Origin of the sequence: Micromonospora sp. NPDC047670, assembly GCF_043204915.1 — a bacterium.
Taxonomy (GTDB): domain Bacteria; phylum Actinomycetota; class Actinomycetes; order Mycobacteriales; family Micromonosporaceae; genus Micromonospora.
Genome location: NZ_JBIDDA010000006.1, coordinates 1 through 53,336 on the forward strand (window position 1 = coordinate 1; position 53,336 = coordinate 53,336).

At 74.7% G+C, this 53,336-nt stretch carries 51 protein-coding genes and 1 pseudogene; 33 read left to right on the forward strand and 19 right to left on the reverse strand.

Going from position 1 to position 53,336, the window contains the following annotated elements; all coding sequences use genetic code 11:
* Positions 1-149 precede the first annotated feature (149 nt).
* Both ACGF7U_RS16120 and ACGF7U_RS16125 read left to right on the forward strand, forming a co-directional pair.
* Positions 150-1,121: a pirin family protein gene (locus ACGF7U_RS16120; protein WP_393107184.1), complete on the forward strand. Its 972-nt coding sequence runs from the start codon at positions 150-152 to the stop codon at positions 1,119-1,121.
* Between the two features lie 42 nt (positions 1,122-1,163).
* Positions 1,164-1,829, forward strand: a complete 666-nt coding sequence (locus tag ACGF7U_RS16125; protein WP_393107186.1) for a hypothetical protein — start codon at positions 1,164-1,166, stop codon at positions 1,827-1,829.
* Between the two features lie 219 nt (positions 1,830-2,048).
* Here ACGF7U_RS16125 and ACGF7U_RS16130 read toward each other — a convergent pair whose 3' ends face one another.
* On the reverse strand, positions 2,049-2,666 hold the full coding sequence (locus tag ACGF7U_RS16130; protein WP_393107188.1) for a DUF1345 domain-containing protein: 618 nt from the start codon (positions 2,664-2,666) through the stop codon (positions 2,049-2,051).
* A 98-nt stretch (positions 2,667-2,764) separates the two neighbouring features.
* Complete coding sequence (locus tag ACGF7U_RS16135) at positions 2,765-3,034, reverse strand: DUF2795 domain-containing protein (RefSeq protein ID WP_393107190.1); 270 nt, start codon at positions 3,032-3,034, stop codon at positions 2,765-2,767.
* Positions 3,035-3,189: 155 nt separating this feature from the next.
* Between ACGF7U_RS16135 and ACGF7U_RS16140 the strand changes: the two genes are divergently transcribed.
* Positions 3,190-3,600 carry a DUF2267 domain-containing protein gene (locus tag ACGF7U_RS16140; RefSeq protein ID WP_393107192.1) on the forward strand — a complete coding sequence of 137 codons (411 nt, stop codon included), beginning with the start codon at positions 3,190-3,192 and terminating at the stop codon, positions 3,598-3,600.
* A gap of 50 nt (positions 3,601-3,650) precedes the next feature.
* Here ACGF7U_RS16140 and ACGF7U_RS16145 read toward each other — a convergent pair whose 3' ends face one another.
* The gene (locus ACGF7U_RS16145) at positions 3,651-4,817 is read right to left on the reverse strand and encodes a CaiB/BaiF CoA transferase family protein (protein WP_393107194.1); all 1,167 of its coding nucleotides are present in this window, start codon (positions 4,815-4,817) and stop codon (positions 3,651-3,653) included.
* Between the two features lie 74 nt (positions 4,818-4,891).
* Here ACGF7U_RS16145 and ACGF7U_RS16150 point away from each other — a divergent pair, with 74 nt between their 5' ends.
* The 7 genes from ACGF7U_RS16150 to ACGF7U_RS16180 all read left to right on the forward strand — a co-directional run bounded on the left by ACGF7U_RS16150 (position 4,892) and on the right by ACGF7U_RS16180 (position 10,445).
* Complete coding sequence (locus ACGF7U_RS16150; RefSeq protein WP_393107196.1) at positions 4,892-6,070, forward strand: glycosyltransferase family 4 protein; 1,179 nt, start codon at positions 4,892-4,894, stop codon at positions 6,068-6,070.
* Positions 6,063-7,052 (forward strand): glycosyltransferase family 9 protein, encoded by a 990-nt coding sequence (locus ACGF7U_RS16155; RefSeq protein WP_393107198.1) that lies wholly within the window; start codon positions 6,063-6,065, stop codon positions 7,050-7,052. Before ACGF7U_RS16150 ends, ACGF7U_RS16155 begins: the two co-directional genes overlap by 8 nt.
* A gap of 225 nt (positions 7,053-7,277) precedes the next feature.
* Positions 7,278-8,297: a TerC family protein gene (locus ACGF7U_RS16160; RefSeq protein ID WP_393107200.1), complete on the forward strand. Its 1,020-nt coding sequence runs from the start codon at positions 7,278-7,280 to the stop codon at positions 8,295-8,297.
* 72 nt (positions 8,298-8,369) lie between these two features.
* Positions 8,370-8,969 carry a sulfite oxidase-like oxidoreductase gene (locus ACGF7U_RS16165; protein WP_393107202.1) on the forward strand — a complete coding sequence of 200 codons (600 nt, stop codon included), beginning with the start codon at positions 8,370-8,372 and terminating at the stop codon, positions 8,967-8,969.
* The gene (locus ACGF7U_RS16170; protein ID WP_393107204.1) at positions 8,966-9,700 is read left to right on the forward strand and encodes a ferredoxin reductase; all 735 of its coding nucleotides are present in this window, start codon (positions 8,966-8,968) and stop codon (positions 9,698-9,700) included. Before ACGF7U_RS16165 ends, ACGF7U_RS16170 begins: the two co-directional genes overlap by 4 nt.
* A gap of 20 nt (positions 9,701-9,720) precedes the next feature.
* Complete coding sequence (locus ACGF7U_RS16175; protein WP_393107206.1) at positions 9,721-10,014, forward strand: DUF6510 family protein; 294 nt, start codon at positions 9,721-9,723, stop codon at positions 10,012-10,014.
* A 59-nt stretch (positions 10,015-10,073) separates the two neighbouring features.
* Positions 10,074-10,445 (forward strand): hypothetical protein, encoded by a 372-nt coding sequence (locus ACGF7U_RS16180; RefSeq protein WP_393107208.1) that lies wholly within the window; start codon positions 10,074-10,076, stop codon positions 10,443-10,445.
* 43 nt (positions 10,446-10,488) lie between these two features.
* Here ACGF7U_RS16180 and ACGF7U_RS16185 read toward each other — a convergent pair whose 3' ends face one another.
* The 3 genes from ACGF7U_RS16185 to ACGF7U_RS16195 all read right to left on the reverse strand — a co-directional run bounded on the left by ACGF7U_RS16185 (position 10,489) and on the right by ACGF7U_RS16195 (position 13,476).
* Positions 10,489-10,650 carry a hypothetical protein gene (locus ACGF7U_RS16185; protein ID WP_350712201.1) on the reverse strand — a complete coding sequence of 54 codons (162 nt, stop codon included), beginning with the start codon at positions 10,648-10,650 and terminating at the stop codon, positions 10,489-10,491.
* A gap of 188 nt (positions 10,651-10,838) precedes the next feature.
* On the reverse strand, positions 10,839-11,924 hold the full coding sequence (locus tag ACGF7U_RS16190; RefSeq protein ID WP_393107210.1) for a hypothetical protein: 1,086 nt from the start codon (positions 11,922-11,924) through the stop codon (positions 10,839-10,841).
* Between the two features lie 103 nt (positions 11,925-12,027).
* Complete coding sequence (locus tag ACGF7U_RS16195) at positions 12,028-13,476, reverse strand: M20/M25/M40 family metallo-hydrolase (RefSeq protein WP_393107212.1); 1,449 nt, start codon at positions 13,474-13,476, stop codon at positions 12,028-12,030.
* A gap of 118 nt (positions 13,477-13,594) precedes the next feature.
* Here ACGF7U_RS16195 and ACGF7U_RS16200 point away from each other — a divergent pair, with 118 nt between their 5' ends.
* Both ACGF7U_RS16200 and ACGF7U_RS16205 read left to right on the forward strand, forming a co-directional pair.
* Positions 13,595-15,748 carry a glycogen debranching N-terminal domain-containing protein gene (locus ACGF7U_RS16200; protein WP_393107214.1) on the forward strand — a complete coding sequence of 718 codons (2,154 nt, stop codon included), beginning with the start codon at positions 13,595-13,597 and terminating at the stop codon, positions 15,746-15,748.
* Positions 15,749-15,799: 51 nt separating this feature from the next.
* On the forward strand, positions 15,800-17,101 hold the full coding sequence (locus ACGF7U_RS16205; protein ID WP_393107216.1) for an NAD(P)/FAD-dependent oxidoreductase: 1,302 nt from the start codon (positions 15,800-15,802) through the stop codon (positions 17,099-17,101).
* A 13-nt stretch (positions 17,102-17,114) separates the two neighbouring features.
* On the opposite strand, the gene ACGF7U_RS16210 is transcribed toward ACGF7U_RS16205, so the two are convergent.
* Entirely contained in the window at positions 17,115-17,933 is an 819-nt protein-coding gene (locus tag ACGF7U_RS16210; protein ID WP_393107218.1) for a spermidine synthase, read from the reverse strand.
* A gap of 263 nt (positions 17,934-18,196) precedes the next feature.
* A complete protein-coding gene (locus ACGF7U_RS16215; protein ID WP_393107219.1) occupies positions 18,197-19,177 on the reverse strand; it encodes a DUF2267 domain-containing protein in 981 nt (326 codons plus the stop codon).
* A 214-nt stretch (positions 19,178-19,391) separates the two neighbouring features.
* On the opposite strand from ACGF7U_RS16215, the gene ACGF7U_RS16220 reads away from it, so the two are divergent.
* A complete protein-coding gene (locus tag ACGF7U_RS16220) occupies positions 19,392-19,706 on the forward strand; it encodes a hypothetical protein (protein WP_393107971.1) in 315 nt (104 codons plus the stop codon).
* 82 nt (positions 19,707-19,788) lie between these two features.
* On the opposite strand, the gene ACGF7U_RS16225 is transcribed toward ACGF7U_RS16220, so the two are convergent.
* Together ACGF7U_RS16225 and ACGF7U_RS16230 are read right to left on the reverse strand one after the other, a co-directional pair.
* On the reverse strand, positions 19,789-20,133 hold the full coding sequence (locus ACGF7U_RS16225) for an STAS domain-containing protein (protein ID WP_393107221.1): 345 nt from the start codon (positions 20,131-20,133) through the stop codon (positions 19,789-19,791).
* Between the two features lie 59 nt (positions 20,134-20,192).
* Entirely contained in the window at positions 20,193-20,537 is a 345-nt protein-coding gene (locus tag ACGF7U_RS16230; RefSeq protein WP_393107973.1) for an STAS domain-containing protein, read from the reverse strand.
* Positions 20,538-20,790: 253 nt separating this feature from the next.
* Between ACGF7U_RS16230 and ACGF7U_RS16235 the strand changes: the two genes are divergently transcribed.
* The 5 genes from ACGF7U_RS16235 to ACGF7U_RS16255 all read left to right on the forward strand — a co-directional run bounded on the left by ACGF7U_RS16235 (position 20,791) and on the right by ACGF7U_RS16255 (position 25,277).
* Positions 20,791-22,548 (forward strand): PP2C family protein-serine/threonine phosphatase, encoded by a 1,758-nt coding sequence (locus tag ACGF7U_RS16235; RefSeq protein ID WP_393107223.1) that lies wholly within the window; start codon positions 20,791-20,793, stop codon positions 22,546-22,548.
* A complete protein-coding gene (locus tag ACGF7U_RS16240; RefSeq protein ID WP_393107225.1) occupies positions 22,545-23,594 on the forward strand; it encodes a B12-binding domain-containing protein in 1,050 nt (349 codons plus the stop codon). The genes ACGF7U_RS16235 and ACGF7U_RS16240 overlap by 4 nt, the downstream gene beginning before the upstream one ends.
* A gap of 83 nt (positions 23,595-23,677) precedes the next feature.
* Positions 23,678-24,025, forward strand: a complete 348-nt coding sequence (locus ACGF7U_RS16245; protein ID WP_393107227.1) for an STAS domain-containing protein — start codon at positions 23,678-23,680, stop codon at positions 24,023-24,025.
* Positions 24,026-24,094: 69 nt separating this feature from the next.
* A complete protein-coding gene (locus ACGF7U_RS16250) occupies positions 24,095-24,541 on the forward strand; it encodes a response regulator (RefSeq protein WP_393107229.1) in 447 nt (148 codons plus the stop codon).
* Between the two features lie 187 nt (positions 24,542-24,728).
* Positions 24,729-25,277: an ATPase gene (locus tag ACGF7U_RS16255; RefSeq protein ID WP_393107231.1), complete on the forward strand. Its 549-nt coding sequence runs from the start codon at positions 24,729-24,731 to the stop codon at positions 25,275-25,277.
* A 19-nt stretch (positions 25,278-25,296) separates the two neighbouring features.
* Here ACGF7U_RS16255 and ACGF7U_RS16260 read toward each other — a convergent pair whose 3' ends face one another.
* The 3 genes from ACGF7U_RS16260 to ACGF7U_RS16270 all read right to left on the reverse strand — a co-directional run bounded on the left by ACGF7U_RS16260 (position 25,297) and on the right by ACGF7U_RS16270 (position 28,073).
* Complete coding sequence (locus ACGF7U_RS16260; protein WP_393107232.1) at positions 25,297-26,136, reverse strand: hypothetical protein; 840 nt, start codon at positions 26,134-26,136, stop codon at positions 25,297-25,299.
* A gap of 444 nt (positions 26,137-26,580) precedes the next feature.
* Positions 26,581-27,009: an OsmC family protein gene (locus tag ACGF7U_RS16265; protein WP_393107233.1), complete on the reverse strand. Its 429-nt coding sequence runs from the start codon at positions 27,007-27,009 to the stop codon at positions 26,581-26,583.
* A 122-nt stretch (positions 27,010-27,131) separates the two neighbouring features.
* Complete coding sequence (locus ACGF7U_RS16270; protein WP_393107235.1) at positions 27,132-28,073, reverse strand: serine/threonine-protein kinase; 942 nt, start codon at positions 28,071-28,073, stop codon at positions 27,132-27,134.
* A 179-nt stretch (positions 28,074-28,252) separates the two neighbouring features.
* Between ACGF7U_RS16270 and ACGF7U_RS16275 the strand changes: the two genes are divergently transcribed.
* Entirely contained in the window at positions 28,253-28,486 is a 234-nt protein-coding gene (locus ACGF7U_RS16275) for a hypothetical protein (RefSeq protein WP_393107237.1), read from the forward strand.
* Positions 28,487-28,722: 236 nt separating this feature from the next.
* Here ACGF7U_RS16275 and ACGF7U_RS16280 read toward each other — a convergent pair whose 3' ends face one another.
* Positions 28,723-29,577 carry an arginase family protein gene (locus tag ACGF7U_RS16280; protein WP_393107239.1) on the reverse strand — a complete coding sequence of 285 codons (855 nt, stop codon included), beginning with the start codon at positions 29,575-29,577 and terminating at the stop codon, positions 28,723-28,725.
* A 37-nt stretch (positions 29,578-29,614) separates the two neighbouring features.
* Here ACGF7U_RS16280 and ACGF7U_RS16285 point away from each other — a divergent pair.
* A pseudogene (locus ACGF7U_RS16285) lies at positions 29,615-30,300 on the forward strand (helix-turn-helix domain-containing protein).
* A gap of 89 nt (positions 30,301-30,389) precedes the next feature.
* On the opposite strand, the gene ACGF7U_RS16290 reads toward ACGF7U_RS16285, so the two are convergent.
* A complete protein-coding gene (locus ACGF7U_RS16290; RefSeq protein ID WP_393107241.1) occupies positions 30,390-30,785 on the reverse strand; it encodes a VOC family protein in 396 nt (131 codons plus the stop codon).
* Between the two features lie 190 nt (positions 30,786-30,975).
* Between ACGF7U_RS16290 and ACGF7U_RS16295 the strand changes: the two genes are divergently transcribed.
* The 4 genes from ACGF7U_RS16295 (at position 30,976) to ACGF7U_RS16310 (ending at position 36,103) form a co-directional block, all read left to right on the forward strand.
* The gene (locus ACGF7U_RS16295) at positions 30,976-31,125 is read left to right on the forward strand and encodes a hypothetical protein (RefSeq protein ID WP_393107243.1); all 150 of its coding nucleotides are present in this window, start codon (positions 30,976-30,978) and stop codon (positions 31,123-31,125) included.
* Between the two features lie 7 nt (positions 31,126-31,132).
* Positions 31,133-32,557 carry a class I SAM-dependent methyltransferase gene (locus ACGF7U_RS16300; protein ID WP_393107246.1) on the forward strand — a complete coding sequence of 475 codons (1,425 nt, stop codon included), beginning with the start codon at positions 31,133-31,135 and terminating at the stop codon, positions 32,555-32,557.
* A complete protein-coding gene (locus ACGF7U_RS16305) occupies positions 32,550-34,586 on the forward strand; it encodes a sulfatase-like hydrolase/transferase (protein ID WP_393107248.1) in 2,037 nt (678 codons plus the stop codon). Before ACGF7U_RS16300 ends, ACGF7U_RS16305 begins: the two co-directional genes overlap by 8 nt.
* A 233-nt stretch (positions 34,587-34,819) precedes the next feature.
* Positions 34,820-36,103 carry a citrate synthase gene (locus ACGF7U_RS16310; protein ID WP_393107250.1) on the forward strand — a complete coding sequence of 428 codons (1,284 nt, stop codon included), beginning with the start codon at positions 34,820-34,822 and terminating at the stop codon, positions 36,101-36,103.
* A 166-nt stretch (positions 36,104-36,269) separates the two neighbouring features.
* On the opposite strand, the gene ACGF7U_RS16315 is transcribed toward ACGF7U_RS16310, so the two are convergent.
* Entirely contained in the window at positions 36,270-37,673 is a 1,404-nt protein-coding gene (locus tag ACGF7U_RS16315) for a glycosyltransferase family 4 protein (RefSeq protein ID WP_393107252.1), read from the reverse strand.
* A gap of 335 nt (positions 37,674-38,008) precedes the next feature.
* Here ACGF7U_RS16315 and glgX point away from each other — a divergent pair, with 335 nt between their 5' ends.
* The 3 genes from glgX to treZ are packed head-to-tail and all read left to right on the forward strand — an operon-like array spanning position 38,009 to position 44,182.
* Positions 38,009-40,126, forward strand: coding sequence for a glycogen debranching protein GlgX (glgX, locus tag ACGF7U_RS16320; RefSeq protein WP_393107254.1), 2,118 nt, complete (start codon positions 38,009-38,011; stop codon positions 40,124-40,126).
* Position 40,127: 1 nt separating this feature from the next.
* On the forward strand, positions 40,128-42,452 hold the full coding sequence (treY, locus tag ACGF7U_RS16325) for a malto-oligosyltrehalose synthase (RefSeq protein WP_393107256.1): 2,325 nt from the start codon (positions 40,128-40,130) through the stop codon (positions 42,450-42,452).
* Complete coding sequence (gene treZ, locus ACGF7U_RS16330; protein ID WP_393107258.1) at positions 42,449-44,182, forward strand: malto-oligosyltrehalose trehalohydrolase; 1,734 nt, start codon at positions 42,449-42,451, stop codon at positions 44,180-44,182. Before treY ends, treZ begins: the two co-directional genes overlap by 4 nt.
* Positions 44,183-44,298: 116 nt before the next feature.
* Here treZ and ACGF7U_RS16335 read toward each other — a convergent pair whose 3' ends face one another.
* On the reverse strand, positions 44,299-45,174 hold the full coding sequence (locus tag ACGF7U_RS16335; RefSeq protein WP_393107260.1) for an alpha/beta fold hydrolase: 876 nt from the start codon (positions 45,172-45,174) through the stop codon (positions 44,299-44,301).
* Between the two features lie 153 nt (positions 45,175-45,327).
* On the opposite strand from ACGF7U_RS16335, the gene ACGF7U_RS16340 reads away from it, so the two are divergent.
* Positions 45,328-45,456, forward strand: a complete 129-nt coding sequence (locus ACGF7U_RS16340; RefSeq protein WP_393107262.1) for a hypothetical protein — start codon at positions 45,328-45,330, stop codon at positions 45,454-45,456.
* A gap of 82 nt (positions 45,457-45,538) precedes the next feature.
* Here the strand turns inward: ACGF7U_RS16340 and ACGF7U_RS16345 are convergent, their stop codons facing one another.
* Complete coding sequence (locus tag ACGF7U_RS16345) at positions 45,539-46,387, reverse strand: CHAP domain-containing protein (RefSeq protein ID WP_393107264.1); 849 nt, start codon at positions 46,385-46,387, stop codon at positions 45,539-45,541.
* 492 nt (positions 46,388-46,879) lie between these two features.
* Here ACGF7U_RS16345 and ACGF7U_RS16350 point away from each other — a divergent pair, with 492 nt between their 5' ends.
* From ACGF7U_RS16350 to ACGF7U_RS16370, 5 genes are all read left to right on the forward strand, one after another.
* Positions 46,880-47,863, forward strand: coding sequence for a trypsin-like serine peptidase (locus ACGF7U_RS16350; protein WP_393107266.1), 984 nt, complete (start codon positions 46,880-46,882; stop codon positions 47,861-47,863).
* 96 nt (positions 47,864-47,959) lie between these two features.
* Complete coding sequence (locus ACGF7U_RS16355) at positions 47,960-48,511, forward strand: YciI family protein (RefSeq protein ID WP_393107268.1); 552 nt, start codon at positions 47,960-47,962, stop codon at positions 48,509-48,511.
* A 351-nt stretch (positions 48,512-48,862) separates the two neighbouring features.
* Positions 48,863-50,431: a polysaccharide lyase family 1 protein gene (locus ACGF7U_RS16360; RefSeq protein ID WP_393107270.1), complete on the forward strand. Its 1,569-nt coding sequence runs from the start codon at positions 48,863-48,865 to the stop codon at positions 50,429-50,431.
* Positions 50,432-50,751: 320 nt separating this feature from the next.
* Complete coding sequence (locus ACGF7U_RS16365; RefSeq protein ID WP_393107272.1) at positions 50,752-51,705, forward strand: SRPBCC family protein; 954 nt, start codon at positions 50,752-50,754, stop codon at positions 51,703-51,705.
* A 24-nt stretch (positions 51,706-51,729) separates the two neighbouring features.
* Positions 51,730-52,902 (forward strand): zinc-dependent alcohol dehydrogenase, encoded by a 1,173-nt coding sequence (locus tag ACGF7U_RS16370; protein ID WP_393107274.1) that lies wholly within the window; start codon positions 51,730-51,732, stop codon positions 52,900-52,902.
* A 16-nt stretch (positions 52,903-52,918) separates the two neighbouring features.
* Here the strand turns inward: ACGF7U_RS16370 and ACGF7U_RS16375 are convergent.
* On the reverse strand, positions 52,919-53,336 hold a 418-nt coding region (locus tag ACGF7U_RS16375; RefSeq protein ID WP_393107276.1), incomplete at its 5' end, for an RrF2 family transcriptional regulator.

The window sequence follows — 53,336 nt, forward strand, 5'->3', positions numbered from 1 at the left end:
TCACTACGCGCAGTGGGAGCAGCAGGCCGCCGACCTCGTCGCCCAGCACTGGAACAACTGACGACACGTGTGCACAATCGCTGGCCGGCACCCCGCACGGGGTGCCGGCCAGCGGCGTGCGGGGGGTCGCTCCGGCGTACAGTCGGGCGGTGGAGCGCACCGAGAGAATGCCCGCGCAGACCCGGCCGCCTGGCGTGGCCACCGCCGACCCCGGCAGCGTCCTGCTGCCCGGCCACGACGTGCCGTTGGGTCGCTACACCACCGTGCGGCGGCTGTTGCCGCAGCGCCAGCGGCGGATGGTCGGCGCCTGGTGCTTCGTGGACCACTTCGGCCCGGACGACGTGGCCGACCGGCCCGGCATGGAGGTGCCGCCGCACCCGCACACCGGCCTGCAGACGGTCACCTGGCTGTTGGACGGGGAGATCCTGCACCGCGACAGCCTCGGCAACGTCCAGCCGATCCGCCCCGGCCAGCTCAACGTGATGACCTCCGGGCACGGCATCGCGCACTCCGAGCGGTCGCCCGAGCGGCATCCGCCGCTGATGCACGGCGTGCAGCTCTGGGTGGCGCTGCCGGACCCGGCCCGCGCCGGGGCGGCCGACTTCGCCCACCACGCCGACCTGCCCCGCTGGCGCGACGGCGAACTGGACGTCACCCTGTTGGTCGGCGAGCTGGCGGGCGAGCGGTCCCCGGCCGTGACGCACACCCCGCTGCTCGGCGCGCAGTTCGAGCTGCGTGGGGCCGCGCCGGCCACGCTGCCGCTGCGCCGCGACTTCGAGTACGGGCTGCTGGCCATGTCCGGCGCCGCCGAGGTCGACGGAGTGTCGGTCGCCCCCGGCGCGCTGCTCTACCTCGGCACCGGCCGGGACCGGCTCACCCTGGGCGGCGAGCCCGGCAGCCGGCTGCTGCTGCTCGGCGGGGCGCCCTTCGAGGAGCCGCTGGTGATGTGGTGGAACTTCGTCGGCCGCTCGCACGAGGAGGTCGCGGCCGCGCGGGAGGACTGGATGGCCGGGCGGCGCTTCGGCGTCGTCGCCGACGATCCGGCTCCGCCGCTGCCCGCCCCGGCGCTGCCCACCACCCGGCTCAAGGCGCGCGACCGCAGCGGCGGCGTCCTCGGCTGACGCCGGCAGGCGTGGCCGGGCGCGGCGTGGGTAGTCGCCGGCATGCCGACCAGTGCCGTCTCCACCATCGAGGACAAGAAGCGCCTGGTGCGCCGGCTCGCCGGCAGCGGGCGGGGCTTCGCGGAGCAGTACGGCTTCCGGGTCATCAACAACCCGTCGAGCCTGTTCCAGGTGCTCTGCCTCGCCGTGCTGCTGGCCCGCCGCGGTGACTTCCGGCGTGCAGTGGACAGCGCGCACGCCCTGCCCGCCGCGGGCTGGGACAGCGCCGCCCGGCTGGCCCGCTCGCTGCACGCCGACCGGGTGCGCGTGCTGCGCGACAGCGGCCAGCGCGGCGACGTCGACGCCCTCGCCGACACCCTGGGCGACCTGGCCCGCGCCGTCGTCGAGCGCTACCGGGGCGACCTGCGCCGGCTGCGCGCGGTGGCCCACCACGACCCGGCCCGGGAGCGGGAGCTGCTCACCGAGCTGCCCGGCGTGGACGCCACCGTGGTCGACCTGTTCCTGCGCGAGGCGCAGGCGCTGTGGCGGGAGGTGGCGCCGGTGGCCGACCGCCGCGCGCTGGTCGCGGCCCGCCGGCTGGGGCTGGGACGCTCCGCCGACGACCTCGCGGGGCTGGCCGGCAGCGGCGAGTCCGAGCGCCTCGCCTGGCTGGTCGGGGCGCTGGCCCGCGTCGACCTGGAGCGGCGGTACGCGGAGCTGACCGGCTGACGCGCGAGGTGCGCTGGCCCACAGTTCGCCGATAATCCCCCGAACGGGGGATGGCAGGTCGTATGCTGGTGCCGGCAGCGATGCCCGCCCGGTTCGGGCGTACATCAACCGCCTGGTGGTCGCGGCCTGGTTCGGGCCCGGCGACCGCCGGTCAGGTTCTGCGTGGCGCCCCGGTCGCGGTTCGCGACTGGGGCGCCCGCCTGTCCGGCCGCTTCCCCCTCACCGGGCCAGACCGGCCAGCAGGTTCACCGTCACGGCGATGATGAACGTCCCGAACAGGTACGACACCATCGAGTGCCGCAGCACCGTCCGGCGCATCTCGTTGCTGGTCAGCGTGGTGTCGGAGACCTGGAAGGTCGCCCCGACGGTGAACGCCAGGTAGGCGAAGTCGGAGTAGCGGGGCGGTTCCGGCTGGTTGAACTCCACCCCACCGTCCGGCCCGGTGTAGTAGATCCGCGCGTACCGGGCGGCGAACACGGTGTGCACCACCAACCAGGACAGCAGCACGCTGAGCACACCCAGCCCGCCGTAGACGTTCCGGCCGGCGGTGGCGGGCGCCCCGTGCGCGCGGGTGACCACGACGCCGACCGCGAGCAGGCTGGCCAGGCAGGCGACGAGGAGCAGCGCGTCCCGGGCCGCCCGGTTGGGGTCCTCGTGCACCGCCAGCCGGGCCGTCGAGCGCGCGTCCATCGGCCACAGCTTGTGCCACACCAGCACCAGCCAGCTCAACGCGGCGGCGTCCCAGCCGACCAGCGGCGCGAGCGCCGGCGTGGCCGCCAACGCGGTGAGCCCGCCGGCCAGCAGCCCGACCACGCCCATCACGGTGAGCTGGACCACGGCCGGTGGGTGCCCGTACGGCCGGCGCACCGTCAACCGTCACCGGGGCGGCCGCGCCGCGCGGGGCCGCCGCCGGTCAGCCGAGACGCGGGCAAGGCTCAGATGCCGCGCAGGTGCTGCGACACCCGCTGGTGCCGGTCCCGTGCCTGCGCCGCCCGCTGGGACGCGCCGATCTCGGGCGCGGCGTCGATGCCCGCGGAGCGGGCCACCTCGTTGCCGTTGGCGTAGTCGACCGGCGGCAGGGCCCGCAGGGCCCGCAGCACGTCCGGCGGGGCACCCTCGCGTTCGGCCTCGCGTACCACGTCGTCCTTCCCGGCCGGATAGTCCAGGCTCGACAGGTACTGCAGCACGTCGGCGTAACTCGCCATGGTGTCGGCTCCTCCGGGGCATCGATCCGGTCACGACCGGCGGCGGTTACCCGCCCGGCGGCCCGTCACGCGCGGCCCGGCGGGGAAATCCACCGCCGTTTCCCGGCCGGATCGACGGGTACGCGCAGGCCCGACGCACCCCGAAGGAGCCACGGATGAACTACGACACCTTCGTCGACCAGGTCGCCCAACGCACCCGCACCTCCTCGGAGCAGGCGGTGGGGCTGACCCGGGCGACGCTGGAGACCCTCGCCGAGCGGCTGACCGGCGGGGAGGTGCTGGACCTGGCGGCGCAGTTGCCCAAGCCGTTGCAGGTCGTGATGAAGCCGAGTCCGCGCACCGAGTCGGCGGAGCGCTTCGGGGCGGCCGAGTTCGTCGCGCGGATCGCCGTGCGGGCCGGTGTCGACGAGTCGGCGGCCAGGGACGCCGCGCGGGCGGTCTTCATCACGCTCCGCGAGGCGATCACCGGCGGCGAGTTCGACGACGTGGCCACCCAGTTGCCGCGCGACTACCGGAAGCTGGTGGAGCCGGCGATGGCTCCCGGCGCCACCCTGCGCCGCTCCTGACCGAGCCGCCCCCGCCACCCGCACCGACGGCCGGACCACGGGGGCGGCGGTCAGGCGACCGCGCGGGCGGCGCGCAGGTCGGCGACCCGGCCGGGGTCGAAGCCGGCCTCGGCCAGCAGCTCGTCGGTGTGCTCCCCGGGCTGCGGCGGCGGGCGGCGCAGCGCCGTCGGCGTGCCGGAGAAGCGGGGCGCCGGGGCCGGCTGGGTGACCCCGTCCCGCTCCACGAAGGTGCCCCGCGAGGCCAGGTGCGGATGCCCGGGCGCCTCCTGCCAGTCCAGCACCGGCGCCACGCAGGCGTCCGAGGAGCCCAGCAGCGCCGTCCACTCGTCCCGGCTGCGGGTGCGGAACAGTCGGGCCCACGCCCGGCGCAGCGCCGGCCAGTTCGCCGGGTCGGTGCGGTCCAACGCCTCGTCGGGGTGCAGCGGGAAGCCGCTGCGCCGCACCAGTTCGTCGTAGAACTGCGGCTCCAGCGCGCCGACGGCCAGGTACCGGCCGTCGGCGCACTCGTACGTGTCGTAGAACGGGGCGCCGCCGTCGAGCAGGTTCACCCCGCGCGGGTCCTGCCACATGCCCAGCCGGCGCAGCGCGTGGATCTGGGTGCTGAGCACCGCCACGCCGTCCACGACGGCCGCGTCGACCACCTGCCCGCGCGCGCCGCCGCGCACCGCGTACAGGGCGGAGACCAGGCCCAGGGCCAGCATCATCCCGCCGCCGCCGAAGTCGCCGAGCAGGTTCATCGGCGGCACCGGGCGCTCCCCGGCCCGCCCGATCCCGTGCAGCGCCCCGGTCAGCGCCACGTAGCCGATGTCGTGCCCGGCGTACGGGGCCGCCGGGCCGTCCTGCCCCCAGCCGGTCATCCGCCCGTAGACCAGCCGCGGGTTCACCGCCAGACACTCCGCCGGGCCGATGCCGAGCCGCTCGGTCACCCCCGGCCGGAAGCCCTCGATCAGCGCGTCGGCGCCGGCGGCCAGCGCCAGCACCACCTCCCGGCCGCCGGCGGACTTCAGGTCCACCCCGATCGAGCGGCGCCCCCGGTTGAGCAGGTCGGGGTGCGGGGTGCCGAACGCGTCCGGGTCCACGTCGGTGGCCCGGTCCACCCGGACCACGTCCGCGCCCAGGTCGGCCAGCATCATAGCGGCGAACGGGCCGGGTCCGATGCCGGCCAGCTCGACCACCCGTACGCCGGCCAGCGGGCCGGCCGGCACGTCCTCGGTCATCGGCCCACGATAGGCGCCGCGCGTTTGCGCCGTAAGGGGCCGGGAACCCGGCGGCCGAGACGCGGGGAGGTGGCGTGGTCGACGACCGGATCAGGGTGGCCATGCTGCACGGTCCCGGCCGGCCCGACGCCGACGGCGTCAGCGACTACGTGACGCACCTCGTCGAGGCGCTCGACGGGGTGGGCGTCGAGGTGACCCCGGTGCCGGTGCGCCCCGACGGGGACCGGGGCCGCTGGCGCGGCGCCGCCGTCCGGGCCGCGCGCCGGGTCCGCGAGCTGGCCCCGGACGTGGTGCACGTGCAGTTCGCGCCGTCGGCGTACCGCTTCTCCGGGCAGCCCGGCCTGCTGCCGTGGCGGCTGCCCCGGCGGGTGCCGCTGGTCACCACGCTGCACGAGTACGGCTGGTGGGCCTGCCCCGGCTGGCTGCCGGGGCGGCTCTGGTCGGCGGTGGAGCGGGCCCGCTGCTGGGACCGCGAGTCCGGCCGGCTGGTGCCGGCCAGCGCGGCGGTGATCGTCACGAATCCGGGCCACGGCGAGGTGCTCCGCGCGCGTACCGGCCGCGCCGCGACGCACATCCCGATCGCTCCGAACGTCGCCGACCACGTCGGCGCGGCCACCGCCGGGCAGCGGCTGCGGGCCGAACTGGGCCTGGCCGGGGGCGCCCCGCTGCTGGCCTTCTTCGGCTTCGTGCATCCGGTGAAGGGGCTGCGGTACCTGATCGAGGCGCTGCCCGAGCTGCGGCGTGCCCACCCGGACCTGCGGCTGCTGGTGGTCGGCGGGTTCACCTCACAGGCGCTGCCCGAGAACGAGGCGCGCGCGTTCCGCGCCGAGCTGACGGGGCTGGCCCGCCGGTGCGGGGTGGCCGACGCGGTCACCTTCACCGGGCACCTGCCCGCCGAGCGGGTCTCCGCCGCGCTGCACGCCGCCGACGTGGCGGTGCTGCCGTTCACCGCCGGGGTCGGCACGAAGAGCGGGGCCCTGCTCGCCGCGCTGGCGCACGGGGTGCCGACCGCGGTGACGGTGCCGGAGGCCGGCGACGACGAGCTGCGCCGCAGCGGGGCGGTGGCGGTGATCGGGGAGCGCCGGGACAGCGCCGCGATCGCGCGTACCGTCGGCAAGCTGCTCGCCGACCCGGTGCTGCGCCGCCGGCTCGCCGAGCGCGGGCGGGCCTTCGCCGCCGCGTACTCCTGGCCGAGGGTCGCCGCCGCGCACCGCGACCTCTACGCGCGGACGCTGGGGCGGGCGAGTGCCTGAGGTGTACGCGGACATCCTGGTGGTGGACCTGCTCGGCGGGATCGGCGACCTGCTGATGCTGCTGCCGGCGGTGCACGGCCTGGCCCGCCGCAACCCGGGCGCGCGGCTGCGGATGATCACCCACGACCCGGGGGCGGAGCTGGTGCGCGCCGACCCGGCGGTGGCCGAGGTCGCCACGCCCCGGCACGGCCGTCCCGGCGCCGAGCGGGAGGCGGTGGCGGCGGCGCTGGCGGCGGGCCGCCCCGACCTGGCCGTCAGCACCACCCGGTACGACGGGATCCCGGAGCTGTTGGCCGCCGGCGCCGGGCGGGCGGTGACGAACCTGTGGCGCGACCCGCCGCCGCACCAGCCGGTGGGCGCCCGATACCTGGAGATCCTGCACGCCGAGGGGCTGCTGGCCGCCGCCGACCGGTCGGCCCGCCCCCGGGTGCACCTGCCCGAGGAGGCGCGGCGGGCGGGGGAGCGGGCGGTGGCCCGCCTCGTCGGGGAGCCGCTCGCGCCGCCGGTGGTGCTGGTGACCGATGCCGGGATGGCGGTGAAGCGCTGGCCCGGGCGGCACTGGCGGGCCCTGGCCGGGGAGCTGGCCCGGCGCGGCCACCCGCTGCTCACCGTCGGCCCGGTCGACCCCGCGGGGCCGCTCGGGGTGCCGCTGCCCCGCTCCGACCTGCCCACCCTCGCCGGGCAGTTCGCGGCGGTGGGCCGGCGGGGCGGGGTGGTGGTCGGGCCGGACACCGGGCCGGTGCGGCTCGCCGCCGCGGCCGGCGCCGCGACGGTCGCGCTGTTCGGCCCCACCGACGCCCGGCGGTACGGGATGGGCGGCGCCGACCTTCAGGGGCTGCCCGGCTGCCCGCACCGGCGCCCCACCGCCATCACCGAGCAGCCCTGCTGGTGGGAGGCGCGCTGCCCGCTCGACGCGGCCGAGCCGGCGTGCATGGCCGCCCTCGACGTGGACGCCGTCCTCGCCGCCGTCACCGCCCGCTGAGCGCGCCCGGCCGGCACGGTGGCCGTCGGCGCGGGCGCAGCGCGTGAGCCCGCGCGCCCGTTTGCTCCGCCCGCTGAGCCTGACCTAACCTTGTCGCCACGAGGGGAGTACTTCCCACGAGCCATCCCGGTCAGTACGGCGAGCCCCGGAGCCCGCCTCGGGTGGTTGCCCACGAAAGGTGGGTGAAGGAGACCTCGAACATGACACGGTGTTCGAGGAGGCTCCATGTCCGATTTGCCGTACCTTGCCGCCACCGAGATCCAGTCGGTCGGCACCCCCACGCTGTGGGGGGTCACCATCGCCGCCGTGCTCGCCCTGCTGGTGCTGGACTTCCTGGTCACCCGCCGGCCGCACGAGGTGTCGATGCGGGAGGCCCTGGGCTGGTCCGTCTTCTACATCGCCCTGCCGCTGGCCTTCGGCGGCTGGGTCTGGTCCCGCTACGGCTCCCAGCAGGGCGTGGAGTACCTCACCGGTTACCTGGTGGAGAAGTCCCTCTCGGTCGACAACCTGTTCGTCTTCATGCTGCTGCTCGCCGCGTTCGCCGTGCCGGCGGTGCTCGCCCAGCGGGTCCTGCTCTACGGCATCGTCGGGGCGCTGGTGCTGCGGGCGGTCTTCATCGCCCTCGGCGCGGCGGCCCTGCAGACGCTGGACTTCGCCTTCCTGCTCTTCGCGATCATCCTGGTCCTGACCGCGGTGAAGCTGCTGCGCGACGCCCTCTCCGGGCACGAGCAGGAAGTCGACATCAACAAGATGCGCTCGGTGAAGCTGCTGCGCAGGTTCATGCCGGTCACCGACGACTACCACGGCACGCGGATGACCGTGCGCATCGCCGGCCGGCGGACGCTCACCCCGTTCGCCCTCGTGGTGGTCGCCCTGCTCGCCACCGACATCGTCTTCGCCGTCGACTCGGTGCCCGCCGTCTACGGCATCACCGAGGACCCGTACCTGGTCTTCGCCACCAACGCGTTCGCCCTGCTGGGGCTGCGCGCGCTCTACTTCGTGCTGCACGCCGCGCTCAGCCGGTTGGTCCACCTCAGCTACGGCCTCGCGATCATCCTCGCGTTCATCGGTGTCAAGCTCGGCCTGCACTGGGCGCACGGCATCTGGTCGGGCGTGCCGGAGATCCCCACCCTGGCCTCGCTGGGCGTCATCATCGGCGTCCTGCTGGTCGTCACGCTCACCAGCCTGCGGGCCACCCGCGGGTCCCGGTCGGGCGAGAAGGAGGTCGTGGTCGAGCGGGGCTGAGGCGTCACCCGCCGCGGTGCGGTTCCGGCCGACCGCGCCTGCGCGCCCCACCCCGGGTGGTACGACTGACGGATGGGAATCGTGTCACCGGGCTTCCAGGGCCGGCCCCGCTCGGCGGAGCCGGCCCTGCCGCCGGGGCAGTACCTGACGGAGGACTTCCCGGTGCTCTCCGCCGGCCCGACGCCGAAGGTGCCGTTGGAGACGTGGGAGTTCGTCATCTCCACCGAGTCCGGCGCGGAGTTCCGCTGGAGCTGGGACGAGCTGATGGCGCTGCCCCAGGAGACCCCCACGGTGGAGATCCACTGCGTCACCCGCTGGTCGAAGCGCGACACCGACTGGCAGGGCGTCTCCCTCGACACGCTCCTGGCGGGGATCGACACCGCCGCGCACTACGCGCAGGCCCACTCGTACGGCGGCTACACCACCAACCTGCCGCTGGCCGACCTGCGTGGCGGGCGGGCCTGGGTGGCGCACCGTTACGCGGGCGGCCCGCTGCCCGCCGAGCACGGCGGCCCCGCCCGGCTGCTCGTGCCGCACCTGTACTTCTGGAAGTCCGCCAAGTGGGTGCGCGGCATCCGGCTCACCACGGAGGACCAGCCCGGATTCTGGGAGACCGCCGGCTACCACGACTACGGTGACCCGTGGCGTGAGCAGCGGTACCAGGGCGATTGACCGGGCCGCTGCGGTGGCGGGTGGCCCGGCTCGTCGAGCGCCGGGTGGAGACGCCGACCGCGCAGACCCTGGTGCTGGAGGTGCCCGGCTGGCCGGGGCACCTGCCCGGGCAGCACGTCGACGTGCGGCTGACCGCGCCCGACGGGTACCAGGCGGCGCGGTCGTACTCGCTTGCCGGGCCCGCCGAGGGCGACCGCATCGCGCTGACCGTGCAGCGGGTGTCCGACGGCGAGGTGTCGCCCTACCTGACCGGGGTCTACGCCGAGGGCGACCCGGTGGAGGTGCGCGGCCCGGTCGGCGGCTGGTTCGTCTGGCGGCCGGAGGAGACCGCCCCGGTGCTCCTGGTGGGGGGCGGCTCGGGCGTCGTGCCGCTGATGGCGATGGTCCGGGCGCGCCGCGCCGCCGGCAGTCGCGTGCCGTTCCGGCTGCTCTACTCGGTGCGCACCCCCGACGACGTGTTCTACGCCGACGAGCTGCGCGTCCGCGTCCGCGACGACCACGGCCTGGACGTGGCGTACGTGTACACCCGCCAGGCGCCGGAGGGCTGGCGGGGTGAGCCGCACCGGATCGGCCTGGCCGACGTGAACACCCACGGCTGGCCGCCCGAGCTGGAGCCGCTCTGCTACGTCTGCGGGCCCACCGGCTTCGTGGAGACCGTGGCGGACCTGCTCGTCGGGCTCGGCCACCAGAGCCGGCGGGTGAAGACCGAACGGTTCGGCCCGACGGGCTGAGCGTCGAGGAGGAGTGCCCGATGACCGAGCTGTCGTACCTGGACGGCAACATGCTCGACGGCCCGCTGCGGGAGCTGTTCGCCGTCGACCTGAGCGCCGCCACCGGGCGGTGCGCGCACTGCGGCGCGCTCGGCCCGCTGGCCGGCCTGCGGGTCTACCCGCACGCGCCCGGCCTGGTCGCCCGCTGCCCGAACTGCGCCGAGGTGATGCTGCGGCTGGTCCGTTCGCCCGACCGGGCCTGGCTGGACCTGCGCGGGGCCACCTTCCTGGCGGTGCCGATGCCGCTGGACCAGCCGCATCCGGGCCCGCTGTGACGGCGGACCCGGACGGGGGCCGGGCGGCACCGGCAGCCGCGGCGGGCGAAGGTGGGGCCGTGGAGAAGGACCTGCGGGCGCGGTCGGCGCGGGAGGTGTTCGAGGACCACCTGCGGCTGGCCGCCGAGCACCGGTTCGCCGAGGACCTGGCGCGCAACGTGTCGCCGGCCTGTGTGGTGCTGGAACGCCGGGGCGTGTTCCGGGGGCACGCCGGGGTCCGGGAGCTGGCGCGGCTGCTGGAGGAGGAGCTGCCCGGCGGTGGCTACACATACACCAACAAGCTGGTCGAGGGCCGGGTGGCGTTCCTGGAGTGGACGGCGGAGATCGCGGGCGCGCGGGTCCGCGACGGGGCGGACTCGTTCCTGATCGAGCAGGGCTGGATCGTCGCCCAGACCATCCACTACACCGTCGAGCGCACCGGCGGCGGGTGACGGCCGGGTGGCGGCCGGAACCGGCCGCCACCCGGCCGTCGGGTCAGCGCCCGGGTCGCCGCGCCTCGGGGCGCTGGCCGCCGAGGCGTTCGATCCGCCCCTGCTTGTGCTCGACGCGCCGCCGCTGCCGGGGCGTGAGGTGTTTCCGGCCGCTCTGCCGCAGGTAGATCGGCTGTCGCTGGTCGTTGGACATCGGCATGCTCATGACGCGGTCCTCCCTTCGCCGGGATGGCGGTGGAGCACCAGCCTGCACCCGGGCCGGGTGAGACCCAACCACCCGCCGCGGGTGACCGGCCCCCGCCCGGCCCGCCACCGCGGCGGCGGGACCGGACAGGGCCGGACGGACCGGGCGGTGCCGGTGGTGCCGACGGTTTCGGCGTGCCGGCGGCCGCGTCAGGTGCGGGAGGTGAAGGTGGCCAGGAACCGGTGCGGGGTGATCACCCCGGCGTTGTCGAAGCAGACCACGTCCACCCCGGCGTCGAGCGCCGTCGACCAGGGCTGGGTCAGGTGGCAGTAGTTGGCGCCGGCCCCCTGCGCCACCACCTGGGCGTGCGTCTCCCTGACCCCGAGCTGCGGGAACGTCGCCAGGTAGCGACCGGCCGGGGCCAGCGCGGCGACGGTGTTGGCGCCGACGCCGAGCACCGAGTTGTCGTTGGTCGGCCCGCCGACGGCGGTGCCGAGGTAGCCGAAGCGCGACGGCGGGGCGAGCGAGCCGATCACCGCCCGCCGGCGGTGGTAGGACAGGGCGAAGTCGGTGGTCGCCGGTGCCCCGGCCTGGTCGAAGCAGGAGACGTGCGCGACCACGTCGGTTCCGGCGGCGGACCAGCTGCTGATCTTGCAGCGGCGCGCCGCCGCGTTCGGCTGCACCGCGGTGACCTGCACGTCGCCGGCCAGCACGCCGGCGAGCCCGACGCCCGGCAGCTTCACCGACCACTGCCCGACCCCGCCCGGGGCGATGCCGTTCGCCGCCCCGGTCGAGTTGTACGACTGGACGAGGGCGCCACCGGCCTGCTGGACGTACGCGTGGGCGGTGCCCGCCGGCAGCACGCCGCTGCTGGTGGTCCACAGGACGGTGAACGGGGTGTCCTCGCGGTTGCCGCCCGGCGCGTGGCACTGCACGTCGACGATCTGGTCGACGCCGGAGGAGTACCAGCGGACGACCTCGCAGTAGTGGCCGGTGCGGTTGACCGGGGTCACGTGCGGCACGCCCCGGGCACCGGCGGCGACCTGCGGGAAGCGCACCAGGAACCGGCCCGGGGCGAGCTTGGCGCCCTGGGCCCAGGCGGCGGGGAAGGCGGTCTTCCAACTGCCCCACTGCCGGGTGGTGTCGAGCACCGTCCACGCCGGGACGGTCGGATCGTTGACGTACGCGAAGCCCCACTGGTCGGCGGTGGCCGCCGTGGCCGGAGCGGCCGGCGCGAGCGCGCCGGCCGCCAGGGCGGCGGCCAGCGCGGCGGTGGCGAGCGAACGGAGTCGCATCTGTCCTCCTGGAGACGAGGGTCGTGTCGGCATGGAGCGTGCGCCCGCGCCACCGTCGTCACAGTCGGCAACCACACAGTCGCGTGTCGGGAGTCCGCCGCTGTCAGCTCCCCGGCTTCGGGAAGGCGACGGGGGAGCGGAGCCCGTCACGGCCGACCGCCCGCACACCGAAGAAGACGTTGTCCTTCGACAGGTCGACGGTCGCCTCCGTGACGTCGCCCACGTCGATCACGCGCTGCCAGTCGGCCGCCGTGGTCTCCCGCCACACCACCTCGTAGCCGGCCAGGTCCGGCTCGTCGCCCCGCTGCCAGCGCAGCGTGGTGTCGTTGGTGAGGTTCGTCGTGACGACCACCGCCCCCCTGGGCGTGCCGGGGGCGCGGGCCAGGGACCACAGCGCGGCGCCGTTGACCCGGGCCACCCGGGCGATGTACGCGAAGTCGCAGAACTCCGGCAGGTCGCCGTACTGCCTGCCGTCGACGACCCGGACGTCCTGGTGCTGGTGGGCGAAGTCCTCGTGGGGCTCGGTGAACCGACCGGCCGGCCATCCCTCGCGCAGGAACGGGATGTGGTCGCTGCCGCGCAGGTACCGGTCGCGGCGGTAGATCACCCGCACCCGCATCCCGGTGGCGTCGTTGTCGGCCACGTCCGTGACGAACCGGGCGAGCTGCCGGGAGGGGGAGTCGTTCTCGCCGCCGACCGACTGCCGGACGGTCGCCTCGGCCGGGGTCTCCGCCGTCGGCACCCCCTCGGCGAAGAGCCGCAGGGTGCGCGGGTCGCGGGTGCCGTCGTCGGCGGTGCTGCTGCCGACGATGTCGTTGCTGAACATGCCCTGTATGTCGGCCCCGGCCGCCTTGAGTTGCCGGGCGAGGTGGGTGGAGCCGTACAGGCCCTGCTCCTCGCCGGCCACTGCGGCGAAGACGACGGTGGCCGCCGTCCGGCGGGTGGCCATCAACCGGGCCAGCTCCAGCACCACGGCCACGCCGGAGGCGTCGTCGTCCGCGCCGGGGGCGTCGCCGACCGCGTCCGTCACGTCGGAGGCGCGCGAGTCGTAGTGGCCGGTGACCACGTACGTCCGGTTCGGCGCGGTGTCCCCGCGCAGGGTGGCCACCACGTTGGTGATCCGGGTGGCGGTGGGGATGCGTGGCGCGGGCTCCTGCACGTAGGACTGGAGTTCGACGGTCATCCGGCCACCGGAGGCGGCGGCGTACGCGGTCATCCGCCCGTGGATCCAGTCGCGGGCCGCGCCGATGCCGCGCACCGGGTCGTCCTGGCTGGAGAGGGTGTGCCGGGTGCCGAACGCGGCGAGCCGGCGCACGGTGGCCTCGATCCGCGCCTGGTCGACCTGCCGCAGCAGCTCGCGCAGCTCACGGTCCGGCGTCTGCGGGCGGATCCGGTGTCCGGGCCCGGCCGGCGGCGCGGCGTCGCCCGCGGCGGCGGGCCCGGCGAGCAGGGGTACGGCGACGGTGGCCGCGGTGGCGGCGGCGGAGGCGGACAGGAACGTGCGCCGGGTCGACCTCGCGGATCGGTCGCCGGCGGTGTCGTGGGATCCCATCCCCGCATCCTCGCCATAGACGATGGTCATTGTCTATCCGGCCGGTCATGGTCATGTCGGGTCGGCGTCACCCGGAGCGGGTGATGTCGGAGCGCGCCGGTCCTCCTACCGTGGCGGTATGGCTGCCGTGCGTCCGACACCTGCCGATCCCACGCCGGGCCTGCTCGCCGCGCGGGAGAGCGGCGACCAGCGCGCCATGCCGCCCGAGCTGGGCACGAACTCCATGGCCGTGCTCAGCGGCCCGACCTTCATGTACTCGGACTCCACCGGGGACGTGCCGCCGGGCAGCATCGGCGGCCTCGTGCACCTGGACACCCGGCTGGTCAGCGGTTGGATGCTCTCGGTCAACGGCACCCGGCCGCTGCTGGTGCTGCGCTCCGAGACCATCGACCACTACTCGGCCCAGTACGTGCTGACCAACCCGGACGTGCCCGGTCTGCCGCCGGACAGTCTCGGGATCCGGCGGCTGCGGTACGTCGGGGACGGCTTCCACGAGCGCGTGGGGTTGGTGTCGTTCCGGACCGAGCCGGTCCGGGTCGAGCTGCGGCTGGCGGTCGGCGTCGACTTCGCCGACCTGTTCGAGGTCAAGTCCGGCGTCCGGGACCGCTCCTCGGAGATCATCCGCAGCCACGCGCCCGACGGCTCGGAGCTCTGCTTCCGCTACGCGCGGAACGGCTTCTCCGCGGAGACGCGGGTCTGCTGCTCGCAACCGGCCAGCCGCGTCGAGGGCGACGACCTGGTGTGGGAGCTCACCCTCACTCCCCGGGAGGAGTGGCAGGTCGACCTGCACGTGCCGCTGCCGCCGGGGATGGGGGTGGTGGAGCCGGTCCGAGGTGACATCTCCGACGTGATCCACCGGCGCGCCGACGCCCCGGTGCGCCGCTGGTCCGTCGCCCGGGCGGTGCTGCGCAGCGACAACCGGGCGCTGCAGGAGGCGGTGCGGCAGTCCCGGGACGACCTCGCGGCGCTGCGGCTCGACCTGGAGGTCAAGGGGGAGCGGATCATGCTGCCGGGCGCCGGCCTGCCCTGGTTCCTGTCGGTCTTCGGCCGCGACACCCTGATCGCCGCGTACCAGACGCTGGTCGCCGGGCCGGCGCTGGCCAAGGGCGCGCTGCTCGGGCTGGCCCGGTTGCAGGGCAACGAGTGTGACGACTTCACCGACGAGGAGCCCGGCAAGATCCTGCACGAGGTCCGCAGCGGCGAACTCACCCGCACCGGCGTCAAGCCGTACGGGCCGTACTACGGCAGCGCGGACGCCACCCAGCTCTGGCTGATCCTGCTGTCCGAGTACTGGCGGTGGACCCGCGACGACCAGACCGTCCGGTTCCTGCGCGACAACGCGCTCGCCGCGCTGAACTGGATCGACCGGTACGGCGACCGGGACGGCGACGGCTACGTCGAGTACGCGACCCGCTCCCCGGAGGGCCTGGGCAACCAGTGCTGGCGGGACTCGCCGGACGGGGTCTCCTTCGCCGACGGCCGGATCCCGGTGCTGCCGATCGCCAGCTGCGACCTGCAGGGCTACGTCTACGACGCGAAGCTGCGCCTGGCCGAGCTGGCGGACGGGCCGCTGGCCGACCCCGAGCTGGCCCGGCGGCTGCGCGCCGAGGCCGCCGACCTGTACGACCGGTTCAACCGCGACTTCTGGATCGAGGGGCGGGGTGGCTTCTACGCCGTCGGGCTCGACGGCGACAAGAACCCGATCGACTCGAAGACCTCCAACATGGGGCACCTGCTGTGGAGCGGGATCGTGCCGCCGGAGCGGGCGGAGGCGGTGGTGCGGCAGCTGATGAGCGAGGACATGTTCTCCGGCTGGGGGATCCGCACCCTCTCCCGCGAGGAGCGGCTCTACAACGCGCTCGGCTACCACCGCGGCACGGTCTGGCCGCACGACAACTCCCTGGCGGTGCTCGGGCTGGTCCGGTACGGCTACCGGGCCGAGGCGAACCGGATCAGCCTGGCCCTGCTGGAGGCCGCCGAGCAGTTCGGCCACCGCCTGCCGGAGGCGATGAGCGGTTTCCCCCGGGAGCGGCTGCTCTTCGCGGTGCCGTACCCGACCGCGTGCAGCCCTCAGGCGTGGGCGGCCGGCACCCCGCTGGCGCTGGTCCGGGCCATGCTCGACGTCAACCCGGTGGACGGCCGGCTGGTGCTCGACCCCGACATCCCGCCCGAGATCGGGCGGATCGTCGCCGAGCGGGTGCGGGCCTTCGGGCGCTGCTGGGCGGTGGAGGCGGTCGGTCGGACCGGGTACGCCCGGCTGGCCGAGTGCTGAACTGACCGACCTGCCACGTTTGTCGGGGCGCGGCGTGGGAACGGGGCCGCAATGACGAAACCTCGTGTGGTGATCGTGGGGGCCGGGTTCGCCGGATACCACGCGGCGAAGACGTTGAGCCGGCTGGCCCGCGGCCGGGCCGAGATCGTGGTGCTGAACTCCACGGACTACTTCCTCTACCTCCCGCTGCTGCCCGAGGTGGCCGCCGGCGTGGTCGAGCCGACCCGGATCTCCGTGCCGCTGGCCGGGACGCTCGACGGGGTGCGGGTGGTGATCGGCGAGGCCGACCACGTCGACCTGCAGAACCGGTGGGTCGGCTTCACCCAGCCGGAGGGGGACCGCAACCGGATCGCGTACGACCGGCTGGTCCTCGCCGTCGGCAGCGTCAACAAGCTGCTGCCGATCCCCGGCGTCACCGAGTACGCGCACGGCTTCCGCGGCCTGCCCGAGGCGCTCTTCCTGCACGACCACGTGGTCCGGCAGGTCGAGCTGGCCGAGCAGGCCGACGACCCGGCCGAGCAGCAGGCCCGCGCCACGTTCGTGGTCGTCGGCGCCGGCTACACCGGCACCGAGGTGGCCGCGCACGGCCAGCTCTTCACCGACGAGCTGGTCGCCCAGCGCCCCCGGCTCAAGATCCGCCCGAAGTGGATGTTGCTGGACGTCGCGCCCCGGGTCCTGCCGGAGCTGGACAAGCGGATGTCCGACACCGCCGACCGGGTGCTGCGCCGCCGCGGCGTGGACGTGCGGATGGGCACCTCCGTGGCCGTGGCCACCGCCGACGGGGTCAAGCTCACCGACGGCGAGTACGTCCCCACCTGCACCCTGGTCTGGTGCGTCGGCGTGCGCCCCGACCCGTTCGTCGCCGAGCTGGGGCTGCGCACCGAGAAGGGCCGTCTGGTCGTCGACGAGTACCTCACGGTCCCCGGCTTCCCCGAGGTGTACGCCTGCGGCGACGCCGCCGCGGTGCCCGACCTGACCCGGCCCGGGCAGATCTGCACGATGACGGCGCAGCACGCCCAGCGGCAGGGCAAGCTGGCCGCGCACAACATCGCGGCCTCGTACGGGCAGGGCCGGCGCAAGCCGTACCGGCACCACGACCTGGGCTGGGTGGTCGACCTGGGCGGCAAGGACGCGGCGGCGAACCCGCTGAAGGTGTCGCTGTCGGGGCTGCCCGCCAAGGCGGTCACGCGGGGCTACCACCTGTTGGCGATGCCGGGCAACCGGGCCCGGGTCGGCGCGGACTGGGTGCTGGACGCCGCGCTGCCCCGCCCGGCGGTGCAGCTCGGCCTCGTCCCGGCCAACGCCGTGCCCCTGGAGAGTTCCTCGCCCGAGGTGGCCGTGCGCCCTCGCTGAGCCGCCCGGGCGGTCAGGCCGGGCGAGAGGGCGGCCGGTCGTCGACTGCGGCGACGGTGGCGTCGGTGGCGGGACGGGCACCGGCGACGAACGCGTCCAGGGTCGCCGCGTGCAGCACCCCGCCGGGCACCGGGTCCTTCGCCGCCCGCGCCGCCAGCCGGGCCACGGGCAGCCGCCCGGCGCGCGGCGCGGCGGCGAGGACCAGGTTGCCGTACCGCCGCCCGCGCAGCATCCGCCGATCGGCGACCAGGCAGACGTCGGCGAAGACCGCCCGCAGGGTGGCCGCCTGCACCCGGGCGAACACCAGCGGCGGCAGGTCGGTCACGTTGACCAGGTAGACGCCGTCCGGGCGCAGGGTCCGGGCCACCGCGGCGACGAACTCGACGGTCGTCACGTGCCCGGGCATCCGGGCCGCCCGGTAGATGTCGGCGAGCACCAGGTCGTACCCGCCGGGCGGCGCGTCGGCCAGCGCGTCGCGGGCGTCGGCCACCCGCACGCCGACGTCGGCGGGCAGGGCGGGCAGCTCCCGCGCCACCAGGTCGACCACGGCCGGGTCCCGCTCGACGACCAGTTGCGTCGAGCCGGGCCGGGTCGCGGCCAGGTAGCGGGGCAGGGTCAGGGCGCCGCCGCCGAGGTGCAGCACGTCCAGCGGCCGGCCGGTCGGCGCCGCCAGGTCCGCCACGGCGGCCATCCGGCGTACGTACTCGAAGCGCAGGTGACGGGGGTCGGCGACGTCCACGTACGACTGCTCGACGCCGGCGGCGAGCAGTGTGCGCCCGGTCGGTCGGGCCGGGTCCACGACCAGCTCCGGCCGGTGCGCGTCGACCTCCATGCCGGGCACGTTAGCCGAGCCCGCGGGGCGGGGGGGGGGGGGGGGGCCCCCCCCCCCCCCCCCCGGGGGCCCCGGGGGGCCCCCCCCCGCCCCCGCCCGCGGGGGGGGGGGGGGGGGGGGGGGGCCGGGGGCGGGGCGGGCGGGGCGGCGCGGGCGCGCCCCCCCCCCGGCGGGGGCGGGCCCCCCCCCCCCCCCCGGCGGGCCGGCCCCCCCCCGGGGGGGGGGGGGGGGGGGGGCCCCCCCCCCCCCCCCCCCGCGCCGGGTCAGCCGGTGGCCATCCCGGCGCCCGCCTCGTCGATCGCGGCGTCGACGGCGTGGGCGAGGTCCACGTCCATCGCGGTCACGGCGCCGGCCTGCCGGGACCGTACGGTCAGCACCGCGGTGGTGGCGTCCGGCCGGCCGATGCGCGGCGCGCGCCCCGTTTCCTGCCGCAGCTGGTCGATCCGGTCCAGCACCCGGTCCAGGTTGTCGGCCGGCAGCTCCACGGTGCGCGACAGCGAGGTCCCGTCGCCGGACCAGTACGGCAGCCCGCTGAGCGCCTCCCGCAGCTCCGCGTCGCTCAGCGGCGGCGTGGTGGTGGCCGCGCCGACGACCCCGCCGCCGGCCGACGGCGGTTCCAGCAGCTCGCGCAGGCCGTCCGGCACGTGCAGCGACTCGATCAGGTCGCCGTCGTGGTCGGCGAGCGCCGCCACGGTCGCCTCGGCCTGGTAGCGGGCCTGTTCCGGGCTGCGCCCGCTGATCCGGCCCACCTCGGCCAGGAAACCGGGCAGGTCCTGGTGCCGCTCGATGCCGTCCACGGGGACGACGTCGTGCAGCTTCGCCGGCACCGCCGTGAGCAGCCGCCGGCGTTCCGCCTCGCCGAGGGCCCAGGCCAGGACCAGCACGGTGGACTCGACCCCGACCTTGGCGGTGCGGAAGTCGGTCCCGGTGCGGCGCACGACGTCGTCGACCAGCGCGTGGTAGCCGATCGGCGTCGCGTCCGGCGTCCCCAAACCCGGTTTCGGGAGGGGGCGGGGGGACTCGGGGACGCCGGCCGGTGGCGGCGCCGGCCCGCCGCGGGTGCTGTCGGGCTTGTGTCGGCTGCCCGCCGGCGGCGGCCCGGCGCGCTTGCCCCGGTCCAGGTGGGTGAGCTGCTTGGAGGCGCTCAGGCTGGCCCCCGTCTCGCTGGCCTGCATGCCGCGCTCGCGGGCCTGGCGGGCCAGCGTGCGGCGGCGCTGGTTGTCGCCCTCCATCTGTTTGCGCATGGTGACACCTCGCTTCCGCTGGTGTTCCCTCGCTTCCGTCGGTCGCCTTCCCGCCGGTCCCGGCACCGAAACGGACGCCGGCGGCCGGGCCGGCGACGTCCGGCAGAGGGTGCGGAAGCTTCATCCGCCGGGGGTGAGGGGCGATCACCCGATGGGAGCCGACGATCGCAGCGGACCGGAGAACTTCCGACCGGACGCGGAAGGACAGGTCGTCATGAAGAAGATCGTCGAGATCGTCCCCGCCCGACCCGGCTGGTACGCCCGCTGGCGCCTCTCACCCGAGGACACGCGCTGCTACCCGGTGAGCCTGTGGGCGCTGCTGGAGGAGGCCGACGGCTCGGGCCGCGAGGTGGTCGGGGTGGACTGCATCGGGCAGTGGCCCGGCGCGGACGACAACGAGGCGGGTGGGGAGTTCGTCCGCTATTTCTTCCAGACTCCGGATACGGGCATCCCGGAGGACGCCGAGCCGCCGACGGCCCGGCGGCAGCGGTCGACCGGGCCCCGGCTGCAGCCGGTCACCGCGCACTGAGCCTCACTCCGGCCCCCGACCCCTGGTCCCAGGGTCGGGGGCCACCCTCCGCCCGGCGGGAACCGGCCGGCTGCGGACAGGCTCAGCCCACCTGCCGCGTGTCGCCGTCGGCGGAGCGGTCCCTGGCCAGCAACTCGGCCAGCCCGGTGCGGTCCAGCAGCTGCTGGAGCTGGGGACCGACGCCCGAGAGCCGGACCACACCAGGGCCGCCGCGGTGCACCACCACCAGCGCGCTGAGTCCCGACGAGTCGCACAGGCCGACCCCGCTCAGGTCGATCAGGAGCTCGTCGCAGCCGTCCCGGCGCAGCTCGGCGGCCGTGGCGATCAGCTCGGGGGCGGTGTCGTAGTCGAGTTCACCGGCGAGCCGGAGCCGGGCGCGACCGGCGTCGGGCCGAGCCACGTCGATGGTCAACAGCTGGGCCGCCATCCCTCCATGTTCGGCAGCCGGGCCCCGGAACGCAAACCCCGGGGACGGCCCGCGTGGCGTCAGGCGGGGCCGGCGGGGCCGGGGTGCGCGGCCAGGCTCTCGCCGAGCGGCCGGGCGAGCAGGCCCGCGACGCCGGTCAGGTCGAGGATCGTGGCCAGGAAGCGGGGTACCCCGCGCAGTTGGAGGGCGGTGCCGCCCTGCTGCCCCTCGCGCCACGCGTGCACGATCACGCCGAGGCCGGTGCTGTCGATGAAGAGCAGGTCGCCGAAGTCCAGCACGAGGGCGGGCGGAGCGTCGGCGAGCAGCCGGTCGACCTCGGCCCGCAGGGGCGCGGCGGTCGTGTAGGCGAGGTCACCGCCGACCCGGATGAGCGGTGCGTCCGGATCCGACCGGTCGACGGTCATGATCAACGGAGTCGCCTCGGGTGGCCTCCCATGGGACAGCACGATCACGCCTTTCCGCAGCCTGCCGGTCGGGCAGGGGCGAGGGAATCGTAACAATCCCCGGCTGGCCCCGCCGGGTACGCACCCGCCGCCGTGCCTCCGCGGCCGTCAGGTGGCGGTGCCGGCGCACCGGCGTAGGGTGGGCGGGAAGACGTGACCGTGAGCGCCGCTTCCGGCGCGACAACAAGTGTCGACAAGGAGTGGGGCTTAGCTGGTGACTGCTGCCGACGTCCGGGACTCAGATCCCGGCGACGGACGGATCCCCACGCCGAGTGCCGCACGGGCTCCGGCGTGGCCCGCCGACGCGCCCGCCCGCCCGGCGGCCCCGCTGCCCGCGCTCGCCCCCGACCTGGAGCACGCGACGCCGGACTGGTCCGAGGTCGTCGAGCACTTCCGCGAGGGTCTCGTCGTCTGCGACGCGCAGGGCGTCGTCCGGCACGTCAGCCCGGTGGCGCGGCGGCTGCTGCCCGAGGTCGTCCCCGGTGAACTGCTCGCGGCGGCCGGCATCCCGGGGCTGACCGTCGGTGACCTCACCCACCACGGCCGTCGGCTGCGCGCCCGGCAGGTCTCGCTGTCGGCCGCCCGCTGCTGCTGGTACGTGGAGGACGTCACCGAGAGCGTCACGCGCGCCGACGCGCTCCTGGCCGAGCGGGCCCGCTCGGCGTTCCTGGCCGTGGTCGGCGAGAAGCTCGGCAACCCGCTGCACCCGGACCGGGCCGCCGCGGCGGTGGTCCGACTCGCCGTGCCGACCCTGGCCGAGGTGGCGGTGCTGGTGCTGGCGCCCCGCGCCGGGCGGGCGCGCTGGTGGCGGGGCACCCGCGCCGACGACGACGCCCCCGCCGTGGACAGCGGCGTCCTGCCCGCCGTCGACCTGCCCGCGGCGATCGCCGAGGGGCTGGACGGCGGGGAGCCGCACACCCTCGACTGGTTGGTGGAGCAGGCGGTGACGGCCGGCTGGCTGCCCGGCCTGACGGCCGCCGACGCCTGTGCCCGGGTGGTGCCGCTGCCCGGCCGGGACGCCCCGGTGGGGGTGCTGCTGGTCGCGCGGCGGGCCACCCGCTGGTACGACGAGGCCGACACCGAGCTCGTCCGGGCCTTCGCGGCGCGGGCCGGCGCCGCGCTGACCACCGCGCTGCTCTACCGCGACCAGGCCGAGGTGGCCGACACCCTCCAGGCGAGCCTGGTGCCGGTGGAGCCGGCTGAGGCCGCCGGGGTGCAGTGGGGCACCGCCTACCGGCCGGCCCAGGCCGGGCTGCGCATCGGCGGGGACTTCTACGGCTCGCACCGGCTGCCCGACGGCGGTTCGGTCTTCTTCCTCGGCGACGTCTCCGGCAAGGGCGTCGAGGCGGCCGTCTTCACCGGCCAGCTCCGCCAGTGCCTGCAGGCGCTGCACCGGGTGGAGTCGCACCCCGGGCGGCTGCTGAAGCTGCTCAACGACGCGCTGCTGGAGACCACCCAGGCACAGGGCCAGGGCCGTTTCGCCACCATGGTGCTGGGGGTGGTCCGGCCGCAGCGCGAGGGCGGCCTCACCCTGACCATGGCCGGCGGCGGCCACCTGCCGCCGCTGGTGCTGCGCGGCTCCGGCGAGGTGGAGACCGTCGCGCTGTCCGGCATGCTGGTGGGCGTGGTCCCCGACCCGCGGATCGGGGAGGTGACGGTCCGGCTGGAGCCCGGCGAGACCTGCCTGCTCTACAGCGACGGGGTTACCGAGGCGCGCGGCGGCCGCCGCGGCGACGAGCAGTTCGGCGGCGAGCGACTCGTCCACGCGCTCACCGACTGTCACCGGATGCCCGCGCCCGCCCTGGCGGAGCGCGTCGAGCAGGTCACCTGCGACTGGCTGGCCCACGGCGACCACGACGACATCGCCGTGCTCGCGCTGCGCGCGACGGGCCCGGGCGGGCGCACGCCCCGGCACCTGCACGCCGTGCCGACCCCGCCCCACACCACCGACGCCAGGGAGACGCGAGCGTGACCGCCCCGAGTACCGAGGCCACCCCGGCGGGCGTCTGGCCCGATTACCTGCACCACCTCCAGGAGGCGGACGAGTACGGCGCGATCGAGGTGGCCGCGGGGTTGCTCGAGGCCGGCGTGCCCGCCGAGCGCGTCCTGCTCGACCTGGTCGCCCCGGCGCAGGCCGAGGTGGGGGAGCGGTGGGCGCGCAACGAGTGGAGCGTCGCGCAGGAGCACGCCGCGACGCACATCAGCGAGCGGGTGGTGGCGGCGATCGCCGCGTACGCCAAACCGCGTCCGACCCGGGGCCGGGTCGTGGTGGCCTGCATGGACGGCGAGTGGCACGCCCTGCCGCCCCGGCTGGTCGCCGAGGTGCTGCGGCTGCGGGGCTGGCACGTCACCTTCCTCGGCGCGAGCGTCCCCGCCGCGCACCTGGTGTCGTTCCTGCACCGGCACGACGCGGACGCGGTCGCGTTGGCCTGCGCGCTGCCGATGCGGCTGCCGCACGCGCACCGGATGATCGAGGCGTGCCGGCGCTCGGACGTGCCGGTGGTGGTCGGGGGCCGCGGCTTCGGCGCGGACGGGCGCTGGGCGCGGCGGCTCGGCGTGGCCTGGGCGCCCGACGCCCCGGCCGCCGCCGACCTGGTCGCCGACGAGCGCGCGCTGCGCCGGACCCCGCCGGCAAGGCTGCCCCACCTGGCCGACGACGAGTACGCCAGCCTGGTGAAGCGGCGTGGCGAGCTGATCGACGGGGCGCTGGCGGACCTGCGGGAACGGGCCCCGGCGACGCGCGACTACACGTCCGCGCAGTTGGACTCCACCGTCAGCGACCTCGGCTACATCGTGGACTTCCTGGCCGCCGCGCTCTACGTCGACGACGGCTCACTGTTCACCGAGTTCGTCGACTGGATGGTGGAGATCCTCACCAGTCGCGGGGTGCCGGCCCCCGCGCTCGGACTGACTCTGGAACACTATGGGCAGGTCCTGCGCGACTTCCCCCGGGCGGCGCGGTTCCTCGAGGCGGCCCGGTCGTCCGTGGCGGCGCGGGGCGGCCCCGGCGCGCGGTGAGCGCCGGTGTCGACCGGCCGAGGCCCCTGCTTATACTTGCTGCACTGCAAGCATCCGCCTGCGGTGGAGCGGAGGGGACCACGGTGACGTTCACCGTCACGTACACCGATCGCCCGGGCGGGGGGACCTGCCTGCACCTGGCCGGCGAACTCGACCTCAGCACGGCACCCGAGCTCAACGCCGTGATCGACCGGATCGTCGACGGCGGCGAGCGGCGTCTGCTGGTCGACCTGACCGAGCTGGTCTTCTGCGACTCCACCGGGATCGCCGCCTTCGTCCGGGGTGACAACCGCGTCGCCGCCGACGGCGGCTGGCTGCGGGTGACCGGCGCCAGCGGGCGGGTCGACCGGGTGCTCCAGGTCACCGGGCTGGCCGAGGTGCTGAGGTATGAACCCGACATAGCCGACCCGACGGCGCAGGCCGCCGGTTGATGGGCTAGATTTTCCCGCCAGCATCGAGGGCTCGCCGCCCTCCGTTCCGCCGACACGAAGCAGGTAGTGATGCGTGCAGACAGCCCGAGTCCGGTTCGCATCCTGGTGGTGGACGACGACCCGGGCGACGTGCTGATGATCGAGGAGGCCCTCGCGGACTCCGACGTCGACAAGGTCATCGACGTGGTCAGCGACGGCCAGGAGGCGATGGAGTTCCTGCGTCGCGAGGGGCGGCACACCGAGGCCCGGCGCCCCGACGTCATCCTGCTCGACCTGAACATGCCGCGGATGGACGGGCGGCAGGTGCTCGGCGCGGTCAAGGGCGACGAGGACCTGCGGACGATCCCGATCGTCGTGCTGACCACCTCCAACGCCGACACGGACATCGTGGGCAGCTACACGCTCCAGGCCAACGCGTACGTCACCAAGCCCATCGACCTGGACGACTTCAACGACGTGGTGCGCCGCATCGACGAGTTCTTCGGCCGGGTGGTCGTGCTCCCGAAGCGCTCCTGAGGCGTCGCCGCCGCCGGCAGGCCCCGGCCGCATTGTCCACGCCGGGCCGCCCGTCGACACCCCGCGGGCGCCCCGGACCCGGTCGGCGCTCGCATGCTGAACATTTTTCCGGAACCTCCTCGGCGGTCGCCGCTAGCGCCGAGGATCCAGGTGGGGAAGAAATACCAGCTGCCTGGGGGGCGACAGTATGAGGTTCTCCGTCGTTGAGACCGGCTACGACCAGCGGCAGGTCGATTCCTGCCTGGACCAGCTCGGCATCCGGTTGACCCGGCTCGCGGCCCGGGCGGAGGGCGCCGCCGGGGCCGGCCGGGAGTGGGACGAGATCCGAGACGAGGCGACGGCGTTGTGCGGCCTGCTCCAGCGGCTGGACCTCGGTGACCGGGACGTGGGGCGGCGCGGTGTCGACGACGCCGAGCGCGAGGCGGCCGACATCCTGGCGCAGGCGCGCTTCGAGCTGGACGCGGCCCGCGAGGAGGCCCGGCAGGTGCGCGAGCGGGTCTACGCCGAGGCGGTGCAGGCCCGCCGGGACTTCGAGGCGGCGCTCTACGTCCGACGGCGGCGCGAGGCCCGGGTGGACCAGATCCTCAGCGGGCTCATCGCCGAGCCGGTGCCGGCCGACACCCCGACCGCCGCGGCCGGGGTGACCGGTGCCGGCGTGCCGGCGACCCGGATCGCCGCGCGGGGCGGGGCCGAGGCGTCGAGCGAGCCGCCGGGCGGCCGGGCCGGGATCCGCTGACCCGAGTGCGCGACCGGCGTCAGGTCAGCGCGGCGACGATCGTCGTGGCCCGCTCCTCGTGCCGGGCGTACGCGTCGGGGAAGGCGGAGACCTGCACGGCCTGGGCGGCGGCGGTCACGCTCATCTCCTGCCAGCCCGGAACCTCGCGCAGCGCCTCGTAGAAGGCGTGGGCGGCGTACGCGGGGCGCATCAGCTCGCGGACGGTGCCCCAGCCGCTGCTCGGGCGCTGCTGGAACAGGCCGACGGAGTCGTGGTCCGAGCCGCTGCCCTGGTGCGGGTACTGCCGGGACTCCGGGAGCACGTCGCTGGCCAGGTTGTAGAGGTTGCTCTCCTGCATGGCGGTGGCCACGGCGACGACCATGGCGCGCCGGGGCATCTTCAGGTCCACGCCCACGTCGACGATGATCTTGGCGTTGTCCATCTGGGCCTGGGTGAGCCCGGCGACCGGGCGCGGGCGGGCCGGCTTGGCGGGCTTGCGCGGGGCCTTGCGGGTGGCCGACGGGGTCGGCTTCGGCGTCGCGCTGGGGCTCGCCACGGGGGCGGGGGAGGCGGCCCGGTCCAGCGACCGGGAGGCGCGCTCGTCCGTGGCGGCCCGCTCGGCCACCGCCTCGGCCACGGGCTCCCGCGGGGTGTCGTCGGCACGGGTGCCGGCGAACGCGGCCGCGCCGAGGCAGCAGGTCACGCCGGTCGCGAGGGCGACCCGCACGGGGGTCGAGGCGAGCAGGGCCCGGCCGCCGCGACGGGGCCGTTCCGCGGCGCGATGACGGCCGATCGTCCGTTCGGTTGAGGCGGGATCGGCCGCAGCGGTGGCCGGCCGGTCCTGGGTCAGCTTCTGGTCGAGGGGGTCGTCGGGATGCACCCGCCGAGGCTAGAAAGAGGAGCGCCCGTTGCCATCGGCGTGGTTGGTGGCATGCGCCACATTTTGCGCCGATCCGCCGCCGCATTACGCCCGGTCGATCACCAATCGCACGTTGCTCGCTTGTCTATTGTTTCCCTCATATCCGTTAAAGGGTCTGCAAACGGGCGAAGAGTCGATCTTGGGGCAAGGGTGTCGGCCGCCGTTTCCCCTCCACCGAACGGCCCACGCGGCGCCGGCCACGGGGCCACCCACCGATCGGCCGCCGGGGTGACCCGAGCCCGGCCGGGCCGGACCGGTCGGCGGCGGGCCGCGCCCCCGACGGGCCGGCCCGCCCGGCGTCGACGCCCGTCGGGCCGGCCCGTCCGTGCGGGGAGTGCCCCTCCGCCCGCCGGTCCTGTGCGCCGACCTGGCCGGTCCGCAGCGGCCGGGCCGATCGCCCGGCGGTCAGTGCCGGCCGTTCTCCGCCGGTGTCACGGTGAGCCGGTGCCGGCTGGCGTCGCCGCTGGAGAACGGCCACAGCCGGTCGGCGTGCTCGACCAGCTCGGCCAGCTGCTGGCGGCTCAGCCCGGCCGACGAGATGGAGGCGTGCACGTCGGCCCGGTACCGGCCGTCGTCGTCGCGCCCGAGCTTCGCCTCGGCCCGCACCTGCACGGTGTGCGCCTCGTCGGTGATCTCACCGGCCGCCTCCACCGCCGCGTGGTGCAGGCAGGACGCGAAGGCGGCGGCGAGCAACTGCTCCGGGGTCAGACCCGAGCAGTGCGGTGCCAGCGGGGACGCCAGGGCCGTGGAGAGCCCCCCGTCGTCGGTGCGTACGTGGCCGCCCTCGGCGGTCGCGGTGGCCGTCTCGTTCAGCCAGGAGCTCGATTCCGGCATCGCGTTCCTCCCGTTCACTCACCGGCCCGGCTACCCGGCCCCCGGGCCGTGAAACCGCAGCCGACGGCCGGAGCGGGGGCGCGCCGCCGGCGGGCGGCACGGGACGCGGGCCGCCCGGCGGCTCAGCCGGCGTGGGCGGGAGGCAGGGGCGCGGCCTGGGTCACCTCGGCCGCCGCCCGCGCGGTCCACGGGGACACGGCGCCGCCCCGCTGCCGGGGCGCCATCCGCTGCTGCATCGGCACGTACACCCGGGCGTCCACCGCCTCGGCCAGCAGCAGGGCGGCTACCAGGCTGGTCGGCCGCTCGGCCGGGTCGTCCGCCAGGCAGCGGGCGCACAGGTCGGCCACCTCCGGGGGCAGCCCGTCGATCTCCGGCAGCGGCTGCGGGGGCTGCCGCCGCCGCACGCCGAGCAGCTGTGTCGTGGTGCCCGCCTGGTACGGCAGCCGCCCGCTCAGGCAGTAGTAGAGCAGCACGCCGAGGGCGTACATGTCGGCGGCCGGGGTGGCGGGCGCCCGCTCCAACTGCTCCGGCGCGAGGTACGCCGGCGTGCCCACCACGATCCCTTCCGGCGACCGGTCCGGGGTGCCCGACGGGGTGGCGATGCCGAAGTCCAGCACCTTGACGCCGGACGGGGTGAGGATGACGTTCGCCGGCTTCACGTCGCGGTGCACGATGCCGTGCGCGTGGGCCGCGGCCAGCGCGGCGCTGACCTCGGCGCAGACCCGCACGGCGATCCGCCAGTCCAGCGGCCCGACCCGCAGGTGCGCCGCGAGCGTCTCGCCCTCGGCCAACTCCATCACGATGTAGGGCACCTGCCCACCGGGCAGCGTCGAGCAGGTGCCGAAGTCGTGCACGCTGGCCACGTTCGGATGCACCAGCCGGGCGGCGGAGCGCGCCTCGGCGCGGATCCGCTCGACCGAGGTGTCCTGCCCCTCCTGCCCGGGGGACATCACCTTGACCGCGACCGGCCGGTCCAGCACCGCGTCGTGGGCCCGCCAGACCTCCGACATGCCGCCGATGCCGATGCGCTGTTCGAGCCGGTACCGCCCGTCCAGCGTCCTCATCGACCGCTCCTCGTCTTCCGTCCCGCCCGTCCCGGCGCGCCCGTCGTGTCGTCCTCCGCTGCCGGTACCCGGCCTCCGATCAGGGCAAACCGGGGCCGGATCCGGGCGGTGCCGACGCTGGCTGCGGTAGCTTGCGAGCCGGGGCCGCTGTCGGCCCGGGAGCGGGGGAGGTGCCTGGGATGGGCGAGGTGACCGTACGCTTCGTCGGCGGACCGGCCCACGACCTGGTCCGGGCGCTGCCCGTCGAGTCCGACGGCTCCCCACCGGCGCGCTGGGTCCTGCGCCATCCCGACGAGGCCGGGGCGGCCGGCCCGGGCGGCCCGGACCACCTCTACGAGCGGGAGCACCCGGTCGGCGATGGCACGTGGACGATGCGCTTCGTGCACACCTACCCGGTGGGCATGACCGAATGAGATCGCCCGGCCCCGCGCTGGCCGGCGCCGCGGGCCGGGGTCTGGCGGACGGTCGCGGCGCCGGCCGACGTGCCCCCGCCGGGCCGCTGGCCGCCGGCGGCGCCGGCCGCGCTGGTCGTACGGGCCACCCCGCGTCCGTTGCGCCGGGTCGCCGTCACCGCCGGCCGGGCAGCCGGCGCACGCCAACGGCGCGGTCGATCTGGTGGGCCGCGTGCTGGGTGTGGCAGACGACCCGGTCAGTCGGACAGCAACTCGGCGAGGACCGCCGCGATCCGCTCCGCGTGGCGCCCGTCGGGATCCTCGTCGGCGTTGAAGTCCGTGACGCTCATCCCGAGCAGCCGGCCCGAGCGCACCAGCGGCCCGGCCAGCGCCGTCAGGTCGTCCCAGTCCAGGCCGCCCGGCTCCGGGTAGCTGACCGCCGGCAGCACGAGCGGGTCGAGCACGTCGAGGTCGATGTGCAGCCAGGCCGGGGTCGTGCCGACGGCCAGGGCCCGGCCCATCGCCGCCGCGTCGGGCCCGCGCAGCCGGTCGGCCGGCACCCGGTGCACGGCCGGGTCGACCCGGACGGCCTCCATCCCGTCCGCGGTGTCCCGGTCGGGCGCGCGGTGGCCGAGCACGTGCACCTGGTCGGGATCGACCAGCGGCCCCTCCCGGTCCAGGAGGCCGGCCGGGCCGTGGTCGGTGACGATCGACAGGTCCATGTCCGCCGCCTCGCCGGTGGGCGAGGTGCGCCCGTCCTCGAAGTCCAGGTGGGCGTCGAGGAACCACAGGTCGAAGCCGGCCGGCAGTCCCTGGAGCGTGCCCGGCAGGATCGCGCAGTCGCCGCCGAGGATCAGCGGGTGCCGTCCCGTGCCGAGCAGTTCCGTCACCCGGACCGCGATCGCCCGGCCGGCGCGGCGCACCTGGTCGACGCCGATCACGCCGGTGTCCGGGTCCCGGGTCGGATCGGTGACCAGGGCGTCGACCGCGCCGGCGTCCGCCGCGCCCAGCCGGCCCAGCAGCCCGGCCGACCGCAGCGCCGCAGGCGCCCACCGCTCGCCCCGGCCGCGACCGGAGGAGTCGAGCGGAGCGTCCAGCACCGACCATCGCACAACCGGAGGCTAGCCCGACCGTGGCAGGCTGGGCGGCATGTACCGGGAACGTCCCGCCGGGTTTGCCGGCGCGGTGCTCTGGAGCAGCACGACGAGGGCGGGCGCCGCGCCGACCAGGGTGCTCCCGACGGCTGCGTCGACCTGCTCTGGACGAGCCGCTCGGGCCTGCTGGTGGCCGGGCCGGACCGCACGGCGCACCTGAGCGGCGGCGGGCCGGCGCAGCGGTGGGTGGGACTGCGCCTGCCGCCCGGCGTCGGGCCGGCGGTGCTCGGCGTGCCCGCCGTCGAGCTGCGCGACCGGCGGATCCCCCTGGCGGACCTGTGGGGCGACCGGGAGGTCGACCGGCTGGCCGAGCGGGCCGAGGCCGCCCCGGCCGCCGTGCTGACGGAGGTCGCCGTGGGGCGGCTGCGGGCGGTCGGGGGCCCGGAGCCGGTGGGCGTCCGGATCGCCGCCGCGCTGGCCGCGGGCGCCACCGTGGCCGCGACCGCCGCCGAGGTCGGCCTGCACCCGCGCGCCCTGCACCGCCGCAGCCGGCACCTGTTCGGGTACGGCCCGAAGACCCTGGCCCGGATCCTGCGGATGCGCCGCGCCCTGGCGCTGGCCCGCGCGGGCACGCCGCTGGCCGAGGTCGCGGCCCGCTGCGGGTACGCCGACCAGGCCCACCTCACCCGGGACGTGCGGGGTCTGGCCGGGGTGCCGCCGACCGTCCTGTTGACCCGCTGAGCGGGCAGCGGCGCCGCGCGAGCGGGTGGCCCGGCGCAGCGACGCGCCGCCCGGGTGGCCGGCTCCGCGCCGCGCGGCGGGCGGTCGGCTCAGCCCTGCGCGAGCGGGGCGAACAGGTCCACGCCGTTGCCGTCCGGGTCGAGCACCACCGCGTACCGCTGGCCCCAGTAGGCGTCCCACGGGGGCAGGTGGCCCTCGTGGCCCTCGGCCACCAGTTCCGCGTAGAGCCGGTCCACCTCGGCCGGGTCGGCGCACCGGAAGGCGAGCGTGGCTCCGCCGCCGCCTCCGGGCTTCCAGTCCGGGTCGAAGGAGCGGACGGTGTCGGCGGTGTCCCAGGCCAGCCGGAGGCCCCCCGGCAGGGCGACCTCCACGTGCGGCTGGGTGTCGGCCTCCGCCGGGATGTCGAGGCCGAGCCGGCGGTAGAAGGCGAGTGAGCGCGGCAGGTCGCTGCTGACCATGCCGACGAGGTCCAGTGTCGGAGTCATGGCGTCGACGGTAGGGGGCGCCCCGGCCGCGCGTCTTGAACGAAACGGACGCCGGACGGAAGGTCCGGTGTCGCCTTCACGGCGGGGACGATCGGCGTACGGTGTCAGACAAGTCCGACTTTCCGGTCAAATCCCTCAGCGGGTGTGGTCGGGTGCGTCGGTGTCGAGACGGCGAGGGAAGGAGCGGTCGGTGGAACACCTGGCCTACCTGGACGCGGGGTCCGGCAGCCTGATCGTGCAGGCGGTGGTCGGCGGGGTGGCCGGCGCCGCCGTGGCGGCCAAGCTCTACTGGCGGCGGCTGGTCGACAAGTTCCGCCGTCAGCCCACCGACCAGCGCTGACCCGGCCATGGCGACTCCCCACACCGGCCTGCGCGCCGATCCCGGGTCGTTCCGCGACCCGGCCAACCGGGTCTTCCACCTCGGCGACGACGTGCTGCGCGGGCTGGACGAGCGGGCCGCCCGGGAGTGGCGCGCGCTGGCCGCCACCGACTTCTTCCCGCCGCTGCTCGCCGCCGGCAAGGTCTGCGGCACCGAGCCGGTCGAGCCGGCGCGGGTGCCCTCGGCCGCCCGGTGGGCCGCCGTGCTCCGCCACGAGCGCATCCCGTTCGTCTCCCACCCGTACGAGTGGTCCTTCGCGATGCTGCGCGACGCCGCGCTGCTGCACCTGGAGATCCTGCGGGCGGCCCTGCCGGCCGGGTTCACCACCAAGGACGGCTCGGCCTACAACCTCCAGTGGCGCGGGACGGAGCCGGTCTTCATCGACGTCGGCTCGTTCACCCCGGCACGCGACGGCGAGCCCTGGGCCGGGTACCGGCAGTTCTGCCAGACCCTGCTCTATCCGCTGCTGCTCGGCGCCCACCTCGGGCTGGACTTCCAGCCCTGGCTGCGGGCCCGGGTCGACGGCATCGAGCCCGACCAGATGCGCCGGCTCTTCGGCGGGGCCCGCCGGCTGCTGCCCGGCGTGCCCAGCCACGTGCACCTGCACGACGCGATGCAGCGCCGCAACGCCCGCGCCAGCACCGCCGACGTCCGGTCGCAGCTGCGGGCGGCCGGCTACTCCCGGGAGTTGGCGCTGGCCACCGTGCGGGGGATCGAGAAGCTCGTGCGGCGGCTGGAGCACCGCCCCACCGCCAGCCACTGGGTCGACTACCAGCGCACCTGCGCGTACACGGCCGAGGACCGGGCCGCGAAGGAACGCTTCGTCGCCGAGGCGCTGGCCGGCCCGCCGCGCCCCCGTCTGGCGCTCGACCTCGGCGCCAACGACGGCCGGTACGCCCGCCTCGCCGCCCGGCACGCCGACTACGTCGTCGCGGTGGAGCAGGACCCCGCCGTGGTCGACGGGCTCTACCGCGCGCTGCGCGCCGAGGGCGAGCGGCGGATCCTGCCGCTGGTGATGGACCTCGCCGACCCGTCCCCCGGCGGCGGCTGGCGGGGCGTCGAGCGCGCCTCGTTCGCCGGCCGTGCCCGGGCGGACACGGTGCTCGCCCTGGCCGTGGTGCACCACCTGGCGATCGGGCGCAACGTGCCGCTGCCCGAGGTGCTGGACTGGCTCGTCGGCCTCGCCGCCCCCGGCGCCCGGATCGTGGTGGAGTTCGTCCACCCCGAGGACCCGATGGCCCGCCGGCTGCTCGCCAACAAGCCCGAGGGCCTCTTTCCGGACTACCGCCGCGCGGAGTTCGAGCGGCTGTTGGCCGGCCGCTGCCGGATCACGCGCCGCCTCGACCTGCCCTCGGGCACCCGGACCCTCTACGCGGCGGTCGCGGGTGGCTGAGCCGGCCCGCAGCCCGGCCGATCCGCCCCGGCCGCCGGCCGTCACCCCGGCCGACCGGCGCGCGGAACTCGGCCGGCTCGCGGAGGTGGCCGGCCTGGTCGGGCTCGTGGTGACCCAGCCGCTGCTGGACGTCCTCGGCCGCAGCCCCGACTTCTTCCTGTTCCACCGCGCGGACCGGCGGGAGATCCTGCTGCTGGTCGCGCTGGTCACGCTGGCGCCCACGGCCGCCGTGGCGCTGCTCGCCGCGCTGTCCCGGCTGGCCGGGCGGACCGCCCGGTCCGCGACGCACACCCTGCTGGTCGGGCTGCTGCTCGCCGCCCTGGCCGTGCAGGTCGGCCGGCACGCGACGCCGCTGCGGGGCGTACCGCTGCTGCTGGTGGCGGCGGTGGCCGGCGCCGCCGGGGCGGCCGCGCACCGGCGGTGGCGCGCGCCCGGGCGGGTGCTGCGGCTGGCCGCGGCCGGCCCGCTGCTGTTCGTGGGGCTGTTCCTGTTCGCCTCGCCGACCTCGACGGTGGTGCTGCCGCGCGGCGAGGGCGGCGCGGCCGGGGCGGCCGGGCCCGGCAACCACCCGCCGGTGGTGCTGCTGATCCTCGACGAGCTGCCGCTGGTCTCCCTGCTCGGCCCGGACGGGCGGATCGACGCCACCCGCTTCCCGCACTTCGCCGAGCTGGCCGCCGGCTCCACCTGGTACCGCAACGCCACCGGGGTCGGCGGGTGGACGCCCTACGCGCTGCCGGCGATGCTCACCGGCCGGTACCCGCAGCGCGAGGCGGCCCCGCACTACTCCCAGTATCCGGACAACCTCTTCACCGCCTTCGGCGGCCTCTACGACATCCGCGCCGAGGAGAGCATCACCCGGCTCTGCCCGCCCAGCCGCTGCGAGTCGCCGATCACCCCGGAGCAGGGGATGGGCGTGCTGGTCCGGGAGACCGGCGGGCTGCTGCGCCAGCTCGCCGCCCCGGTGGACAGCCACGCCGACCCGGAGGACTCCTACCGGGAACGCACCCGCGCCGAGGCGGGCATCGACGACGCCGAACCGGTGCCGGCGGACCCGAAGTTCCGCTGGGACAGCCTGAACGCCAACCAGCCGGCCCGGTTCACCAGTTTCCTGGCGGGGCTGCGGCCGGCGTCCCGCCCCGCGCTGCACTTCCTGCACCTGCTGATGCCGCACTCGCCGTGGGCGTACCTGCCGTCGGGGGCGCGCTACGACGCCCCGGCGGACCTGCCGAACGACGGCGACGGCTGGGTGGACCTGGCCCGGCGGCGCCACCTCGCGCAGCTCGGCTACACCGACCGGCTGATCGGGGAGACCCTGCGCACCCTGCGGGCCCGCGGCCTCTACGACGAGGCTCTGCTGGTGGTCACCGCCGACCACGGTGTCAGCTTCACCAAGGGCGCGCAGGGCCGCGGCATGGACGCCCTCCGGGCCGCCCCGGGCGAGGTCGCCTGGGTGCCGACCTTCGTCAAGACCCCCGGGCAGCGTGCGGGGCGGGTCGACGACCGGAACTGGCAGCACGTCGACCTGCTGCCCACCATCGCCGACGAGGCGGCCATCCGGCTGCCCTGGCGGGTCGACGGCCGGTCCGCCCGCCAGGCGCCACGCGCCGAGCCGGGCAAGGTCTTCTACGACCGCCCGGGCGAACCGACCCCGATCCCCGGCGGCGTGCCGGCCCCGCCCGCGCCGCCCGCGCCGCATTCGCTCGTGGGCACCGCCGTCGGCGACCGCCCGAGCGGCGGCACCGCCCGGGTGGCGGCCCTGTCCGCGTTCCGGGCCGTCGACCCGGACACCGGGCGGCTGCCGGCGGCGGTCTGGGGCGACCTGCCGGACGAGGTGCCCGACGGCACGCTGCTGGCGGTCGCGGTCAACGGCCGGGTCGGGGCGGTCGTCCCGGTGGTCGGCCGGGACGCCGGCGGTCGCCGCTTCGCCGCCCTGCTCGACGACGACCGGCTCTTCCGCGCCGGCGCGAACCGCCTGGACGTCTACCGGGTCGCCGCCGACGGGACCCTGCGCCGCCTCGACCTGTCCTGAGCCGCCGCGGGCCGCCCGCGCCCCGCGCCCGGCCCACCGGTAGCGTTCCCACGCCCACACGGCCACGGGCGGCTCCGCCGTGCCCGGAATCGAGGGGGTTTCCCGGCCCGCTGGTCGGGAATCGGGTGACGCATGCCTCACCGCCGAACCACGGCGGGCGGTATCCCCGCGACCGCGATTACGGTAAAAGCGAAGGCAATTCAACGCAGATCTGCCGGCGAAGCGAGGGACACATGACGGAAGTCAAGCTCGATCACCCCGGTGGGCAGCTTTCGATGCCGGTGCAATCCGCGGTCGAGGGCCCCGCCGGCATCGGGGTGGGCAAGCTGCTCAAGGAAACCGGGATGACGACCTACGATCCCGGCTTCGTCAACACCGCGGCCTGCTCGTCCGCGATCACCTACATCGACGGCGACGCGGGGATCCTGCGTTACCGCGGTTACCCGATCGAGCAGCTTGCGGAGAAGTCCTCGTTCCTGGAGGTCTCCTACCTGCTGATCTACGGTGAGCTGCCCACCCAGCAGCAGCTGACCGAGTTCAGCGAGCGGATCCGGCGGCACTCGCTGCTGCACGAGGAGATGCGCCGGTTCTTCGACGGCTTCCCCCGCGACGCGCACCCGATGGCCGTCCTCTCCTCGGCCGTGAGCGCCATCTCGACCTTCTACCAGGACAGCCTGGACCCGTTCGACTCCTCGCACGTGGAGATGTCCACGGTCCGGCTGATGGCGAAGGTCCCCACCATCGCCTCGTACGCCTACAAGAAGTCGATCGGCCAGCCGTTGCTGTACCCGGACAACTCGCTGGGCTACGTGGAGAACTTCCTGCGGATGATCTTCGGCGTGCCGGCGGAGCCGTACGAGGTCGACCCGGTGATGGCCAAGGTGCTGGACATGCTGTTCATCCTGCACGCCGACCACGAGCAGAACTGCTCCACCTCGACCGTGCGGCTGGTCGGCTCCAGCAACGCCAACCTCTTCGCCTCGGTCTCGGCCGGCGTGAACGCGCTCTTCGGCCCGCTGCACGGCGGCGCCAACCAGGCCGTGCTGGAGATGCTGGAGAAGATCCAGGCCGACGGCGGCGACGTCGCGTCCTTCGTCCGCAAGGTGAAGGACAAGCAGGACGGCGTGAAGCTGATGGGCTTCGGCCACCGGGTCTACAAGAACTACGACCCGCGCGCGGCGATCGTGAAGAAGGCGGCCCAGGACGTGCTCGGCCGGATGGCCAAGCCGGATCCGCTGCTGGACCTCGCCATGCAGCTGGAGGAGATCGCGCTCGCCGACGACTTCTTCGTCTCCCGCAAGCTCTACCCGAACGTGGACTTCTACACCGGCCTGATCTACAAGGCCATGGGTTTCCCGACCAAGATGTTCACGGTGCTCTTCGCGCTGGGCCGGCTCCCCGGCTGGATCGCCCAGTGGCGGGAGATGATCAACGACCCGGAGACCAAGATCGGCCGTCCGCGCCAGATCTACACCGGCTCCCCGGAGCGGGCGTACACCCCGTCCTCCGAGCGCTGACCTCCGCCACGCAGCCGAACAGGCCGTCGACCCCGTGTGGGTCGGCGGCCTGTCGTCCGTCCGGCCCGGCGACGGCCACCGCGACCGCGACCCGAAGTCCAGGCGAGCCGAGGCCCGCCGCGCCCCGAGGCGTGGCAGGCCCGGCTCACCCGAGAGTTCGTGCCGGTCAGCGCAGGCCGGCGGCGGCCAGCAGGTTGCCGTCGGCGATCGGCGGCAGGACGCGGCCCTGGGCCATCCGCTGCGCCGCCCGCTCGGCGGTGAAGGCGGGCCCGCCGGCGATCGCCGCCGCGTAGGCGGCCGCCGTGCGCTGCGCGATCGCCGCCCAGCCGTACCGCTCGTAAACCATGGCGCGGGCCCTCCGGGCCAGCTCGCGGGCCCGCTCCCGGTCCGACAGCAGGGCGTGCACGGCGTCGGTCAGCCCGTCCGGGTCGTGCGGCCGGAAGGTCATCCCGGTGACGCCCGGCTCGACGATCTCGGCCAGCCCGCCGGTCGCGGCGACGGCCAGGGGCGCGCCGGCGGCGGCGCCCTCCAGGGCGACCATGCCGAACGGCTCGTAGATGCTCGGCACCGCGAAGCAGTCGGAGGCGGCCATCACCGCGGGCAGGGCGGTGCCGCCCAGGAAGCCGGGAAGGCTCACCGTGCCGGCCAGGCCGAGGCGGTGCACCTCGGCCTCCAACTCGGCGCGGTACGGCCCGTCGCCGACGATGACCGCGCGCAGCCCGGGGTGCCGCTCGCGCAGCCGGGGGAGGCCGGCGAGCAGGTGCTGCACGCCCTTTTCGTAGACGAGCCGACCGGCGAAGGTGACCAGCGGCCCGTCGCCGGCGAACCGCGCCCGGGCCTCGGCGACCGCGGCCGCCGGCGCCCGCCAGCGGTGCGGCTCGACGCCGTTGGGCACCACGTCGACCCGGCCGGCCGGCACGCCGAACAGCCCGGTGACCTCGTCGCGCATGTATCCCGAGCAGACGATGACGCGGCCGGACTCGCCGGCGAGCCAGTGTTCGACGCCGTGGATGGTGCGGTTCATCTCCTCGGGCAGCCAGCCCTGGTGTCGGCCGGCCTCGGTGGCGTGGATGGTGCTGACCAGGGGGATGTCGAGGTGTTCGCGCAGGGTCATGGCGGTGTGGGCGACGAGCCAGTCGTGGGCGTGGATGACGTCGTAGGTGCCGGCCTCGGTGGCGCGCAGGGCGGCGCGGGTGAGGGTGTGGTTGAAGGCCATGGTCCAGGCCAGCAGCGAGGAGGTGGCCAGGGGGAAGGTGACGGGGTCCTCGGCGGCGCGGACGATGCGGACGCCGTCGGCGTACTCCTCCAGGGGTGCGCCGTCGGCGTGGCGGGTGACGACGGTGACCTCGTGCCCGGCGTCGGCCAGGGCCACCGACAGGGCGTGCACGTGCCGGCCGAGGCCACCGACCAGCACCGGCGGGTACTCCCAGGAGAGCATGAGGATGCGGCGGGTCTGCGGGGGCGTGCCCGGCCCGGTCTGCGCCGGGACCTGGGGCCGGGAGGTGAGGGTGGGCCGGTGGACCCGGCCCGCGGCGGTGGCGGTCTGCTCGCCGACCCGCAGGGTGGTCACATCAATCTCCGTCCATGCATGGTGGAACGCGCCGGCGACGATGACGGCGGAACAGTGGTTGGGGTGGCCGACGGGCCGAGCTGACGACGCGCGTGCGCGTCCCGCGAACAAGCAAAAGGCATCGCGCCCGATCCCGCATCTCGAAAAGGGCCAAGGTGACGGAGGACACCCGAAGGTCCATAGCGCCTCAGTCGGGCGGATTCCGGTCGTCGGCCGAACGGGTGGATTGGCGGCGGATCGGGCGGGGCAATACCCGGCACGCGCGCCGCCGGCCCCCGCCGTGTGGTGCGCTCATGGTGCGGTGCGCGCTCATGATCTTGCACTAGAGGAGCGACATGCAGGTCTGGCCGGGTGAGCGGTACCCCCTGGGGGCCACCTACGACGGGATGGGCACCAACTTCGCGATCTTCTCGGAGGTGGCCGAGCGGATCGAGCTGTGCCTGTTCGACGAGTGGGACACCGGGACGGAACGGCGGGTCGAGCTGCGGGAGGTGGACGCGTACGTCTGGCACGCGTACATCCCGGGCGTCGAGCCGGGGCAGCGGTACGGCTACCGCGTGCACGGGCCGTACGACCCCGCGAACGGGCTGCGCTGCAACCCGGCGAAGCTGCTGCTCGACCCGTACGCCAAGGCCATCGACGGCGACGTGCGGTGGGATCCGGCGGTCTACGACTACGAGCACGACGACCCGCAGCGGATCAACACCGCGGACTCGGCCGCGTTCATGCCCAAGTCGGTCGTCGTCAACCCGTACTTCGACTGGGGCAACGACAAGCCCCCGCGCACCCCGTACCACCACTCGGTGATCTACGAGGCGCACGTGCGCGGCCTGACCATGCGCCACCCCGACATCCCCGAGGAACTGCGCGGCACGTACGCGGGCCTCGCCTCCCCGCCGATGATCGAACACCTCACGAAGCTCGGGGTGACCGCCATCGAGCTGATGCCGGTGCACCAGTTCGTGCACGACCACCGACTGGCCGACCTGGGCCTGCGCAACTACTGGGGCTACAACACCATCGGCTTCTTCGCCCCGCACCACGGCTACTCGGCCCTGGGCCGCCTCGGCCAGCAGGTGCAGGAGTTCCGGGGCATGGTCAAGGCGCTGCACGCCGCCGGCATCGAGGTCATCCTCGACGTGGTCTACAACCACACCGCCGAGGGCAACCACCTCGGCCCGACGCTGAGCTTCAAGGGCGTCGACAACCCCAGCTACTACCGGCTGAGCGAGTCCGACCGCCGCTACTACGTCGACTACACCGGCACCGGCAACAGCCTCAACGTGCGCAGCCCGCACTCGCTCCAGCTGATCATGGATTCGCTGCGCTACTGGGTGCAGGAGATGCACGTCGACGGCTTCCGCTTCGACCTCGCCGCCACCCTGGCCCGCGAGTTCTACGAGGTCGACCGCCTCTCCACCTTCTTCGAGGTGGTGCAGCAGGACCCGGTGGTCAGCCAGGTGAAGCTGATCGCCGAGCCCTGGGACGTCGGCCCCGGCGGCTACCAGGTGGGCAACTTCCCGCCCGTGTGGACCGAGTGGAACGGCAAGTACCGCGACACCGTGCGTGACTTCTGGCGCGGCGAGCCGGCCACCCTGGCCGAGTTCGCCTCCCGCATCTCCGGCTCCGCCGACCTCTACCAGGACGACGGGCGCCGCCCGTTCCACAGCATCAACTTCGTCACCTGCCACGACGGGTTCACCCTGACCGACCTGGTGTCGTACAACGACAAGCACAACGAGGCCAACGGGGAGGAGAATCGCGACGGCGAGAGCCACAACCGGTCGTGGAACTGCGGGGTCGAGGGCGACACCGACGACGAGGCGGTGCGCGCCCTGCGGGCCCGGCAGCGCCGCAACTTCCTGGCCACCCTGGTGCTCTCGCAGGGCGTGCCGATGATCGGCCACGGTGACGAGCTGGGCCGCACCCAGCGCGGCAACAACAACGCGTACTGCCAGGACAGTGAGCTGGCCTGGGTCGACTGGGACAACGCCGACGCCGACCTGCTGGAGTTCACCCGCAAGCTGGTCGCGTTCCGCCGCCGGCACCAGGTGTTCCGTCGCCGCCGGTTCTTCACCGGCCTCGCCGTGCGCGGCCGGGAGGTCGACGAGCCCCTGCCGGACCTGGCCTGGTACACCCCCGACGGGCGGGAGATGACCGGGGAGGACTGGGGCAACGACTTCGGCCGGTCGGTCGCGCTCTTCGTCAACGGCGAGGGCATCCGCGAGCGCGGCCCGTACGGCCAGCGCCACGTCGACAGCTCCTTCCTGCTCTGCTTCAACGCCCACGACGCGCCGCTGGACTTCACCGTGCCCGGCCCCGAGTTCGGTCAGCGCTGGGAACTGGTGATCAGCACCGCGGAACCGGAGCCGGAGAAGACCACGGTGGTCGACGCCGGCGGCGTCCTCGGCGTGCCGGACCGGTGCGTGGTGGTGCTGGAGAGGACGGCCTGACATGTCGACCACCCCCGCGCCGGGCGCCCCCCGGGTCGGCGCCACCTACCGGGTGCAGATCCGTCCCGGCTTCGATCTGGACGCCACCGCGGGCCTCGCCGACTACCTGGCCGACCTGGGCGTCACCCACCTCTACAGCGCGCCGCTGCTGACCGCCAGCCCCGGTTCCGCGCACGGCTACGACGTGGTCGACCACCGGGCGGTCAACCCGGAGCTGGGCGGCGAGGCCGGCCGGCGGCGGCTGCTGCGCGCCCTGCGGGCGGCCGGCCTCGGCCTGGTCGTGGACATCGTGCCCAACCACGCCGGGGTGGCCGTGCCCGCCGCCAACCCCGCCTGGTGGGACGTGCTGCGCCGGGGCCGCGACTCGGCGTACGCCGGCTGGTTCGACATCGACTGGGACCGGGGTCGGCTGCTGCTGCCGGTGCTGGCCGACGCCCCGGACGCCCTCGACGACCTCAAGCTCGCCGACGGGGAGCTGCGCTACCACGAGCACCGCTTCCCGGTCGCCGACGGCACCGGCGACGGCAACCCCCGGGAGGTGCACGACCGGCAGCACTACGAGCTGGTCTCCTGGCGACGCGGCGACGCCGAGCTGACGTACCGCCGGTTCTTCGCCGTCTCCGACCTGGCCGGGCTGCGGGTCGAGGACCCGGCGGTCTTCGCCGCCACCCACGAGCTGGTGCTGCGCTGGGCGGCCGACGGCGAGGTCGACGGCATCCGCGTCGACCACCCCGACGGGCTGCGCGACCCGGCCGCCTACCTGGCCCGGTTGCGCGCCGCCGCCCCCACCGCGTGGCTGGTGGTGGAGAAGATCCTGGAGTACGGCGAGGAGCTGCCGGCCTGGCCGGTGGACGGCACCACCGGCTACGACGCGCTCGCCGCCGTCTGCGGGCTCTTCGTCGACCCCGACGCCGAGGGCGACTTCACCGCCCTGGACACCCACCTCGTCGGCCGGCACACCTCCTGGCAGGACCTCACCCACGACACCAAGATCGCCGCCGCCACCCGGCTGCTGTCAGCCGAGCTGACCCGGCTGGCCGCGCTCGCCCCCGAGGTCGACCGCGAGGCGGCCCGGGCGGCGCTGGCCGAGCTGGCCGCCGCCTTCGCCGTCTACCGGGGCTACCCGCCCGAGGGTGCCCGGCACCTGGCCGCCGCCCGCGCCGAGGCCGGTCGCCGCCGCCCGGACCTGACCGCCGCCCTGGACGCGCTCACCCGCCGCCTGCGCGACCCGGACGACGAGCTGGCGAAGCGCTTCCCGCAGTTCACCGGGGCGGTGATGGCCAAGGGCGTGGAGGACACCGCGTTCTACCGCTGGAGCCGCTTCGTCGCGCTCAACGAGGTCGGCGGCAGCCCGGCCCACTTCGGCGTGCCGGCGGCGGAGTTCCACCGCTTCGCCGCCGCCCGGCAGGTGCGCTGGCCGGCGAGCATGACCACCCTGTCGACCCACGACACGAAGCGCTCCGAGGACGTCCGGGCCCGGCTGGCCGTGCTCAGCGAGCTGCCCGGACGCTGGGCCGACCTCGTCACCCGGTGGACGGCGCGGGCGCCGCTGCCCGACCCCGCCTTCGCGCACCTGCTCTGGCAGACCGTCGTCGGCGCCTGGCCGATCGAGCGGGAGCGGCTGCACGCGTACGCCGAGAAGGCCGCCCGGGAGGCGTCGGTGTCGACGAGCTGGGCCGACCCCGACCCCGCCTTCGAGCGGGCCGTGCACGAGGTGGTCGACGCGATGTACGACGACCCCGAGCTGCACGCCGAGCTGACCGCCTTCGCCGCCGAGATCGCCCCGGCCGGCTGGTCCAACTCGCTGGGGCAGAAGCTGGTGCAGCTCGCCATGCCCGGGGTGCCCGACACCTACCAGGGCACCGAGCTGTGGGACAACTCCCTCGTCGACCCCGACAACCGCCGCCCGGTCGACTTCGCCGTACGCCGACAGCTCCTGGCCGACCTCGACGGCGGCCCGCTCCCGCCGGTGGACGCGAGCGGCGCGGCGAAGCTGCTGGTGCTGTCGCGGACGCTGCGGCTGCGCCGCGACCGCCTCGACCTGTTCACCAGCTACCGGCCGGTGCCGGCGCACGGGCCCGCCGGCCGGCACGCGGTGGCCTTCGACCGGGGCGGCGCGGTCGCGGTCGCCACCCGGCTGCCGCTCGGCCTGGTCCGCGCCGGCGGCTGGGGCGACACGATCGTGTCACTTCCCGTTCACGAGATGACGGACCTGTTCACGGGCCGGGTCTACAGTGGCGGGGAGACCCCTCTGGCCGACCTGCTGGCCACCTACCCCGTCGCGCTGCTGGCTCCCACCAACGAGTCCGTGGAGGCTGCGTCATGACCGAGTTCACGGTGTGGGCGCCGGAGGCCGCCCGGGTCCGGCTGCGCCTGCCCGGCGTCGCCGACCACGAGATGCGCTCCGGCCCCGGCGGCTGGTGGCGGGTCGAGGTGCCCGGCGCCGGCCCCGGCACCGACTACGCCTTCCTCCTCGACGACGACGGGCGGGCGCTGCCCGACCCCCGGTCGGCCTGGCAGCCGGCGGGGGTGCACGGGCCGAGCCGGCTCTACGACCACGCGGCGTTCGAGTGGACCGACCACGCCTGGACCGGCCGGCAACTGCCCGGCAGCGTCCTCTACGAGCTGCACGTGGGCACCTTCACCCCGGAGGGCACCTTCGACGCCGCCATCGGCCGCCTCGACCACCTGGTAGACCTCGGCGTCGACATGATCGAGCTGCTCCCGGTCAACGCCTTCAACGGCGAACACAACTGGGGCTACGACGGCGTCTGCTGGTATGCCCCGCACCAGCCCTACGGCGGCCCGGACGGCCTGAAACGGCTGGTCGACGCCGCCCACGCCAAGGGTCTGGGGGTGATCCTCGACGTCGTCTACAACCATTTCGGGCCCTCCGGGGCCTACGCGCCGATGTTCGCGCCGTACCTCACCGAGCAGAGCAACACCTGGGGCCGCACGGTCAACCTCGACGGCCCGCACTCCGACGGCGTGCGCCGCTACATCGTCGACAGCGTGCTGATGTGGCTGCGCGACTACCACGTCGACGGGCTGCGGCTCGACGCCGTGCACGCCATGCCCGACAGCCGCGCCACCCACCTGCTGGAGGAGGTCGCGGTGGAGGTCGAGGCGCTCTCCACCCACCTCGGCCGGCCGCTGTCGCTGATCGCCGAGTCCGACCTCAACGACCCCCGGCTGATCACCCCACGGGAAGCCGGCGGCTACGGCCTGCACGCCCAGTGGAACGACGACGCCCACCACGCCCTGCACACCCTGCTCACCGGCGAGCGGCAGGGCTACTACGGCGACTTCGGCTCCCTCGAATGCCTCACCGAGGTGCTCACCGGCGGCTTCTTCCACGCCGGCACCTGGTCCAGCTTCCGCAACCGCCACCACGGGCGGCCCGTGGACCGGCAGCGCACGCCGGGCCACCGCTTCGTGGCGTACCTGCAGAACCACGACCAGATCGGCAACCGGGCCACCGGCGACCGGATCTCCGCCAGCCTCTCCCCGGCGCTGCTGCGGGTCGGGGCGACCCTGCTGTTCACCGCGCCGTTCACGCCGATGCTGTTCATGGGGGAGGAGTGGGCGGCCAGCACCCCGTGGCAGTTCTTCACCAGCCACCCCGAGCCGGAACTCGCCACCGCCGTGGCGACCGGCCGGAGGCGGGAGTTCGCCGCGCACGGCTGGCCGGAGGGGGAGGTGCCGGACCCGCAGGACCCGCAGACCTTCGTCCGCTCCCGCCTCGACTGGGCGGAGCTGGACAAGCCGGAACACCGCGAGATGTACGAGTTCCACCGGCGGCTCATCGCGCTGCGCAAGAGCCGGCCCGACCTGTCCGACCCGCGGCTGCACGCCGTCGACGTCCGCCACGGCGACCAGTTCCTGGTGATGCGCCGGGGCGAGTGCCTGGTGGTGGCGAACCTGGCGGCTCGGGGGCAGGGCATCTCGTTGCCGGGGGTGGTGCGGCGGGTGCTGCTGGCCACCGGCGAGGGCGTCACGGTGATGCGGGACCGGATCCAACTGCCGGCGGAGACGGCGGCGATCGTGGCGCTCTGAGCGCCGCCCGCCGCCGTCTCCGCCGCCGTCTCCGCCGCCGTCTCCGCCGCCGTCTCCGCCGCCGTCTCCGCCGCCGTCTCCGCCGCCGTCTCCGCCGCCGTCTCCGCCGCCGGCGGTCAGCCGGCGTCCAGCACCTCGCGCAGCTTCGCCGCGAACTCGGCGGGCTTGCCCGCGTAGCCGTGCTCGCCGCCGAGGAAGCCGCCGTGGTGGCTCGGGAACACCACGGCCTCCTGGCCGAGCAGTGCCGCCATGCCGACGGCCGTGCGCGCGGTGTACGTCCCCGCCGTCTCCTCGCCGACCGCGATCAGGATCCGGGTCGGTGCCGCGGTGAGCGCCGCCGCGTCGGGGCGGTAGTCCGTGATCGCCCAGGAGGCCTTCGACAGCAGCGGGTCGTCGCGGGAGCCGTCGTCGTCGGTCGGCAGGCCGAACGCCGCGGGGTCGGGCGCGGGCTGGGCGAAGTAGGCGGCGGTGAACTCGCCCTGCCAGGACGTCATCGCGATGAAGGCGGCCATGCCGGCGCCCGTGCCTCCCGCCTGGTACGCCTCGTGGAAGCCGGCCCGGGCGCGCTCGGCGGCCTCGGCGTCGGGGAGCACCGCGTTGATCGGCGGCTCGTGCGCCACCAGCGTGGCCACGTCGCCGGGGTGGGACGCGACCAGTTCGAGCGCGGTCACCGCGCCGCCGCTGCTGGCGAACACGTCGACCGGGCCGGCGCCGAGCGCCTCGACCAGGAGGTGCAGGTCGGCCGCCTGCTGCTGCGGGGTGTGGTCGGAGCGGCCGTCGGTGCGGACGCTGCGGCCCAGGCCGCGCGGGTCGTAGGTGACGACCGCCCGGTCGGTGAAGTGGGCGGCGAGTGCGCCGAAGCCCTCCGCTGTCATCGGCTGGCCGACCATGAGCAGTGTGCGGTGACCGCCGGGGGCCGACAGCGGACCGCGTACGTCGTAGACCAGGTCGGCGCCGGGCACGGCGAGGGTGCGGGTCTCCATCGTTGTCATGCCGGCGAGCCTACGACCGACGGGCGACAGATCGGGCGCGGGGGAGGAACCCCCACCTGCCTCGATTGCCGCCCGGACGTCAGGGCCCGCGGTGGGGAGTTCTCCGCCGGGGCTGCCGTGGCTCAGCCCCGGTAGCGCGAGGTTGGTGCAGCAGTGCGCCACGTCGAGATCCGCCGGGTCCGGTGCCGGCCGCTGGTGCGTACGGTGATCGCCGAGGTCGCCCGGGGGCCGGCGCCGGGCGGCGCGGCGGGCCTGGCGACGCTGGTCGGCCCGACCCGGTGAGGCGGACCGTCGTTCGCCCGCACGGCGGGCACGCCCGCCCCGGTGGGCCGGCGTGCCCGCGACCCTCAGGCGAGGCGGCAGGTCACTTGAAGCGGATGAACTTGGAGAACTGGCTGTTGAGCGTTCCCACCGACACCGTCCGGTGGCTGTACTTGTCGGCCGAGACGTAGTTGTACTCGTCGACCTCAAAGGTGCCGTTGGAGTTCACCCGGGTGACGAAGGCGACGTGACCGTAGGTGCCACCGAGGCGGACCGCGATGTCGCCGGCCTTCGGGCTGTTGTAGACCGGCACTCCGGCGCGTCCGGCGGCGGCGACCCACTCCTTGGCGTTACCCCACGCCGGCTGACCCAGGTACTGGTTGTGGAAGGGCACACCGACCCGGCTGCGCAGCGCCCAGGCGGCGAAGCTGGTGCACTGCCCCTTGTAGAAGTTCCACGGGTCGACGCCCGTGCTCTGGCCCTTGTACGGGTAGTCGTCCAAGGCCGGATAGGTCGTCCCGCCCGCGGCAAGCAGCTGGTGGGAGGCGTTGTTGTTCTTCAACGTGGCGTTCAGGTTGGTCTTCGCCCCGGGCGCGAAGTCCTGGTAGGCGTAGGAGCCGTTGTAGTCGCTGTTGTAGTAGACCCGCACGGTGCTGCCGGTGCGGTTCCACGCGGAGGCGGCGTTGTTCTTGATGCACAGGCCCTGGCCGCTGCCGGCGCCCTTGAACTCGTAGCAGTCCGGCTGCGTCGAGCCGTAGTCGGCCAGTGAGCCGGTGTGGTCGGAGATCGATCCCGCGTGGTCGCTGTTGTAGTAGTAGCAGAATTCGCCGGTGTCGCAGATTCCGTCGCGGGACGCCGCCTGAGCAGGCACGGCGACCGCCAGGACGCCGAGTGTCGCGCCGAGCACGCTCGTGCCGAGGGCGCCGAGGACGCGAACGGTGATCCTGGGCATGTCCACTTCCCTTCCGGGGGTATGTGACGACGGGCCCACACTACAGTCATTGATCAATTCGCATGTGCCGGTGCGGCCGCCCGTCGTCGCCGTGGAGCGGGGCCAGGGCCGACGCGGCAGGGCGACGCTGGTCGGCCGGACCGGCTGGCCGGCGTCGGCCGGCACGTCTGCGGTCCGTCACCGGCTCGCGGGCGGATGGGATGGTTGCTGAAATCGCAATTCCCACCTGTCGACAAGCGTGAGCGCCTTCGCGTCGAAGCGTGGATTCGCGGCGCTGGGAATTGCGCGGCAATACCGAGGCATCTGTTCGAGCTGGACCCGTTTTGTCAACCGGCCATGCTGCTCACTTCTCGGTCAGCAGAAGGTCAGTGTCAATTACCTGCCATTCCACTCCATTGCTATCGGCGCGATCGGCCGATACGTTTCGGTGGCCCGAATGGGGCACCCAGGAAAAGGGGGCAACTCTTGAAACCAACCCTACGCTGGTCCGCAATGGCCGGCATGGCGCTCGCGCTGGTCGTGACCGGGCCGGTCGCCGCCGAGGCGAAGCCGACCACGGTCGAGAGGAACGGCAACACCACCACCACCGCCCGCACCAGTGACGGCCGCGCGATCACCAACGAGAAGATCGCCAAGGAGGTCGCCGCGTTCTGGACGGCGGAGCGGATGGCGAGCGCCGTCGACCTGGACATCGCGAAGCGCCCGGGCGCCAGCGAGTCGGCCAACCGGGCGCCGAAGCCCGACGGTCCGGCGGGCACGGTCGCACCGGCGCAGCCGCGCATCGCCGGCGGCGACGACGTCGGCATCCAGCTCAACGAGTCGGCGGTCGTCGGCAAGGTCTACTTCACCACCCCGAGCGGCGGCACCGCCTCCTGCTCGGCGAGCGCCGTCGCCAGCGGCAAGCGCCGGCTGGTCATGACCGCCGGTCACTGCGTGCACCAGGGCGCCGGCGGGCAGTGGTACAGCAACTGGCAGTTCGTGCCGCGGTACCGCGACGGGGCGCGGCCCTTCGGGACGTTCGTGGCCTACCAGCTCACGGCCCGCACCGCGTGGACCAACAGCAGCAGCTACGACGAGGACATGGCCATCGCCATCATGCACAACGGTGGTAACTGGGGCCTGAAGGTCGTCGAGACGGTCGGTGGCCACGGACTGCGCTGGAACTGGGGCTACAACATCTCCCTGATGACCGCCCTCGGCTACCCGTCGAACCTCGGCGGCGGCGAGAGCCAGTACTACTGCCAGAGTGGCACGTGGCACGCCGGCGGCCAGCAGATCCGGATGTGGTGCAACATGACCTACGGCTCCAGTGGCGGACCCTGGCTCCAGGAGTACAACGACCAGAATGGCCTCGGATACGTCAACAGCGTCGTGAGCCACGGCGACAATCCGGGCAACGGCCAATTCGACGGTCCGTACTTCGACAACGACATCAAGAGCCTCTACGACTTCGCGGAAGGTCTCTCCCCGGCGTAAAGAAACATGACCAGCAGAGCCCCGGCCGGTTGGCCGGGGCTCTGCCCGCGCGCTTATCCACTTGCGCCGCCCGGCGTGAAGACCATGCTGTGCGGCATGGAATTCTTCTGCTACCACCGTGACCGGCGCAATTCCCTCGCACTGCGCGCCGAGTTGCTGGAGGCGCACTGGTCCTACATGGACCGGTACGCGGCCGAGTTGATCGCCCGCGGTCCGACCTTCGCCCCCGACGGGGAGACGCCGACCGGCAGCGTGCACATCGTCGACCTGCCCGATGCCGCCGCCGCCCGGGCGTTCGCCTTCGACGAGCCCAACTACCAGGCCGGCGCGTACCGCGACGTGCTGCTGCGCCGCTGGCACAACGTGCTGGGACGCACGATGTGGGACTTCCCCGGCGGCCGGACCGGTGGAGAAGGGTACCTGGTGCTCGGTCTCGGCGCGGGGCAGGCCGCCGACCTCGACGTGACCGCCGACCGGGACGACCTGATCGCGTACGGGCCACTGCTCTCCGACGACGGCGACGCCTGGCTGGGCACGGCGGCGCTGGTCAGGGCGGCGGGCCCGGACAAGGCGCGTGCGCTGCTGACCCCTGACCGGTACGCCGACGTCGAGGTGCACCTCTGGACGTTCGGCGGTCGGCGGGCCTGACCGGAGCCACCATCCGCCGAGCCCGGCACGATCGTGGTGCCGGGGGCGAGCTCGGCGCACTCCGGAAAAAGTGGCCGCCCGCGTCGGGAGGCCACTTTCCGGGTGGGGCGTGGCTCGTGGGGGAGCCCGCCCAGGCGCGCGGACGGCGTCGCGCACCGTCGGTCGGCGGCCGTCGGAGAGTCGCGCATCGGGTCGGACATTCACCCGCAACCCGGACGCATCCTTGCCAGATTAATCGACGTCTCCCTATCCTCGGTCGTGGAAAGCGCTTTCCAGGCATGTGTGATCGGCGCCGACGAGGCCGGGATCAGAACGGCGCCCCCAGCATTCGAAGTCGAAGGTGAGGCGAGGATGAGACGACCAGTCGCACTGCGACTCCAGGCGGCGCTGGCCACGGCGGCCGTCGGGGCCGCGATCGTGGTGGCGCTGCCGATGCACCAGGCGTCGGCGGCGGCCGGCTCCGCCACCGGCTACGCGACGCGCAACGGTGGGACCACCGGTGGGGCGGGCGGACAGACGGTGCGGGCCACCACGGGGACCGCGATCCACGCGGCCCTCTGCGGTCGGGCCAGCAGCAGCACCCCGATCGTCATCGAGGTCACGGGCACCATCAACCACGGCAACACCAGCAAGGTGTCGGGCGGAAGCTGCAGCACCGCCGACGGGGTGATCGAGCTCAAGCAGATCAGCAACGTCACGATCATCGGGGTCGGCAGCGGAGCCGTCTTCGACCAGTTGGGCATCCACATCCGCGAGGCCAGCAACATCATCATCCGGAACGTGACCGTCCGGAACGTCAAGAAGTCGGGCTCACCCACGTCCAACGGTGGTGACGCCATCGGCATGGAGAGCAACGTCCGCAACGTCTGGGTCGACCACGTCACCCTGGAGGCCTCGGGCGGGGAGTCGGAGGGGTTCGACGGCCTCTTCGACATGAAGGACAACACCCAGTACGTGACCCTGTCCTACAGCATCCTGCGCAACTCCGGCCGGGGCGGGCTCATCGGGTCCAGTGAGAGCGACCGCTCGAACGGCTTCGTCACGTTCCACCACAACCTGTACGAGAACATCGACTCCCGTACGCCCCTGCTGCGCGGCGGTATCGCGCACATCTACAACAACCACTACGTGAGCATCCGCGAGTCCGGCATCAACTCCCGCGCCGGCGGGCAGGCCAAGGTGGAGAACAACTACTTCCGCAACTCCAAGGACGTCCTTGGCACCTTCTACACCAGCGAGCGCGGCTACTGGCAGGTCGCCGGCAACGTCTTCGACAACGTGACCTGGTCGAGCCCCGGCACCGACAACTACCCGGCCGGCCCCAACCCGCAGTCCAACACCACCGTCAGCATCCCGTACGCCTACACCCTCGACGGGGCCGCCTGCGTGCCGGACGTCGTCCGCCAGACGGCGGGCGCCAACACGGGCCTGCGGGAGTCGGACGGCAACTGCTCGCCGCAGACGCCGGCACCGACGTCGACCAGCCCCGGGCCGACCCCCACCAGCCCCGGCCCGACGCCCACCAGCCCCACGCCGACGCCGACCCAGCCCGGCGGGCCCAACCTGAGCATCGGGGCCGGCTCCGACGGCTCCAGCAAGGCCGACGGAACGAGCTACGGCAACGTCCGGGACGGCAACATGAGCACCTACTGGTCGCCGGCCGGCTCGACCGGCCAGATCTCGATCAAGTGGGGTTCCGCCACCAGGGTGTCCAGGGTCGTCATCCGCGAGGAGGCGGGTGCCGTCGGCAACATCGGGTCCTGGCGGCTCGTCAATCACGACACCGGCGCCGTCCTGGCCTCCGGCAGCGGAGCGGGCGTGATCACCTTCCCGGCGACCTCGCTGAGCAAGATCACCTTCGACGTCACCGGCTCGACCGGCACGCCGAGGGTCGCCGAGTTCGAGACCTACGCCGCGTAGCGGCGGTCCCGACGTCGGTCCGGGAACGGCCGTTTCGGAGCACCGCGCCGCAACAGGCCGCCCGACGTGGACGAAGGCGGGACCGCCACCCGCGACTGATCCCGTCGACGGGCGGGGGCCGTGAGCCGCGACGGTCCCCGCCCCACGTCCAGGATCCAACGGGCCGTCGGCGGCACGGCGTCGTGCCCTTCAACGGGTTCTGTCTCGATTCGGGGTTCATGGGCCAATTCGGGGGCATAGCGTCACGGTGGCGGTTTCCACCGCCGGCCGCCCGCTCCGACCGGGGGTGGCCTGCCGATGCCGAGCCGAGGAGGCCGACCGTGTACAGGTCCGACGAGGTGTTGCTGCCGGAACTGGACGGGCCGGAGCCGGCCGCGCCGTCACCCCGGGCGCTGGGCTGGCTCAGCCTGGCGCTCGGCGTGGGCGCGATCGCCGCGCCCGGGCCGCTGGCCCGACTGGCGGGTGTGGACGACTCGCCCGTCGCGCGCACGGTGATCCCGGCCGTGGGGGCCCGCGAGCTGGTCCACGCCGCCGGCCTGATCGGCGGTCGCCGGCCGGCCGGCTGGACGTGGACCCGGGTGGCCGGGGACGCGGCGGACCTCGCCCTGCTCGGCCGGGCCTGGGCGGACCGGTGCGGCGAGCGCCGCCGCCGGGTCGGCCTCACCACCGCCGTGATCGCCGGCATCGCCGCCGTCGACCTGGTCACCGCCGTACGCCATGTCCGCCCGCGGCGGGCCGGGCGGCGGGTGATCCGGATGGACCTCGGGGTCACCGTCAACCGGTCCCCGGCGGAGGCGTACCGGTTCTGGCGCGACGTGGAGAACCTGCCCCGCTTCATGTCCCACCTGGAGTCGGTGCGCGCCGAGGATCTGCGCCGGTCGCACTGGACCGCCCGCGGCCCGGCGGGCCGCCGGATCGAGTGGGACGCGGAGATCGTCGAGGACCAGCCGAACCGCTCGCTCGGCTGGCGGTCGCTGCCCGGCGCCCGGGTGCCCAATGCCGGCCGGGTCCGGTTCGTGCCCGCGCCCGGCGACCGGGGGACCGAGGTCCGGGTGCAGCTGCGCTACGCCCCGCCGGCCGGCGCGCTCGGCCGGGCCGTGGCGAAGCTCTTCGGCGAGGAGCCCGAGCAGCAGGTCCGCGACGACCTGCGCCGGTTCAAGCAGGTCGTGGAGACCGGCGAGGTGGTCCGCTCCGAGGGCAGCCCGGACGGCATCTCCGTACGCCAACAGCTCATGCAGCGCCCGGCCCAGCCGCTGCCCGCGGCCCGTCGCTGAACCCCCGGCACGAAAGGACAGACGATGAAGGCCACCGCGTGGATGGGCAAGGACAGCGTCAAGGTCGTCGACGTGCCCGACCCGACCATCATGAACGCCCGCGACGCCATCGTGCGGATCACCTCCACCGCCATCTGCGGCTCCGACCTGCACCTCTACCACGGCTACATCCCGGCCATGCGCAAGGGCGACATCCTCGGCCACGAGTTCATGGGCGAGGTGGTCGAGGTCGGCCCGCAGGTGCGCAACCTGCGCGTCGGCGACCGGGTGGTGGTGCCGTTCCCCATCGCCTGCGGGCACTGCACCTCGTGCCAGCGCGGCCTCTACTCGGTCTGCGAGAACTCCAACCCCAACGCCGGCGTCGCCGAGAAGATCATGGGCCACTCGCCGGCCGGCATCTTCGGCTACTCCCACCTGCTCGGCGGCTACGCCGGTGGCCAGGCCGAGTACGCCCGGGTGCCGTTCGCCGACGTCGGGCCGATCAAGGTGCCCGACGAGGTCCCCGACGAGCAGGCGGTGATGCTCGCCGACGTCTTCCCGACCGGCTACATGGGCGCCGAGATGTGCGACATCAAGCACGGTGACGTGGTCGCCGTCTGGGGCGCCGGTCCCGTCGGGCTGCTCGCCGCCGCCAGCGCCCGGCTGCTCGGCGCCGAGCGGGTGATCGTCATCGACCGGTACCCGTACCGGCTGCGGCTGGCCGAGGAACACGCCGGCGCCGAGACCCTCAACTACGAGCACACCGACGTGCTCGACGCCCTCAACGAGATGACCGCCGGTCGCGGGCCGGACGCCTGCATCGACGCGGTCGGCCTGGAGGGGCACCACGGCAACACCGCCGTGTACGCATACGACCGGGCGAAGCAGGCGGCCCGGGTGGAGACGGAACGGCCCTTCGCGCTGCGTGAGGCGATCCTGGCCTGCCGCAGCGGCGGGGTGGTCTCCGTGGTCGGCGCGTACGGGGGCTTCGTCGACAAGTTCCCGATGGGCGCGTTCATGAACCGGTCGCTGGTCATGCGTACCGGGCAGTGCCACGTCCAGCGCTACACCCGCCCGCTGCTGGAGCGCATCCGCCGCGGGGAGATCGACCCCAGCTTCATCATCAGCCACCGGATGCCGCTGAAGGACGCGGCCAAGGGCTACAAGATCTTCCAGAAGAAGCAGAACGACTGCACCAAGGTGCTGCTCAAGGTGTGACGCCGGGCGGCGCGGGTCAGCGGGGCGTGCCCCGCCGACCGCTCCCGGCGTCCCTCGCGCCGGTGAGCAGCGAGCGGGTGCGCTCCGGTGCCCACGCCGGCAGCTCGCCGAGGATGTCGGCGAGGGAGACCCCGGCCAGGCTGCGCCGCCACGCGTCGTGCGCGTCAGTCATCTTCGCGGCGAGGATGCAGGCGTTCCGGCAATCCTCGGCCGGCAGCGCGCCGCGCCCCTGCTGGCGGATCTCACGGCACTCGTACGGTGACGACGGGCCGTCGACCGCCTCGACGATCTGCAACAGCGTGATCTCCGCGGGCTTGCGGGCGAGCCGGACCGGTGGCGGGGGGGGGGGGCGCCCCCCCCCCCCCCCCCCCCCCCCCCCCGGGCCCCCCCCCCCCGGGGGGGGGGGGGGGGGCCCCCCGGCGGGGCGCGCCCCG

Bases quoted from the DNA above. Each gene is read 5' to 3' on its own strand.
- ACGF7U_RS16350 (WP_393107266.1), top strand. From the start codon at position 46,880: ATGGCCGGCATGGCGCTCGCGCTGGTCGTGACCGGGCCGGTCGCCGCC.
- ACGF7U_RS16220 (WP_393107971.1), top strand. From the start codon at position 19,392: ATGAAGAAGATCGTCGAGATCGTCCCCGCCCGACCCGGCTGGTACGCC.
- ACGF7U_RS16270 (WP_393107235.1), bottom strand. From the start codon at position 28,073: ATGAGGACGCTGGACGGGCGGTACCGGCTCGAACAGCGCATCGGCATC.
- ACGF7U_RS16200 (WP_393107214.1), top strand. From the start codon at position 13,595: ATGGCTGCCGTGCGTCCGACACCTGCCGATCCCACGCCGGGCCTGCTC.
- ACGF7U_RS16195 (WP_393107212.1), bottom strand. From the start codon at position 13,476: ATGGGATCCCACGACACCGCCGGCGACCGATCCGCGAGGTCGACCCGG.
- ACGF7U_RS16185 (WP_350712201.1), bottom strand. From the start codon at position 10,650: ATGAGCATGCCGATGTCCAACGACCAGCGACAGCCGATCTACCTGCGG.
- ACGF7U_RS16190 (WP_393107210.1), bottom strand. From the start codon at position 11,924: ATGCGACTCCGTTCGCTCGCCACCGCCGCGCTGGCCGCCGCCCTGGCG.
- ACGF7U_RS16335 (WP_393107260.1), bottom strand. From the start codon at position 45,174: ATGACAACGATGGAGACCCGCACCCTCGCCGTGCCCGGCGCCGACCTG.
- ACGF7U_RS16145 (WP_393107194.1), bottom strand. From the start codon at position 4,817: ATGACCGAGGACGTGCCGGCCGGCCCGCTGGCCGGCGTACGGGTGGTC.
- ACGF7U_RS16125 (WP_393107186.1), top strand. From the start codon at position 1,164: ATGCCGACCAGTGCCGTCTCCACCATCGAGGACAAGAAGCGCCTGGTG.
- ACGF7U_RS16140 (WP_393107192.1), top strand. From the start codon at position 3,190: ATGAACTACGACACCTTCGTCGACCAGGTCGCCCAACGCACCCGCACC.
- ACGF7U_RS16175 (WP_393107206.1), top strand. From the start codon at position 9,721: ATGACCGAGCTGTCGTACCTGGACGGCAACATGCTCGACGGCCCGCTG.
- ACGF7U_RS16275 (WP_393107237.1), top strand. From the start codon at position 28,253: ATGGGCGAGGTGACCGTACGCTTCGTCGGCGGACCGGCCCACGACCTG.
- ACGF7U_RS16310 (WP_393107250.1), top strand. From the start codon at position 34,820: ATGACGGAAGTCAAGCTCGATCACCCCGGTGGGCAGCTTTCGATGCCG.
- ACGF7U_RS16370 (WP_393107274.1), top strand. From the start codon at position 51,730: ATGAAGGCCACCGCGTGGATGGGCAAGGACAGCGTCAAGGTCGTCGAC.
- treZ (WP_393107258.1), top strand. From the start codon at position 42,449: ATGACCGAGTTCACGGTGTGGGCGCCGGAGGCCGCCCGGGTCCGGCTG.
- ACGF7U_RS16225 (WP_393107221.1), bottom strand. From the start codon at position 20,133: ATGGCGGCCCAGCTGTTGACCATCGACGTGGCTCGGCCCGACGCCGGT.
- ACGF7U_RS16135 (WP_393107190.1), bottom strand. From the start codon at position 3,034: ATGGCGAGTTACGCCGACGTGCTGCAGTACCTGTCGAGCCTGGACTAT.
- ACGF7U_RS16215 (WP_393107219.1), bottom strand. From the start codon at position 19,177: ATGCGCAAACAGATGGAGGGCGACAACCAGCGCCGCCGCACGCTGGCC.
- ACGF7U_RS16165 (WP_393107202.1), top strand. From the start codon at position 8,370: ATGGGAATCGTGTCACCGGGCTTCCAGGGCCGGCCCCGCTCGGCGGAG.
- ACGF7U_RS16355 (WP_393107268.1), top strand. From the start codon at position 47,960: ATGGAATTCTTCTGCTACCACCGTGACCGGCGCAATTCCCTCGCACTG.
- treY (WP_393107256.1), top strand. From the start codon at position 40,128: ATGTCGACCACCCCCGCGCCGGGCGCCCCCCGGGTCGGCGCCACCTAC.
- ACGF7U_RS16345 (WP_393107264.1), bottom strand. From the start codon at position 46,387: ATGCCCAGGATCACCGTTCGCGTCCTCGGCGCCCTCGGCACGAGCGTG.
- ACGF7U_RS16255 (WP_393107231.1), top strand. From the start codon at position 24,729: ATGAGGTTCTCCGTCGTTGAGACCGGCTACGACCAGCGGCAGGTCGAT.
- ACGF7U_RS16265 (WP_393107233.1), bottom strand. From the start codon at position 27,009: ATGCCGGAATCGAGCTCCTGGCTGAACGAGACGGCCACCGCGACCGCC.
- ACGF7U_RS16250 (WP_393107229.1), top strand. From the start codon at position 24,095: ATGCGTGCAGACAGCCCGAGTCCGGTTCGCATCCTGGTGGTGGACGAC.
- ACGF7U_RS16230 (WP_393107973.1), bottom strand. From the start codon at position 20,537: ATGACCGTCGACCGGTCGGATCCGGACGCACCGCTCATCCGGGTCGGC.
- ACGF7U_RS16160 (WP_393107200.1), top strand. From the start codon at position 7,278: ATGTCCGATTTGCCGTACCTTGCCGCCACCGAGATCCAGTCGGTCGGC.
- ACGF7U_RS16210 (WP_393107218.1), bottom strand. From the start codon at position 17,933: ATGGAGGTCGACGCGCACCGGCCGGAGCTGGTCGTGGACCCGGCCCGA.
- ACGF7U_RS16290 (WP_393107241.1), bottom strand. From the start codon at position 30,785: ATGACTCCGACACTGGACCTCGTCGGCATGGTCAGCAGCGACCTGCCG.
- ACGF7U_RS16300 (WP_393107246.1), top strand. From the start codon at position 31,133: ATGGCGACTCCCCACACCGGCCTGCGCGCCGATCCCGGGTCGTTCCGC.
- ACGF7U_RS16360 (WP_393107270.1), top strand. From the start codon at position 48,863: ATGAGACGACCAGTCGCACTGCGACTCCAGGCGGCGCTGGCCACGGCG.
- glgX (WP_393107254.1), top strand. From the start codon at position 38,009: ATGCAGGTCTGGCCGGGTGAGCGGTACCCCCTGGGGGCCACCTACGAC.
- ACGF7U_RS16205 (WP_393107216.1), top strand. From the start codon at position 15,800: ATGACGAAACCTCGTGTGGTGATCGTGGGGGCCGGGTTCGCCGGATAC.